The organism is Flavobacterium pedocola (assembly GCF_053764385.1).
Window position 1 is genome coordinate 1 of record NZ_JBSNCR010000005.1, and the last position, 57,671, is coordinate 57,671.

The following is a 57,671-nucleotide window of genomic DNA, read 5'->3' on the forward strand; positions in this document are numbered from 1 at the left end:
GTACCCTGAGTTGTAATTGGGAATGCCGTTGCAGTAGTTCCGGTTACCGTTCCCGCACAGTTATCAGTAGTGGTTGGTGCCATTGGTGTAACCGAACATTGTCCTGTTACATCAGAAAGTGTTGGTACTACAGGTGCTGTACTATCGTTGATGATTACGTTTTGTGTAGCCGTACTGGTGTTACCATTACCATCCGTAAAAGTCCACGTTACTACCGTTGTACCCTGAGTTGTGATTGGAAATGCCGTTGCAGTAGTTCCGGTTACCGTTCCCGCACAGTTATCAGTAGTGGTAGGTGCCGATGGTGTAGCCGAACATTGTCCCGTTACATCAGAAAGTGTTGGTACTACAGGTGCTGTACTGTCGTTGATGATTACGTTTTGTGTAGCCGTACTCGTGTTACCGTTACCGTCTGCAAAAGTCCATGTTACTATCGTTGTACCCTGAGTTGTGATTGGGAATGCTGTTGCAGTAGTTCCGGTTACCGTTCCCGCACAGTTATCAGTAGTGGTTGGTGCCGATGGTGTAGCCGAACATTGTCCTGTTACATCAGAAAGTGTTGGAACTACAGGCGCTGTTGTATCCGCAACCGTAATTGTTATAGTTGCACAACTTCCTGACGTTGCACAACCTCCTTCACCGCGAACATAATACGTGGTAGTAGTTCCCGGACTTACCGTTACAGAAGTACCGCTTCCTATACTGCTTCCTCCGCAAGATGTACTGTACCATTGCCATTGGGTAGCGCTATTTAAACTTCCTGCTGTAATGGAAAGCGTTGATGAGCCACTTGCACAAATGGTTGTAGAAGTAGCTGATACAGTAGGGACACTCGCTGAAAAACATTCATGATATTTAGCAACAAATATGTCATTTGCATTTAATGATGTTACATTACCCGTTCCGTTTAAAGGTTCAAAATCAGCAGTATCATTAAAAAATCCGGTAACGTTTAGATCACCATTTGCATTTAAAGCAATCGAATATCCACTGTCGCTCCCGGTACCCCCTCCATTTTTAGCCCATAAATAGTTTCCGTTAGTGTCGTATTTAGCAATAAAAACATCTGAATTTCCAAATGTTGTTAGATTGTCTGTTGCTGCTGATGGATCAAAATCTGCAGATCCTCCTAAAAATCCGGTAATGAATAACTGACTGCTGCTGTCTAATGCAATGGAATTTCCATATTCATTGGAAGCGCCTCCCATATTTTTTGCCCAAAGATAACTACCTGCAGAATCATATTTGGCAATAAAAATATCCTGGCCTCCAAAAGTACTCAAGTTTGCCGTAGCTCCTGATGGATCAAAATCAGCTGTATTCTGAAAATAACCCGTAATAAATACGTCACCATTAGTGTTAACCGCTATACAATTAGCATTATCATTACTCGTACCTCCCATGTTACGGGCCCAAATGTAGTTCCCGTTGGTATCATATTTCGCGATAAAAATATCATTAACACCAAATGAAGTCAGGTTAGCAACTGCTACTGAGGGATCGAAATCGGCGGTAGCGTTAAAGTAACCTGTAATATGAATTTGTCCACTATTGTCCAGTGTTAAATAAGTAGCATAATCGTCATTCATACCCCCTATTTTTTTGGCCCATATATAGTTCCCGTTAGCATCATACTTAGCTATATAAGTATCATACCCACCAGTTGGACTCATGTTAGCTGTAACACCTGAAGGGTCAAAATCAGCTGTTCCGTAAAAAAAGCCGGTAACAAAAACCTGATTACTGTTGTCTACGGCTATAGAAAGGCCATTTTCATTTGATCCTCCACTTATACTCTTAGCCCAAATGTAATTTCCGTTGGTGTCGTATTTAGCAAAAAAAGCATCTACACCTCCAACAGATGTTAGCGAAGCAGTAGCTCCGGAAGGGTCAAAATCAGCTGTTGCCTGAAATGTTCCCACCACATAAACTTGGCCGTTATTATCAATAGTCATCCCTCCGGCTAAATCATCACTGACTCCTCCAATTGCCTTTGCCCAAAGATAATTCCCGTTAGCATCATACTTCGCAATTACAATATCGCGCGAACCTGCTGATGTTAAATTCGCTACAGTTGCTGAAGGGTCAAAGTCAGCTGTTCCTTGTAAAGTTCCCACTATGTAAACATTTCCAAGATTGTCCGTCTTTACGGCCACTCCATGGTCACTAAAAAATTGATTTGGATAACCACCAATATTTAAAGCATTTGAATAAGCCCCTGCCGTACTGTAAGCCGCTACAAAACAGCTTCTGGTGCTGGTTCCTGCTACTAAGTTTGAGGTTGCAGCTGACGGATCAAAATCTGCAGTGAGCTGAAAATATCCTGTAATATGTACATTACCACTACTATCAATAGCCATTGAATTGACATCGTCAGGGCTGTTTCCTCCCACTACTTTCGCCCAAAGGTAATTTCCGTTGTTATCATATTTGGCAATAAAAATATCCTGGCCACCCCCAACCGGGACTAAATTATTAGTTGCAGCCGCAGGGTTAAAATCCGCAGTGGCACTAAAATATCCTGCAACGTGTACCTGACCGGAACTGTTTAAAGCGATTGATCTGGCAATATCTTCACCAACGCTTCCCACTGATTTCGCCCATACATAATTTCCACTTGTATCATACTTAGCGAAGAAAATATCAACACCTCCTACAGAAGTAAGGTTAGCTGCAGCTGCTGCCGGGTTAAAATCGGCAGTCCCCTGAAATTGTCCGGCAATATAAACTTGTCCTGTAGCATCTAAAGCTATTGAATTAGCAATATCCATACTGGTGCCTCCAATAGCTTTGGCCCAAATATAATTACCGTTTGAGTCATATTTAGCAAAAAAACCACCCCAATCTCCTGCCGTTGTTAAATTTGCTGTAGCTCCTGACGGATCAAAATCACCTGTACCTAAAAAACCTCCTGTAATATGCACTTGGCCACTACTGTCTATAGCAAGATCATAAGAATAAACATTACCGGTTCCACCCATAGCTTTCACCCATAAATAGCTCCCGTTGTTATCGTACTTAGCAATAAATGAATTATTTCCGGCACCTCCTCCAACTGGATAGCCTGTACCCGCAGAAGGATCAAAATCAGGAGAACTATTATAATAACCTGTAATAAATATTTCACCAACACTGTTAAGGGCTATAGAAATATAATCTTCTGAATTACCTCCTTCTAATGATTTAGCCCAAAGGTAATTTCCATTATTATCATATTTTGCAATGTAAAAATCTGTATTTACAGTGGAAACAAGATTGGCCGTGGAAGCTGAAGGGTCAAAATCCGTTGTTCCTTCAAAATTTCCAACAACATATAGCTGTCCTGTGGCATCTATGGCAATAGACATTCCGTTCTCATTGTTGCTGATTCCTCCTATTGCTTTTGCCCAAACATAATTTCCGCTTGCATCATACTTAGCAATGAAAAAGTCCTGACTACCTCCTGTTGAAGTTAAATTAGCGGCAGCCGGGGATGGATCAAAATCTGCAGTATTTTTAAAATTCCCGATAACATATCTGTTTCCGGCAGCATCCACTGCAATACTGCGTCCTTCGCTGTTTCCTCCCATCGGCGTACCGACAGCACTAAAAACCCAATCCAACTGAGGATCTGCCTGTGCATATAAATTTGAAGAAGTTAAGCTTAAAATAAACAAAAGAAAAGAGTAGATTTTTCTCATAAATAGTTGTTTTATAATCCATTGCAAAGAAAAACATAAATAAGCAAACAGACAATCACTAAATATGGTGATTTTCAAAAAAGACTTAACCCTCAGTTATAAATTATAAGTTATGAATGAAACAAGGTAATAACAAAGACCAAAACACCCATCAAACCACCCGACCTAAAAGAATTATGAGTTATGAATTATGAATGAAATAAGACAATAACAAAGATCAAAACGCCCATCAAACCACCCCGACCTAAAAACGCGTAGCCGTTAAGAAAAATAAAGCCCAGACCGTTAAGAATTATCCGCTGTTTGATCTCGTTGTGTGCAACGAGAGAGTTCGGAGAATTTAGGGCTTGGCTTTATTTTTTAGGCGGAGCGTTCAAGTCTTGAAACCTTTAGGTTCACGAAATCCTTAGGCAAAATAACACTTGAGTATTTTTTGTTTCTTTTGTATCAAGACAAAGTACAAAGAAAAACATATCCACCACAAAACAATAACCTCCCTTAAAGAACCGTTAAAGTAAAAGAATAAAAAACCAATATTCCGTAACTTTGTATTTTCCAAAAACGTGTTATGCAAAACCTGTATTCCATAGCAATTTCGCCGCCTGACGAGGTAATTACTTCTGTGAAGCACATGAAGGAAGACCTGAACAAGGAGGTAGGCTGGTTCAACAGTAAGAACTCGAAGGCACACATTACCATCAACGAGTTCAAATCGTCTGAACTCCAGCTGGAAAACATCAAAAAACAACTCACCTACATCTGCAATGGTTTTGAGCCTATTAAAGTACACATGAACAGTTTTGGGAGTTACAACAACGGTGCTTTTTACATAGCGCCGGACCCCTGTTCAAAAATGGGTTTGAAAGCCATTATGAGCCATGTGAACAATTCCCTTTGTATCGCCGAGAAGAAAACAAACAACGATCCGCATATGTCCATTGCCCGTCGTTTAACACCGGAGGCCTTGGGAAAAGCACAGGAAATGTTTGAACAAGTCGATATTAATTTTCTTTGCGACCATGTGGTGATTCGCCAGTTTAACCCTGATTTGAAACAATTCGAAATCATAGACCGGTTTCCTTTCAAAAACAAACCCAGTTATACCCAGGGCAGATTGTTTTAAACCGAAACCATTATCCTAATACCCAATTAGTATGAGAAAACATATACTGTTATCGCTGTTTACGGTAATCATTATCGGATGCAAACCTGCAAGACAAACTCAGGATACAGCAACAGCAACACCAACTGACCACATTTATTTCAAAGCAACCGGCAATGAACCGTTTTGGGGATTGAGCATTTCAGAAGCCGAGATACAATTAAAATCGCTGGCAGATGATAAAACCTATACTTTCCCGCATAAGGCGCCTATTAAAGCGATGGATGCCAATGTAAAAACCTATCGCACCGAAAACGCGGAAGGCAAACTCGAAATCGTTATCCAGCAGGCGGAATGCATTAACGATATGTCCGGGGACAAATCACCGTATACCGTTACGTTGACTTTTGAAAAGAAGAATGCAGCAACAACCCGCTATAAAGGCTGTGGAAGCTATCAGTTACCAATACGTTTTCATGACATCTGGGCTTTGGAAGAACTTAACGGCCGGAAAGTTACCCTGAATGATTTTACAAGACAAATGCCTTTTTTCGAAATAGATTCAAAAACCAATACGTACAGCGGTTATGGAGGATGCAACGGCATGAGTGGCAAACTGTTTTATGAACCCGGGGTATTGCGCTTTGAAAGAGGCATAAGTACGTTGATGTACTGCGGAGATTACAACAAAGAAAACGAGTTGTTTGAAACCTTAAGCAAAGTAACCCGATACGAGTTCAAAGACCTGCGTCTGGTATTGTCCAATCCGAATGGCGTATTGGTGGTAATGAAAAAAGTAGATTAAATGTAAAACCTGTTGGTAGGTTTACAAGGAAGATTCTTTTAAGCCCCTTTCTATATTCTATTCTCTTTATTCAATATTCTGCAATCTGCAATCAACATTCTGCAATCAATACCATTTTCCGTCCACATAATACCACCGCTCCCCTTCTTTTTTGAAGGATGACTTCTCATGATGCGTGTGCGGTACTAGGCTACTGTCCAGATAATATGCTTTGAATTCCACAACATTATCTGTCGCTTTTACTATTTCCAGTCTCACCCAATGATTTTCGGAAGCAAAGGCTAAAATATCTTTCTTATTATGATATTTACGGGTAGAAAGATGCGTAGTCGCCATAAGATAATCCGCCTGCTGCAGACAATACGCCGAATACCGTGAACGCATCAAAGCTTCCGCAGTTGGAGCTTTTTCTTTCCCTAAAATGAATGGTTCGCAGCAGTCACTAAATAACTTTTCGGAGCCGCAATAGCAATTTGTTTTGTTGTCCATTGTTTTAATTTACTTCCTTTTGCAAAGATATTCTTTTAAGTCCTTTCTATTTTCTATTTTCTGCAATCTTCAATCTTCAATCTTCAATCTTCAATCTTCAATCTTCATTTAAATTAACGCTGACTAAACTATTTAATAAAATTCATGTTAAAATTTGTTAAAATTCATAAATTAGCTTTGCACAAACTAAAAACTATGAAAACCAAACAACACTACTTAATTGCCTTAATGCTAATGGTTATCCAAGGTATTACGGCACAAACCACCCTAATTCCTACGGGTTCCAGCTGGAAATATCTGGATAACGGAAGCAACCAGGGAACCAACTGGACAGCAACAACTTTTGATGATGCTTCATGGGCCAGCGGTAATGCTCAGCTTGGTTATGGCGATGGCGATGAAGCAACTGTGGTAAGCTACGGACCGAGTTCAACCAACAAATACATTACTACTTATTTCCGAAAAACATTTACCCTTACCAACCCGACTGATTATGTGAATTACACTTTAAAAGTAAGACGTGATGACGGTGTGGTAGTGTATATCAACGGAACGGAAGTATACCGAAACAACATGCCAACAGGAACAATCGCCTATAATACAGGGGCTTCAACGGCTTGTAGTGATGATGGCGGATCTTTCTTAACTGCTACCCTAACGCAAAGTGCCTTTGTTGCCGGAACCAATACAATCGCTGTGGAGATTCACCAGAACAACGGAAGCAGTTCGGATGTAAGTTTCGACCTTTCTTTGGAAGGCAATACAACTGCTGCCACTACAATCAAACACATAAGATGGGGAAGTAACAAAAACCCATTGGAAGGTTTAACCATCAACTGGCGCAATACCGGTACAGCAGATAAAATCAAATGGGGTTATACTACATCTTATGAACAAGGCGAATTCAATGGCGTAATGCGTACTGGTTATGCTGATAAGTTTTTCAAATACACCTTCCCGACTGTAACAGCTGATGCAACAATTTACTACCAATTATACGATTCACAAGCTGCGGTTTGGACAGCACAAAAAACCTACAGAACAGCACCGCCGGTAAACACAACTAACTTCAGCTTTTTAGCTATTGGAGACAGCCGTTCGGGTATGAGCATCTGGAATCAGGTATCGACTTTGGCACATTCCAAAAATGCGGCTTTTACCATCTTTAACGGAGACATTGTAAACGACGGAGGTTCCATTAGTGACTGGGACAGTTGGTTTGATAACGGTAAAACCTTTGTGGAAAACAACTTAGTGTTTCATTCTTTAGGAAATCATGATGCTGCCAGCGTTCCGGATTATCAGAATAATTTCGAATTACCAAAATCGGTTCCTACAACCGGGACAACTTTATATTACGCTGTTGATTATGGCAATGCAGTTTTCATCTCCCTAAACTCAGAAAGCCCTAACGATACTGCTCAATACAATTGGTTAATCAGTACGTTACAGGCGAATGTAAACAAACGTTGGAAAGTGGTATTCTTCCACAAACCTTTCTACACTATCGGAAGCCACGCAGGTGAAATGAATTCTTACTTTAACACTTGGTGGAAAGCCTTTGATGATTACGGAGTGGATTTAGTGGTAAACGGACACGACCACATGTACGAAAGAACCAAGCCAATCAACCGTAACGTAAGTACAACTGCCGCGGTTACAAATTATGGTAGTGGCGCTACAGACGGAAGATGTCAGATTGTATGCGGTGGTGCCGGTGCGCCGCTATACGCAGGTACTCCAACCTGGTTCATCCAATCGTACCAAAGTAAATACAACTTCTGTAAAATGGACGTTACCGACAACAGTCTTTGTGTGACTTCGGTAGATCAGAACGATGTAACAATAGACTCTTTCTGTATCAACAAAACTACTTTAGGAACCGCAACGGGTCAGACATTCAATCCGATCAAAGTTGTTCCAAACCCGGTAACAGACATATTCACTTTAGATTATCAATCTGCAGACTTAGGAGAAGTTAACATCAGAATTTACGATATGAACGGAAGATTGGTAGCCGAAGAAAAAGCACAAAAGCAACAAACCAATTTTACGTTCCGATACAACATGTCTAAATTCCAAAAGGGCGTTTACAACCTGGAAATCACAGTTGGAAAACAAAAAGACACTTCGTTAATCGTAGTAAAATAAACTAATTTACTATCAAAAAACCTCTGGGATTTGCTCTCAGAGGTTTTCCTATTGAAAAGAATTATGGCGGTAAAAACTAACACACAATACCTAAACAAACTGGAATGGATTGCCCGCATAGGTGTTTTCGGCACCTTCCTTGGCCATGGTATTGTAGCGTACAACGTAAATTTAAAATGGGTACCGTTACTCACCTGGACTGGTTTTTCGGAAAGTCAGGCAGTTACTTTAATGCCTTACATCGGCATCATGGATATTACGGTGGCTTTTATTGCCCTGCTCTACCCTATTCGTAGTGTTCTAGTCTGGGCAACATTTTGGGCTTTTATGGCCGCCCTGAGCAGACCTTTATCCGGTGAACCGATTATAGAATGCGTGGAACGATCAGCCAACTGGTGTTTGCCATTGCTGCTTTTATTGCTATTGCTAAACAATCCTTCCGGAAATAGATTATTGAAGGTTCCCGCTAACAAATAAATATCGAAGTATCTATTTTAGAATTGCCTTAGTTAATCTTCTGATGCAACTGATTCAGCAACACCTGATATTTACTGATTTCAATCAAATGCTCATCTTCTTCGGCATGGTCTAACAACTCGTCCAGCAATTCACTGGCATCCACCAATTTATTATTAGCCGCTTTAAGATCCTTAGCCGCAATTAAGTCGATTACCTGTTGAATCGTTATTTGAAGTTCAGTGAAGTTGATGTCCATAGTTTATTTTTTGTAAAGGTATTATTTTTCTTTTGTCCTAGTGAAATAGAAAGTTCAACAAGTACTATAAATTCTATTTCTTTTTCTTTTGTCTTGACACAAACCTTTAGGTTCAACGACCCGAGCGTAAGCGAACTGGCGAAGCAATACCAAAACAAAATAAAATCTATGAGTTAAAAGAAACAAAAAATCAAGACTTGAACGCTTCACCAAAAAATTTAAAGCGCTTCCTAAAATCTCCGAACTCTCTCGTTGCACACAACGAGATCAAACAGCGGATATTTCTTAACGGAATCTCTTTAAATTTTCTTAACGGCTACGCGTTCTATGTCATAAGGGCTTTGATGAACGTTTTGTCTTTGTTATAACCTATTCTCACTCATAACTTATAATTCAAAATTCATAATTCAAAAACCTCTATTTTTGTATTCATGGATTCACTAACCCAAATAGTCTTAGGAATAGCCGTTGCGGAAGTATGTGCCGGTGACAAACTCAAGAACCGTGTTTTTCTTTATGGAGCAGTATTAGGTACTATTCCGGATTTGGATGTATTGGTAGGCAAGTTATTCCTGAACGATGTTGACAGTGTTATGATTCATCGCGGGTTAAGCCATTCACTCCTGTTCCATCTGTTACTGGCGCCCATTTTAGGCTGGCTGATTTCCAAACTGGAGAAGAACAGGATTGGTTTTAAACAGGCGGCCATTCTATCCTTTTGCTGTTTGTTTACCCATCCGCTTTTGGATTGGTTTACTACCTGGGGGACGCAATTGCTTTGGCCGTTAGACAACCGGTATTCCCTTAAAACCATCTTTGTGATTGATCCGTTGTACACTGTTCCTTTTATTTACTTTTTGGTTAAAGTGTGGAGGGCTAAAGACATAGTAATCAGAAGAAATCATGCGATAAGAGGCATTGTTGTCAGTAGTAGTTACCTGCTGTTGTCATGTGTATTGAAACTCTATGCTTTGCATCAATTTGAAAAGGCCGCCGCTGCCCAAAATATCAATTGCACCGACATCATCGTAAAACCGACGCCTTTCAATTTAATTCTCTGGAACGCCAACATCGCTACACCAAATGAATACCTTATTGGCGATTATTCCCTATTTGATTCTAAACCAATCCGCTTTCAAACCTATCCCAAGAATCCTGATTTGGAAACACAGCTAAAAGGCAATAGCGACTTCGAAAAGCTAAAAATAATAAGCGAAGGCTGGTACCTGATGACCGAAAGAAACGGCATCATCTACTTAAACGACTTGCGTTTTGGCTTGTTAGACGATAATCCGAAAGCACCCCGATTCGCTTTCAGTTATCAATTCGTGAAAGGAAAAAATGGTGTACAGGCCATTGAAGCCCCGAAAGAAAGAGGTGATGCAAAAGCATTGCTATCCAAAATGTTTACGCGGTTAAAAGGGAATTAATTATCCTCTAAGCAAGTTGATACTCACCGTGGCATAGTCCGTATGCGGGTATTTTTTGAAATAAAGCATGTCCGGGAACAAACCGGCTTCCGCAGCCACTTTGTGCATTACGTCAATTTCCACTATATACTGATCTGAAAAACCATGGGTGGCATCATAAGCCGTTGCGGCGGTACTTCCCAGATTAGCAGCCGTTAAGTTTGGTGCAACGGTATGCAGTTCAATCATCAGCAAACCGTATTTACGTACATAAGGCGACCATTTTCTGAAGTGTTCCAACAGATTATCTTCCACTTCATTGTTGGTTAAATGTTTCCCGCGATGCGCAAAGGAACCGGTTGAAGTACTCACTCTGCCTGATGTAGTGGTTTTAGGTTCTTCCCAGATGCGGTTGTGGTCCAAAAAGGTTCTGACGTTGAGCAAATCTTTTAAGTCGATGTTGTAGCTTTCTTCCAGATCCTGAGCAAGTCCTTCCGGATTACCGATGTCGCCCCAAATGACTTTCGCCCAGATATCCGCTTTGATCAAATTGGCTCTGGTGACTTTTAATGCGGCCTGGTTATAATCCGCGCCCACCAAAAACAACGGATGTTCATCCAACATTTTACCGCGTAAGGTTTGACGTTCGATTACATTGAAAATATGCTCTAAAAAAGCTCCGTTTCCGCAGCCCATGTCCAGAATCCCTTTAGGTTGCTCGTGAATCGGTTTATTGAACAATTCGATGATAATATCGTCTATGACTTTAAAATAGGTTGCATGCGCGCCTCCACTGCCCCAAACGTTCATTTCACGGTTCACATGTATCTCATCCTGATTAGGCGCGATATCACGCATCTCGTTAGGATTACCAAACAACAGGCTTTCCATATGCTTGAACATCGGCAAATACGATACGGTTACACCATAAGCACTTGCTCTTTTGGCGAAAAACAAACCGTCTTCGGTAAATTGATAATTGCCTTTTTTCTCCATAAACCAGCCTAAGTGGGTAAAGAAATTAAGCATCACCGTAAAAGCTTCCGGTTCTTTATGAAATTCTTCCGCGCGGAAAGATGTCTCCATGAAGTACTTGTGAAACATACCGCTCATCCCCAAACTCACAATCAGCGGGGCTACCAGATAGCCTTCAATATGCATCAGAATTTGTTGCTGGATGGCTTTCTTTTCCTCATCATTTTCCAATACCAAACCATACTGATTCCTATACTTCTGAAAAAGCGGTTCCAGTTTTTCAATGCTTTCTGCCGTTATGGTATTGGCTGTAAAAACATCGGTGGTATTAAGCAGCAACACCACATCATTATACAATGGGAACAACGAAAAGGCGAACTCCGTTTTACTGTTGGTTTCCACCGTAACCACATTGGTTTGGTTATCCACCTGATACGTTAAAAATCCCTGTGAGGCCAACATGCGAAGTGCCACGTTTACATAGCCTTCATTGGCCTTGAATTGTGCAGTTACTTCCGTTACAGTGGTTTTCTTTTGCTGCAGCAGATAATCCAAAACTCCTTTGTCTTTGAGATTAATGGCAACCGGAGCAAGGGTTATACCGTCTAAATGGCGGAAAATGGCTTCGCGTAGTTTGGTTTTTGGTATCATGTGAGAATGTGTCTATTCTCAAATTTAACGATTTTTTCTTTACAATAATCTTTTGTTTTGAACTAAACTTCAAATGTACTTTGCTTAAATACTGGAACGATAAAATCTTTTTCTTTTCTTTTGTCTTGACACAAACCTTTAGGTTCAACGAACTCCAAAACAAAATAATATTAAGTGAGTTAAAAGAAACAAAAGGTCAAGACTGGAACGCTGCACCTAAAAATTTCAAAGGTTCCCAAAATTCTCCGAACTCTCTCGTTGCACACAACGAGATCAGACAGCGGATAATTCTTAACGGAAACCTTCGAAATTTTCTTAACGGCTCCGCATTCTATGTCGTAGTGCTTTAATGAACGTTATGTCTTTGTTATAACCTATCCTCACTCATAACTCATAACTCATAACTCATAACTTATAATTCTTAACGGTTACGCGTTCTTAGGTCGTAAAGACTCTAATCAACTTTTTGCTTAAAGAACATGGTGGCTCAGGTTCTCGAAGTCGATTGAACTTTTGTCTTTCTCGAGTATGTTTTTGAGGTTATTGAGACTGATATCCATGTCTTTGGCGAGCATTTTCTCCACCACGGATACCATAATGTTTAAAGGGTATTTCATGGTACTAGTGTTGTTCCATATTACTCTTGTTTCTTTGTCGGATACGTGCTCCATTACATAGTCGGCATAGGCAACGGCTGGAAAAGGTCGTACAAAACGGACTTCGGTTGCTATCTTTTTACCTTCCTCAAGGGCTTTGATTTCCAATTCGCCTTCTCCGGCTTTTTTGTTTCCGTTCCAGGCGTAAATGAAGCCTACGGTGCCGTCGGTTCCTCTGAAATCCCTTTTCATACCTGGATCGACCATTACCCATTTGTTGAAGTTATCCTGGTTTTTAAGCAGTTTCAGATAATCAAACACTTCCTGTTGTGTGGCTTTGATTACTATGGAACGATGCACATCATAACTTTTCTTACCGAAAAGTGCGAAAATCAGGAATAGTGTAATAATTCCCGCCAAAACCATTGCAACTATGATTAAAATGTTCATTTTGATTCTTTTTAAGATTGGTTATCTTGTAAAGTTAGCATTAAATCATTCAGTACCAAATAGAAAAATATGGCTTACGATTCACTGTTGTTCTCTTCGTTAAACTTTTTGGTGATGGCCTTCAGCTTTTCCTTGCGGAGTTTTTCAGCATCCTGTTCCCGGTTTTTCTTCTGATCGACTTTCTTCTTATGTGCAAGTCTGTTGGTTTCGTTACGACGTCCCATTGGCAGTATATTTACGTTTGATTTCTATAAACGAAATATTTGAAGTAATAAGCTGATTAACTATTTCTTCACGTAATTGATTCATATCTTTAAAGATAAGGTATTTTGCCCAGCTATCAGTAGTTAAAACTTCATTAAGCGTCCTGATGGTTTTCGCTGTTTCCGAAGCATTGCGCAATTGTGCCTTTCCATCGTAGGCAGGATTGTATTTGTGCTGAAAAGTAACTTCCTGTGTTTGCGAGTTCACCTCAATGTAAAAAAGGTTTTCCTGCTCGTTATTCGGATAAAAGTCAGTCCAGTTGGCATACCCAACTTTCATTCGCTGATTCACCGATTGCTCATCGGATTCCAGACGCCATCGGCAATTAGCCGCCCTGCCCCAATGATTGGAAACCCGATACACGCCTTCTTCCGTAAAATAATAAGTACTGCCGGAATCGCTTTTATGATTGGGTTGCAATTGTTCCAGCACACCGGCATCTACTTGTTTAAAAACACAAAACGTATGTTTATGAAAATTGAATTTATTGTATTTCTTCAGCATGCTTTTAGTGTTGGCCTTTATTCATCAAATACGAAGTAAGCTGCTTGATTTTCCCACTCTGCATGTGGAATACATCACAAAAAACCAAATTCAGGATTTCCCCCGTTTTCATCTGACACTGAACCTCACCTTCCGCCACCACTATATCGTTTTCTTCCACCATTCGCGTAACCTGAATACTGGGCTTCCCAACAAAGTTCTCGTTTTCGATTTCCTTATCAAATGCTTCTTTTCCGGAAATGGTAAACGAACCGGGAATGTGCCAGATAACATCATCGGTCAGACAGGCTAAAATAGCTTCATGATTTAAAACCTTGAAGGCTTCCATATAGTCTTGAACGGTTTTTTTATTTTGTTTCATATGATTTTTTGTGATAGTCAAAGGTACTGATTTTGTCTATTATGTACTTTGTCTTGATACAAAGTACCAAAAATCAAGACTGGAACGCTCCACCTAAAAAATCAGAACACTTACTAAATTATCTGAACTCCCTCCGGTCAGACAACAGATAATTCTTAACGCAAGTGTTCTGATTCTTCTTAACGGTTACGCGTTTTAGGTCGTGTTGCTTTAATTGACGATTTGATCTTTGTTATTACCTTTTCTCATTCATAACTTATAATTTATAATTCATAATTCCTTACTCAATTCCCTATCTTTGAAAAAATATTATTCTACATGAAAGAAATTGTATTGACTTTTGGTGCTTTATATGGTGGTTTGGCGGTTATTTTTGGGGCGTTTGGGGCACATGCTTTGAAGAAAAGAATGAGCGAAGACTTACTGAAGAGCTTTGAAACCGGAGTGAAATACCAAATGTATCATGCGCTGGCTTTACTTTTAGTCAGTTTGCTTCTGCCCTTTGAAAATGGTTTGCAAAATGCGGTTGGCTGGTGCTTCATTTTTGGTATACTTTTATTCTCTTTCAGTATTTACGGATTGTGCCTAACAGCCATGAATGGCAACAAATGGCGCTTTCTTGGGCCGATTACACCATTAGGCGGTTTATTACTGGTTGCAGGTTGGTTGCTTTTAGCACTTTCCGTGTAACAAATTTCTTAATTTACTACTTATTTCATTCGAACATTAACCAAACAAACTATATGAAATCGCCATTAACCCAGAGTTTGCGCAAGCAAACACAAATAAAAAAAAGCGACCCGAGCGGTAGCGAACTGGCGAAGCATACCATATATGACCTCTTAAAAATAAATTTTACATATATGAAAACAAATGCAATTGCTTTGTCGTTGTGCCTTTCCGCCACTTTGTTGGTAGGCTGCAAAAAAGACGGCAAGGAGAATTTAGCCGAATTGACCGACCCTTTGGTTACCAATCGCGATACGACTGTTAATCCGGCGAATGACTTTTTTAATTATGCCAACGGCGGATGGTTCAAGAAAAACCCGATTCCGGCATCGGAACGCAGCAACGGTATTTTCAGAACCATTGGTGATACCATCAACTCACAAATCAAACAAATCTGCGTAAAAGCTTCGGAAGATACAGGAGCAGAAAAAGGCAGCAACAAACAGAAGATTGGTGATTTCTATGCTTCCGGCATGGACGAAAACGCTATTGAAAAAGCAGGTTTGACACCGTTAAACGGAAACATGCAAAAAATCGATGCAATAAAAGATGTCCCGTCTTTAATGACAACCATCGGTTATCTGCATACACAAGGTGCCGGTCCTGCTTTCAGTTTTTATGTGGGACAGGATGATAAAATCAGTACACAATACGCTTTGTTTTTATCGCAGGGCGGATTGGGAATGGGCAACCGTGATTACTATTTCAATACCGATGCGGAAACCGTTAAAATCCGTGAGGAATATGTAAAACACCTTGAAGCCATGCAAAAGCTTACAGGTCAAAATGCCGAAGCTGCCAAAAAGAACGCCGCTTTAATCATGAAGATGGAAACCGAATTGGCAAAAGCATCCAGAAAACTGGAAGCGCTTCGTGATCCGATCAAAAACTACAACAAAATGAAAGTAGCTGATCTGGATAAATCAACGCCAGCCGTGAAATGGTCGCCGGTGCTTCAGGCCATGGGAATTAAAAATGCCAGCGAAGTAATTGTCGGACAGCCGGAATTCTTCAAAACCCTGAATACTTTGGTAAGCCAATATACTATCGAAGACTGGAAAGTATACCTGAAATGGGATTTGACGAATTCCTACGCTTCTTATATGAACAAAGCTATCGATAAACAGAATTTCTACTTCTATTCTACCGTAATGAACGGCGTTAAAGAACAGAAACCGCGTTGGAAAAGAGTCGTGGAACAAACAGACGGTTCCTTAGGGGAATTGATCGGACAGATTTATGTAGCAGAATACCTTCCGAAAGGTTCAAAAGAGAAATTACTGGAAATCGGAAACAACATCCGTTCCGTGTATGCAGATCACATCAAACAATTGGACTGGATGAGCGAAGCTACCAAGAAAAAGGCGCTGAGCAAATTGAGCAAAATCGTAATGAAAGTAGGTTATCCTGACAAATGGAAAGACATGAGCGCTTTAACCATTGACAGAAGTTCTTACTGCAAAAACGTGATCAACGCAAACATTTGGGGTTACAACTATATGGTTTCCAAATTCGGAAAACCGGTTGACCGAACCGAATGGAGCATGTATCCGCAAACCTATAACGCGTATTACAACCCGAGTAATAACGAAATTGTAGTTCCTGCTTGTAATATTATCGTTCCGGGATTTGAAGGAAGAATGCCGGATGACGCCATCTTATACGGAATCATCGGAGGATCGACTTTCGGACATGAAATCACACACGGTTTCGACGATCAGGGAAGCCAATACGACGAAAACGGTAACCTGAACAACTGGTGGACAGCGGAAGATTTGAAGAAATTCAAAGAAAAAACCAAGCTGATTGTAGAGCAATTCAACAACTACACGGTTTTAGGAACCAAACACTTAAACGGTGATGCCACTCAAGGTGAAAATATTGCCGATTTAGGTGGTGTGGTAATGGGTTACGAAGCGTTCAAGAAAACGGAACAGTACAAAAAACAACAAAAAATAAGTGGTTTATCACCGGATCAGCGTTTCTTCTTAGCCTACGGGTATGCGTGGATGGTGAACATGAAAGATGAATCGTTAGCCAACCAGATCATGACCGATGTTCACGCTCCGGCACAATGGCGAATCAACGGACCATTGAGTAACATCCCAGAATTCTATAAAACATTCAATGTGAAAGAAGGTGACAAAATGTTCCTTCCTGAAAACAAAAGAGTGAAGATTTGGTAATACAAACCAATTGCAATAAAAAAGGAGCTTGAATAAGCTCCTTTTTCTTTTTATATACTTTTGATTATGCTTTCGGTTTCATAATTAACAACGATGGGGTTTTGTTCAACCACGAACTTTGTTTGTCCAAAAGTTCTTTCCAGGTTTCCACACTGATAATCATTAAATCCTGTTCGTCCAGTAAAGCCTTTTCAATTTTTCTTTCTACCGCCAATTTTACGTGCTTAGGATATTGCTTGCTGATTTTATCAATCTTCTCATTAAAAACGGAACTTCCTTTCAAATGTCCTGCTTTATCAAGGATTGTAACAGTAGCGCTTGAGTTCTCAATCAATTGTTTAGCGTAATCTAAAAGGAATAAATCGCTTTCATCCAGCAACAAGACAAAAACCTGATTTGCATTCTCGAAGTTCTTATCCACCAAAATACCAACAGGCACTTCGGTTTTGGCTAAAATCATGGCTGTACTTTCGTCGAAATGCTCGCTTTCAAACAATTTCTCCTTACCGGTAAATTTGCTGATTAAACTCTCAGGGCTAATGATTCTGGTCGTAAATCCAAGTACTTTCCCCAAAAAGGTTCCGTCGAAAATGGACTGGCTCAAACTCATCAGTACCAAATCGAAATCGCCTTTATTGGAAACCTCTACAACATCATTTTCCACTTCGATGGAACTCTTGAAAATGGTTGTTAACTTTTGGTTCAGTTCTTCCGAAGTCTGCAATACCGGTTTAAAACTATCTTCTTCGTATTGGTCAATATTGTACGGATTCAACTCGTTACTTGGTAAAATATGCATTGCCGTAACGATGGCATTATTGTTCATTTTCTTCACGAAATTATTCGCCAAACGCAACAAGGACTGACTCTCATTGGCATTATGGAACGAAAACAATATTTTGAATTTGTTGTTCTGAACAATTTCCTTCGGAACAATCTCTGCTTTTGATTTAAATACAAAGTTGATGATATCCAAAGCCGGTCCAGTCATAAAAGTCGTCACCAAAGCCATAATCACCATCATGGCAAAGATTTCAGGTTTCAGAACACCTAAATCGTAACCGATATTTAGCACGACAAGTTCCATCAGACCACGTGTGTTCATCAAGGCTCCGATGGTTAAACTGTCTTTCCAGTTCTGCCCAACATATTTGGCAGTCAGCGCACTTCCGACAAATTTACCTACTACGGCCACCAAAACAATATACCCGCAAACTTCCCATAAATAAGCGTCATCCAACAAACCTATCTGCGTACGAAGTCCCGTAAACACAAAGAACAACGGCAATAACATTACCTGGGAAACATCTTCCACTTTTTCGATGAAAACATTACGGAAACGCATACTTTCCGGCATGATTACACCGGCCATAAAAGCCCCGAATAAAGCGTGGATACCAATTATTTCCGTTGCATAAGATGAAATAAGCAATGTCAAAAAGAAAATAGCCACTACCGGTTTGGTTATGCTAACCGGATCATCATAAAGCTCTCCGATACGCTTTAAGAACGGCTTTACCACTTTCAGCATCAGCAATACATAAATAATCGCTAAAGCAATGATATAAAGCGAACTAAGAAACGAACCTGCTTTTACAATCGCAATTACGGCAGCCAGAATACACCAGGCTGTAATATCATCTGCTGCGGCACAGGTAATTACCATGGCCCCTAATTTGGTTTTGTGCAGTCCGCGCTCCTGAACGATTCTTGCCAAAACCGGGAAAGCGGTAATACTCATGGCAATTCCGGTGAATAATGCAAACGAAAGAAACTCAACGCCTTCCGGAGCAAAATCCACGTAAATGAAATACGCCAGAACCAATCCCAAAGTAAACGGAATTACAATACTGGCATGACTGATAACCACAGCTTCTTTGGCTTTGTTCTGAAGCACTTTCAAATCCAGTTCCATTCCTACCACAAACATGAACAATATCAACCCTATCTGACTAAGGAACTGCAAATTGCCTAATGATGCTGAAGGAAACAAAGCTTGTGAAAATTCAGGAAAATAATGCCCAATCACCGATGGTCCTAAAAAAATACCGGCAAGGATTTCACCAATTACACTTGGCTGGCCTATTCGTTTAAAGATAGCACCAAAAAGTCGCGCCACAAAAACGATCATTACAATCTGTGCCAATAAGATCGCGAGCGGATGGGTAAGATTATGCCCTAATGAGTTTAAAAATTCCTGCCATTGGCTATTCCCAGAATTGGCAACAACAACATTTCTGCCTGCTTCCAGGTCTTTACCATGCTGAACGGTCCAATACATGATGGCTGAAGTAGCCCCGACAATACTGAAGTAAAAAAAGCTGTTTTTGAATTTTTTCATAATAAAAACAAGCGGTTGATGCTTTTCGCTTACGGACATCAATATTAGTAATAAAAAAAGAATTAAAGGTTATTGGAACAATATTTATTAAAACGGTAAACATGACAATTATCATTTTCGTTTTCTGAGGTGAAAAGTACTTTTGAAACTGTAAAATCTAAGCTATGAACAAGTCTTTAATTCAAAAATACAACGTTCCCGGGCCCCGCTATACAAGCTATCCGACAGTTCCTTATTGGGAAGAAAGTTCTTTTTCCAAGGAAGGCTGGAAAAACAGTTTTATAAAATCATTCACAGAAAGCAATGTTACAGAAGGCATAAGTTTGTACATTCATTTACCGTTTTGCGAAAGCTTGTGCACTTTTTGCGGTTGTCATAAACGCATTACAAAAAGGCATGAAGTAGAGCATCCTTACATCGAATCGGTTTTAAAAGAATGGAAATTGTACTGTGATCTGCTTCCGGAAAAACCATTAATCAAAGAAATTCATCTGGGCGGCGGAACACCAACGTTTTTCTTACCGGAAAATTTAGAAAACCTCATCAACGGAATATTCAAACGAGCCGAAAGAGCAAAAGAATACGAATTTAGTTTTGAAGGGCATCCTAACAATACCACTCGCGAACACCTTCAAAAATTATACGATATAGGCTTCAGAAGAGTGAGTTTTGGCGTCCAGGATTACTCCGATAAAGTACAGCACGCCATTCACAGAGTTCAGCCTTTTCACAATGTGGCAAAAGTGACATTCTGGGCAAAAGAGATTGGATATACTTCGATTTCACACGATTTGATCTTTGGCTTACCGTTTCAATCAATTGAAAATGTTGTGGATACTATTGAGAAAACCAAAGCCCTCTCGCCAGACCGATTAGCGTTTTACAGTTATGCGCATGTTCCGTGGATAAAAGGCAACGGACAACGCGGCTTTAATGATGAAGATGTTCCAAAGGATGATGAAAAAAGGCGCTTGTATGAAATCGGGAAACAATTACTGGCGAAAAAAGGGTATCAGGAAATCGGCATGGATCATTTTGCATTGAAAAAAGACACCATGTTCCAGGCTTTTCAGGAAGGGACACTGCATCGCAATTTCATGGGATACACTTCATCCAAAACCCGGTTAATGATTGGTTTAGGCGTTTCCTCCATCAGTGACAGCTGGTATGGTTTTGCCCAAAACGAAAAGACTTTGGAAGATTATTATAAACGATTGGATAACAATGAAATTCCGGTTTTCAAAGGCCATATTTTAAACAACGAAGATTTGATAATCCGCAAACACATTCTAAATCTGATGTGCCAATTCACGACTTCCTGGGATGAAAGTCATTTGTATTTTGAAGAATTACCGGAAGTTTTAGCACAATTAACTGAAATGGAAAACGACGATTTACTCATTATTCAACACAATGCCATCACCGTTACCGAACAAGGCAAACCTTTCGTACGGAACATTTGTATGGCCTTTGATTTACGTTTAAAACGAAAAGCGCCGCTAACACAATTGTTCTCGATGACGGTTTAAAAAACACAAACGCCTGACAAACAAAAACTTAATAGTAAAATCATCTTCATTTCACCCTGATTCCAAATTAAAAGCTGTAATTTTAAGGTAACTTTCTATGGGATATATTAATGCCTGAATCCACCTGTCAATCCTAATTTTAAAATCATCATTATGGCAACAAAAGATTTAAACATTGTATTAGTACATGGTGCTTGGGGAGATGGCTCGCATTGGCAACACATTATTCCGGCTTTACATAAAGAAGGGTACAAAGTTCGGAGTGCTCAAAATCCATTAACTTCTTTGGAAGATGATATTCAAAAAACCAAAGATTTACTGGATGCTCAGGAAGGGAAAGTTTTATTGGTAGGACATTCGTACGGTGGCTCGGTAATTTCAGGAGCAGGTAATCACGACAAAGTAGCCGGGCTGGTTTACATTGCAGCATTTGCTCCCGACAAAGGAGAAAGCTTAGGAAGTATATTTGCCCGAAGGGAACAACCTGCCGGAGGAGCAAGCATTTATCCGGACAGTAAAGGATATTTATGGATCAAATACGATGAATACCACAAAAGTTTCTGCCAAGATTTAAATGAAGATGAAACTCTGGTCATGTCATTGGCACAAAAACCAATTCACGGAAAATGTTTTGGTGAAGAAGCCGGAGAACCTGCCTGGAAAAACAAACCGAGCTGGTATCAGGTATCAGATAACGACCGTATGATTCCGCCGGCAACCCAAAAAGAAATGGCCGAAAGAATGAATCCGAAAAAAATAGTCCATTTAGATGCAAGTCACGCCTCATTAGCTTCCCGTCCGAAAGAAATAACCGAATTGATTTTAGAGGCCGCAAGAACAATCGAAAGTTGAACAAATCAACAAGTATTTTAAATCGTATTTTTATACTAACAGAGCTTTGAATCAAACTTCAAGGCTCTATTTTCTTTATATTTGAGTCAATATCAAATTCAGTTACTCCGTTATTTCAAACCCTTTAGTAGTGGAAGAATTACTTCATAAAATAGAACAATGTACCGTCTGCAAAGATTTTCTGCCGAATCATCCGAAACCGGTTTTGTCCATCAGCAGCGAATCTAAAATCATCATTATTGGCCAGGCTCCGGGCACTAAAGCCCACCAAAGCGGAATTCCCTGGAATGATGCCAGTGGCGAAGAATTACGACGTTGGCTCAATGTAGACCGCAATCAGTTTTATGATACTTCTATTTTTGGAATTATGCCGATGGGGTTCTGTTATCCGGGAAAAGGAAAATCCGGTGATCTTCCGCCAAGACCGGAATGTGCCCCACTTTGGCATCAGTTGCTTTTGGAGCAAATTACCGATGTAAAACTGATATTGCTCATCGGAAATTATGCGCATAAATACTATCTCAAGGACAAATCGTATAAGAATCTAACCGAAAACGTTCAGCATTATAAAGAATTTCTACCGAAGTTCCTACCCTTGGTACATCCGTCACCGAGAAACAAATTATGGCAGAAGAAAAACCCGTGGTTTGAAGAAGAAGTCGTTCCTGAACTCAGAAAAATTGTCCGGGAAACACTTAAAAAGTAATTAGCGGCAAACTGGATTGTTTTGCACAAAAAGGCTTATATCACTAGGAGAAACATAAGGAATCCCAAGTCCTAAACCGCGCATAATGAACAATATTCCGATAAAAACGGTCACCATTGGAATGACTTTCTGAATCCTGTTACGCATTGGAACTGTCAATAAATTGGAAACATAAACCACAGTGCTCATCATCGGAATAGTACCTAATCCGTAAAGCATCATATACCCTACTCCAAGTAATTCATTTTGCATGGCAATCGCTCCGAATAAAGCGACATACACCAATCCGCAAGGTAAAAATCCGTTCAATAATCCAATGGTAAATAGCGCCTTATAACTTCTATTTTTAAATTGATTCCCTAAAGAAGTTTTCACTTTCGAGATCAATCGGTAAATAGGTTTGGAAAAATTATATTGGGCGAGAACTTTCTCCGGTATAAGCACGAATGCAATCATCAAAAAGCCAATGACAACAGACAATTGTTGCTGCATTCCGGCCAGAAAAAGTCCTTTACCCAACATACCAAAAACCAACCCGAAAGTCATATAAGCTACTACCCTTCCGGAATGATACGTTAAAAGCTGTACTATCTTTTTTGCAGGGTTTTTATGGTCAAGCGGTAGCAGCATCGCGATGGGACCACACATCCCAATGCAATGCAAACTGCTTATTAATCCTAGTATGAACCCTGAAAAAAGCATCTTATAAATTCACCTGTTGTTTGTTCAAATACCCAACACCTTCGTATTCCCAATCAATAGTAATGTCCCAACGACCGCCCACCAAATCTGTTTTAGGTATGAGCAAATTTGAATCGGACAATGAGATGGTTTTCTCAAAATCCAGTTTCTGGTTGGACTGTCTGTAAAAGGACACTTTACCTTTAATTTTAGTATAATCGAACGTTTTTGGAAAGCTTATCAGTAAGCCTCCGTTTTGGGAAGTTATTGTCAGTTTGTCTTTTAAATCGTAAGCGTGTTGCGATTTGTCCAACTGCTGCTGAAACCCTGATTCCTTTTTATAATATTCTTCAGTAACCATTTCGTGGTCGTACTGCGAATCGGATTGTACCTTAAACACGAAGTACAATATGAATGTCATGAACAGCCCGAAAGCAATGACAATTCCTGTTCCCCAATTTATTTTCATAATTATTATTTTAATCAAAACTTCTCGGTCCTAAAAAATTCGTTGTTGTGGTTTCCAGAAGTTCCTTATCATTATATACTTCAATAGTAATTTTCGTTTTATCGCCTTTTAAAAATGCAGGATGGATTTCCACAAACAAGGTACCTTGCGCCATGTCTTCTTTTTCCACTTTAAAACTTTCTTTTCCGACCATTTTGATTTCTCCTTTGGGTTTAGCCAATTTGAAATGGATGTTGTCAAAATCCCGCATCGTTTTATTGACCAATTTATAGGTAAACACATTGCTGATGTTCTCGCCCTTATGCTGAAACAACTGCCCCGGAAGTCGTAATACCGTAGCTTCCACATCATTTCTCAGAAACAGCATTCCAATTAAAACACCAATCAAAATCGTTAAAACCGCCACATAACCTTTCATTCTTGTGGTAAAAACGAACTTCTCTTTTTTTACGATTTCGTTTTCTGAAGCATATCGAATCAAGCCTTTCGGCAGGTTCACGCTTTCCATAATATGGTCGCATTCATCAATACATGCCGTACAATTGATACACTCCAACTGAATACCGTTACGGATATCAATACCTGTCGGGCAAACGTTCACACATTGATGACAATCAATACAATCACCTTTCCCCAACATTTTACGGTCTTCATTTTTCTTGAATTTAGCTCTGCCCGATGCGCCTTCCCCACGCCTGTGATCGTATGCAACATTTATTGTTTTATTATCGAGCAAAACACCTTGCATCCTTCCGTACGGACAGGCAATAATGCATACCTGCTCGCGAAACCATGCATAAATAAAATAGAAAACCGCCGTAAAAATCAATAAGGCTATGAACGTGCTTATATTATGAAACGGCCCTTGCCTAACCATATCCAAAACCCGATCACTTCCTGTTAAATAGGACAAAAACACATTCGCAATCACAAATGATGCAACGAAAAACAAAAACCATTTTGCGGATTTCTTTCTGATTTTTTCCGCGTTCCATTCCTGTTTATTAAGCTTCATCTGAGCACCACGATCGCCTTCAATCCAGAATTCGATTCTTCGGAAAAGCATTTCCATGAAAATCGTTTGTGGGCAAAACCATCCGCAGAAAATACGTCCGAAAGCTACCGTAAACAAAGCCAGTCCCACTACTCCGATAATCATCGAGATTACCACCAAATGAAAATCCTGTGGCCAAAACGGAAACCCGAAAATCGAGAATTTCCGCTCCATGATATTAAACAGTAAGAACTGATTCCCGTTGATTTTGATAAACGGTGCCGAAAACAGAAAGGTTAACAAAAAATAACTTAACAGTTTTCTTCTCTCATAAAACTTCCCTTTTGGAATTTTAGGAAAAATCCAGGCGCGCTTTCCTTCTTTATCGATGGTCGCGATACTATCTCTAAAACTTTCATCCGGCAGATTGGGCATGGCATTCTATTTTAACATGGTACTGTTGGGAGCTGCATTTGAGGCTTTTTCATCTGCTTTTCCGGATTCAGGTTTCGAAGCATTTTCATCAACCCAGACTTCACCTTCCGGAGCCTTTCCAGCTTTTGGATTGCTTCCTTGCAAACTCAATACGTAACTTGCAACCTTTTGAATATCTGTAGGTTTGATAATTTCTTTCCAGGGCACCATTCCTTTTCCGGCGCGACCGCCTTCCATGATGGTATTGAACACGTTTTTAATTCCGCCTCCGTTAATCCATTGACTATCTGTTAAGTTCGGCCCGATCGCTCCTCCTGCATCCGCACGGTGACACGCTACACAGTTGGTTTCGAAAATAGTTTTTCCGGCTGCTATTTCTGAAGCATCGGTTAAAAGCGTTACTTTTTCCTTGTCCATTAAATCCGGAGCGGTCTTCTTGTATTCTTCAACTGCTATTTTAGCTTCGGCCATTTCTTTTTCAAATTCCATGGTTTGGTCATCGTGTCCTAAAATGTGGAAACGAACCATGTAAATGAAGGAGAATGCGATACAAGCATAGAACAAATACACCCACCATGGCGGTAATACATTGTCCAACTCTTTTATACCATCGTAATCGTGGTGCAGAAGCAATTCGCCTTCCTCTTCGATTTTACGGGAACAGGTTAACTTCTGCATCCATTTTTTATAGAAAGCGGATTCCGTGAATGGTAATTCGTCTTCAATTTCCTGCTGTTTTCGTTGTTCTTCGGTTAAAAGATTGTACAGAATATTGTTTGTTGCTTTTACCACCACTTCAATAACGATCAGGATAAAAAGAAAAAACAACAGTATTAATAAAACAATCGGATACTTGATAAATGCAGGACGGTCACCGGAATCGATAAAGAACTCCATTGCGATGAAAAACAAGGCAAATAAAACCGGAATCCTTACATACATTGGAAAATACTTCTTCATAGCTTATGGATTTAGAAATTCATTGGAATGCCCGTCGGCAAAAGGAATATTGCTCATTTCTGCAATTTTTTCTTTCCTATAGGTAAATACCCAAGCATAAAGTGCAACAAAAAAGATGAAGAAAATCAGTAACGATATAATCGGATAAATCTCTATTCCGGAGATGGTTTCCATATTGTGTTTGATGAATTTTAACATAACTGATACTTTAAATTATTCCGCTTGTTTTATTTTGATGTCGGTTCCCAAACGCTGCAAATAAGCTATTATAGCTGTAATTTCACGATCTTTCATTGGTATGAACTGCTCACCTCTAACCTTGGCGTTTTTCATGCTTTCCTCGTAACTTTTTACAAAATCGGGATCGTTTTTAAGGTTCTCCTCGATTTTAGCCGATTGCTCTGCTATGCTTTTTTTTGCGTTGGCGATCTCTTCATCGGTATAAGGAACGCCTAAACTTACCATAGCTTTCATTTTAGCTTCCGTATCGGAATAATCCATCGGCTTGTTATCGAACAACCATTTGTAACCTGGCATAATCGAACCGGCTGATGTACTTTGCGGATCCCACATATGGTTGAAATGCCAGTTGTCGTTGTATTTTCCTCCTACGCGCATCAAATCCGGACCTGTTCGTTTTGACCCCCATAAGAATGGATGATCATATACATATTCCCCTGATTTTGAATATTCTCCGTATCTAGAAACTTCAGATCGGAACGGACGCACCATTTGCGAATGACAGCCCACACAACCTTCACGTATGTACAAATCACGACCTTCCAACTCAAGCGGAGTATAAGGTTTTACACTTGTAATTGTTGGGATATTGGATTTTACTACCAACGTAGGTACAATCTGGATAATTCCTCCTATTAGGATGGCAACGGTTGCTAAAACTGTCAACTGAATTGGTTTTCTTTCTAACCATCCGTGGAATTTCTCACCTTTTAATCGGTTTGGAGAGATTTTTACTAGCTCTGGTGCTTCGGCTAATTCATCTTCAACCGGTTTCCCGTTTTTAACCGTCATGATAATGTTGTACACCAAAACTAACATACCGATAATGAACATGGTTCCTCCGATGGCTCGCATTGCATACATTGGCATGATTTCTTTTACGGTTTCGAGAAAATTTCCATAAACCAAAGAACCATCCGGGTTGAATTGTTTCCACATCTGTGCCTGAACGAATCCGGCAACGTACATCGGCAAGGCATATAAAATGATTCCTAATGTCCCAATCCAGAAGTGGAAATTGGCTAATTTTTTAGAGTACAACTCAGTTTTGGTCATTCTCGGAACCAGCCAGTAAATCATCCCGAAAGTCATGAATCCGTTCCAGGCCAAAGCGCCAACGTGTACGTGCGCTACGATCCAATCCGTGAAGTGTGCGATGGCATTTACGTTTTTAAGCGATAGCATCGGGCCTTCAAAAGTGGCCATTCCATACCCTGTGATGGCCACTACGAAGAACTTTAAAATCGGTTCGGTTCTCACTTTATCCCAAACACCACGCAAGGTCAATAATCCGTTGATCATACCACCCCAGGACGGTGCAATCAGCATTACGGAGAAAACAACTCCTAAATTTTGTGCCCAATCCGGCAAAGCGGTGTATAATAAGTGGTGAGGGCCTGCCCAGATGTATAAGAAAATCAAAGACCAAAAGTGGATAATTGATAAACGATACGAATATACAGGACGATTTGCCGCTTTAGGAATAAAGTAATACATCAGCCCTAAAAACGGTGTGGTCAAAAAGAACGCTACGGCATTGTGACCGTACCACCATTGCACCAGAGCATCCTGAACCCCTGCATATACAGAGTAACTTTTCAAGCCACTTACCGGTAAGGCCAAACTGTTGAAAATATGCAGTACCGCTACGGTTACAAATGTGGCGATGTAAAACCAGATGGCCACATACAAATGGCGTTCTCTTCGGCGTAAAATCGTCATAACCATATTGATACCGAAAGTTACCCAAATGATAGCAATGGCGATATCAATAGGCCATTCCAGCTCGGCATATTCTTTTGAACTGGTATACCCCATGGGCAACGAAATTGCTGCAGCCACTATGATTAACTGCCAACCCCAGAAGTTGATATTACTGAGCACATCGCTGTACATTCTGGTTTTCAGTAATCGTTGTAAAGAGTAATAGATTCCAGCAAAAATCGCATTTCCAACGAAAGCAAAAATCACCGCATTAGTATGTAAAGGACGCAAACGACCATAGCTTAACCACGAAATTCCGTCGGTTATATTCGGGAAAATATACATCACTGCAATAAGCAGCCCTACCAACATTCCGACCACTCCAAAAAGGATTGAAGCATAGAGAAACTTCTTTACAATTTTGTTATCGTAATAAAATTGTTGCACTTCCATAATTAGTTTTGTTTTTCTGTTTGGATTTGGGATTTGTTCTGGTTTTTGTCTTTGAGCTCATCTTCGAACAACATGCGAACCGATGGTGTGTAATCATCATCAAACTGACCGTTTTTAACTGCTGTTATGAAAATATACAGAAATGCCAGCGCGACAATGATACTGATGGCGATTAGGAGATAAATAACACTCATACCTTAAAATTTATAGTTCAAAATTACTTTAGCGATTGTGGATAAAACATGATTTTTATCATGCTCCGATATTTATTTTCTTGCGAAATAATTACTCATAATAGTCACGAAACTTATAATGGTTACGGTGCTTAAAGGCATAATGACAGCCGCGACAATTGGAAGCAGATTCCCAGTAACTGCATAGCTTAACCCAACAACATTGTACAACAGGGAAAGTCCAAAACTCATATAAATAGTCTGCATCGCATGCTTGGAGTATTGCAGGAAATAATTGATTTTGAAAAACTGGGTTGCATCTAAAATTCCGTCACAGGCAGGAGAAAACACGTTTACATTTTCTGAAATTGAAATTCCTACATTGGCTTGTGCCAAAGCTCCTGCATCGTTTAAGCCATCCCCCACCATCATGACATTTTTGCCATTCTTCTGGAGACTTTCTATAAAAGCAAGTTTTTCTTCCGGTTTTTGGTTAAAAACTAAAGTGGTTTCCGTCGGCAGCATCTTCTCTAAAATCTTTCGTTCACCGTCATTATCTCCTGATAAAACCATTAAATCATATCGTTTGGAAAGGTTTTCAAACAATTGCTCCAACCCTTCCCGGTACTGATTGTTAAACACATAACTTCCTTTGTAAATTCCGTTGATTTCTACGTGAACTTTGGTTTTCTTATGGGTGTTTTCACTCATGTGCTGTAGAAATTGAGACGAACCTAACTTGACCGAATGACCGCCTATATGGGCAAAAATTCCTTTACCAATGATTTCTTCAAAATGAGTCGTCTCTAATTTTTCCTGATTCGGAATAAAATCATAAAGTCTTCGGCTTAACGGATGGTTGGAACCACGCAAAACGCTCTTCAGCAATGCAAGTTCAAAAGCATTTAAAAGGGTTCCTTCATAGGTAATGGCGGTTTTTTTATTGGTGGTAATCGTTCCAGTTTTATCAAAAACCACTGTATCCACTTTGGCTAATTGTTCAATAACTGTTGCATTTTTCAGATAAAACTTTCGGTACCCCATAATACGAAGTACATTTCCTAAAGTAAAAGGCGCTGTTAAGGCTAAAGCACAAGGACAGGCCACAATCAGAATTGCGGTAAACACATTGAACGCGGTATTGGCATCGATAAAAATCCAATAACAGAAAAAAACAACAGCCAAAAGCAACAAAGCGGGCGTAAAATAACGGCTTATGGTATCGGTAATATTTTTATATTTTCTGTCGATATGTTTCTGGAACACATCATTACTCCACAATTGTGTTAAATAACTTTGGGAAACCGTTTGAAGCACTTCCATTTCAATCACATTACCAATTTGTTTTCCGCCTGCGAAGATTTTGTCGCCTGATTTTTTTTCAATCGCGACTGCTTCTCCTGTTACGAAACTGTAATCGATAGCTGTTTTTTCGGAAATCAGAATGCCGTCTACAGGGATTAGTTCCTGGTTGCGGATTAACAAACGGTCACCTTTCTGAATAGCGTACACCTGAATTGCTTCTTCGGATTTATCGCTTAAAATTTTGGTTACGGCTATTGGAAAATAGGATTTGTAATCGCGTTCGAACGAAAGAAAATTATAGGTTTTCTGCTGAAACATCTTTCCTAAAAGCATAAAGAAAATCAGTCCGCACATACTGTCGAAGAAGCCTTGACCATAGCCCATAACAATGTCGAATGTACTACGGACGAACATCACCACAATACCCAAAGCGATTGGAATATCGATGTTGAGCATTTTGGATTGGATGCTTTTCAAGGCCGAAACGTAGTAACCCCAAGCCGAATAAAAAAACGGCGGTAATGCCAAGGCAAAAACCAACCACCTAAAAAAATCTTTGTATTGTTCTATCCAGAATTCACCTACTTCGAAATACTCCGGAAACGACAAAAGCATAATGTTCCCAAAGCTGAAAAAAGCCACGCCTATTTTGTAATACAAACTTCTGTCTACTTCTTTTTTCTTGCTTTCGAAATTCTCCAAACTAATGTAAGGTTCATAGCCAATGGAGCTTAACAACAAGATGATTTCTTTAAGCGAAGTGCTTTCAGGATTGAAGGTAATTCGAACTTTCTTTTCATGAAAATTAACTTGGGAAACCGATATTCCTTTGTTCAATTTATTCATATTTTCCAAAATCCAAATGCAGGAACTACAATGGATATGCGGAATATACAGCGAAACAATCTGCGTTTTTTCTTCGTTGAATTCCAATAACTTTTCTACGATATCAACATTATCAAGAAAATCATATTTTCCTTTACTATCCTGTGGAGTGGCTCCGGGCGCGTTTTCGAAATCGTAATAACAGGTTAAACCGTTCAGACTGAAAATTTCATACACGGTTTTACATCCGGTACAACAAAAGGATTTTTCATCGAACAGAATCTCGTCCGTTTTAAGAACATCGTTACCGCAATGGAAACAATTCTGTGTACTCATAATTTGCTCATTTTACCTGAAGCAAAATTCCATCACTATGATTTCTTAAAATATGATTTTTGTCATACTTTAGTACCTTTGTAGAAACAAATCGGAAGAAAATGAGTAAATGTGAACAATGTATCGTTAGGGAATTCAGCGCTTTAAAGGCCTTGAACAAAGACGAATTGCTGAAACTCGCCGATTGTAAAACGTCATACGTAGTAAAAAAAGGAGAAATCATTTTTGACGAAGGCGATCATCTGGACGGGATTTTCTGTGTGAAAGACGGCGTTTGCAAACTAACCAAACTGAGTTCCAACGGAAAAGATCATATCGTGAAATTGGTTACCCGAGGTGAATTATTGGGGCAACGTTCCTTAATAAGTGAGGAACCAACCAATTTGAGCGCAATTGCCCTGGAGGACATGACGGTTTGTTTTGTGCCTAAAAGTCAGGTTATGGCTTTTTTTAACGACAACAATAAGTTCTCTTTAAACGTAATGAAAAATGTTTGCCATGATTTGAAAGAAGCCGACAATGTCCTGGTAAATCTGGCACAAAAAAGCGTTAAGGAGCGACTGGCTTCCACACTACTCTATCTGCACGATACTTTTGGTGTTAATGAGGACCAATCACTTAAATTACATTTGTCAAGAGAAGAGATTTCGAGTATCATCGGAACGGCTACGGAAAGCTGCATCCGTTTGTTATCCGAATTCAATAAAAGCGGACTGATTGAAATCAACGGAAAGAAAATCATCCTTAAAAATATAAAAGAACTGCAAAAGATGTCAGAATAAAAAAAGGAGCAAATTGCTCCTTTTTTTATTGTTCTGGTATAACTACCGGCCCCTCCCATTCCATAATACCACCCATCAGGTTATAGGTATTGGTAAAACCCATCTGCTGCATGATGTTGCAGGCCTGACCGCTACGTGCTCCGGAACGGCAATAGATGTAATAATTTTTCGATTTATCCAGTTCATCTACCTGATAGATAAACCCTTGACCTTTATAAATATCGATATGCAATGCGCCCGGAATGATGCCTTCGTTCCATTCTCCTTCTGTTCTTACATCTAGGATCACGGCATTTTCATCTTCCTGAATACCTTGCCACCATTGTTCTTGTGAAATGTTCATAGTTGTATTTTTGGCAAAAATACTATGCTTTGATGGAACAGCCAATAGCTTTTGTAGTTTTTACAGGAACTTCCTGATTTTTCAACAACGCATCTACGGCATTTTCCACATATTTGGTTTTAACAGCGGCTTCATCTCCGTAATTATCATCGATAGCTCCGATGTATTTCACCATATTTCCGGCTTTGGTTTTCTCTAAAATATACACATGAGGTGTTTTGGTAGCACCATATTGCGGATAGATTTTCTGTCCTTCGTCGAATAAATACGGGAAAGTAAATCCTTTTTCCTTTGCGCGTTCCTGCATCAGTACAAAACTGTCGGCCGGCTGTACTTCCGGATTGTTCGGATTGATGGCGATGACCGGATAACCCAATTTCTTGTATTTCTTGTCTAACGCAATAATGCGGTCTTCATACGCTTTGGCATACGGACAATGATTACAGGTGAAAATCACGATGAATCCTTTCGCATCTTTGAAATCAGCTAAGGAAACTTTTTTATTGTTGACATTCTTTAAGCTGAAATCCGTCGCGATATCGCCAACCTGATAACCCGAATCAGATTTAACCAGGGTAAAAGCGCTCATTACACAAACAAGCACAACCATTGCGGTAATTTTAAGTGTTTTCATAATTTAGTTATTGATGATTGATAGTAATTCTTTTTCCAATGCTTCGTAAGTGAAAGAACGTTCGTAAAACTTCCTTTCCTTACTGTTATAGATGACTGTGGCCGGTATCGCACCACTCCAGTTTTTATCAACTTTTTCTATCCAGGCGTTGGCATCGGGATCGTCCAGATGAACTACTTCGGATTGCAGCTTTCGTTTTTTCATAAACGGCAGCAAACTTGTTTCTACCTTTTTGGGTAAATCCATACTTACCAGAATAACTTTTACTTTCTGGTTTTTGTATTTCTCATTCAACTGTTCAAAATAAGGAAGTTCCTTTACACAAGGCAAACACCAGGTAGCCCAGAAATTAACCACGTAGGTTACATCATCATTTTGATGCAAAAAAGGTTCAAAGCCATTAAAGTCGTACGATTTGATTTTCAGTTCACCATCTTCGTATACCTTTAAAGGAACATTTTGTGTTAAATCAGCACCGTTGTTCTGCGCTAAAACCGTTGTTGCATAAAAAAATATAATCCAGACAAACTTGCTCATCTCCTTTTATTTATTGACTAAAATTAAGGATTAAGAAAATTGCAGTTCAAAAATTAACAAACTTTTAATATCACATTTGTATATACAATTAAAAACATTACTACATTTGTATCAACAAATTTGACAAGGAATGAAAATCGAAGACGAAATAAAAAGTACGGTGCAACTGACCCTTGCGAAGAAAGTACTGCTGAATCTTTCGTTTACAAGAAATGTTGTAGGTGATAAATTTATGGAAATTTTAAAGCCTTACGATTTATCCGGTGAACAATATAACGTACTGCGAATATTGAGAGGGCAAAAAGGAAAGCCTGCCAATATGTGCCTGATACAGGAGCGCATGATCGCAAAAACAAGCAATACGACTCGTTTAGTAGATAAATTATTGCTTAAAGAATTGGTTACCCGAGAAGTTTGTTCTGAAAACAGAAGAAAAATGGAGGTTCAAATCACACAAAAAGGATTAGACGTATTGGCTGAACTCGATTCTAAAGTTATTGAACACGAAAACTCTTTTGCCAAAAAACTGACGGAATCGGAACTGGAGGAATTAAATAATTTATTAGAAAAATACAGAAGTTAAAAAACATGAGCAACTTCATAAAACATCAAAACTGGCGTTATGCAACCAAAAAATTCGACGCCACCAAAAAAATCTCAAACGAAGATTTGGAAATCCTGAAGGAGGCCATTCGCTTGAGTTCTTCATCTTACGGATTACAACCTTATAAAGTAATCATCATTGAAAATCCGGAATTGCGTGCTAAACTTCAACCGGTGGCTTGGGGCCAATCCCAAATTGTGGATGCTTCTCACCTTTTTGTATTTGCCAACATGGTAAATCTTGGCGAAAAAGACATCGACAGCTACATTAAAAACATAGCAGAAACAAGAGGTATTCCTGTAGAAAACATTTCAGGGTACGGCGATTTTATGAAGTCGAAAATCACTTCCTTACCGGAAGATGCAAAAAACAACTGGACGGCAAAACAAACGTATTTAGCACTTGGCAATCTTTTAAATGCCGCTGCAGAATTACAAATTGACGCCACTCCGATGGAAGGTTTCGAACCGGAAAAAGTAAACGAGATTTTAGGGCTGTCCGCTTTAGGTTTAAATGCCTCATTAATAGCAACCGTTGGCTATCGTCATGAAGAAGACGCTAATCAACATAATGTTAAAGTACGTAAATCAAAAAAAGAATTATTTATAAATTTATAACCGTTAAAATTCAATTTAAAATCATGAAACAATTAAAATCAATTGCATTAGCATTAGTAGTAGCTTTAGGAACATTATCCGCTACAGCGCAAACCACAAAAAAAGTTGACGTTGCTCAAAGTAAAATCGAATGGGTTGGTAAAAAAGTTACCGGTCAGCACAATGGTACTATCAATTTGAAAGATGGCGCTTTAGTGTTCAAAAGCAAAAAACTGGCAGGTGGTAACTTTACAGTTGACATGACTTCAATCAATACAACAGATTTACAAGGTAAAGGAAAAACAAGTCTTGACGGACACTTAAAAGCGGACGATTTCTTTGGTGTTGAAAACCACCCGACTGCAACTTTGGTATTCAAAACTATCTCTAAAAAATCTACAAACAGCTATACAGTAGTTGCTGATTTAACGATCAAAGGAATTACAAATCCAGTTAGCTTTGACATGGTAGTAAACAAAAATATTGCTACAACTAAAGTAATGGTAGACAGAACGAAATACGATATCAAATACGGTTCAAAATCTTTCTTTGAAAGCATTGGAGACAAAGCAATCAACGACGAATTCGAATTAAACGTAAACTTGAAATTCTAATTTCCAAAGCATAAAAAAGCCGCTCAATAGAGCGGCTTTTTTTATTTAAAGTATTTTAAACAACATCCGGATACTGAATACAATCACCAAAAAGGCTACCAGAAGTATCGCAGTCCTTTGCGGAAGTTTTCCTGCCAGTCGAACCGCGAGCGGAGCCGCTAAAGAACCTCCCAAAATCAAGCCAGCCACTATGTACCAATGGCTTACGCCAAGAGAAGCAAAAAAAGTAACCGAAGCCGCCAGCGTCACAAAAAATTCCGCTAAACTAACCGTACCGATTACATAGCTTGATTTTCTTCCTTTCCCCAACAAGGTTGACGTTACAATCGGTCCCCAGCCTCCTCCACCAAACGCATCCAAAAAGCCACCGGAAAATCCTAAAACTCCGGCTCTTTTAATTTTCTGTTTTTCGATTTTCCTTCTGAAAGCGATCAGAAGCAAACGAATTCCCAAAAGCATGGTATACGTCGCCAAAACAGCATAGGTGATTTTTTCATACTTCGCTCCGAAATAAACCAATAACAAAGCACCACTAACTGCCCCGATTACACCCGGAATAGCCAACCAGAGCAACAGTTTCCTATTTACGTTTCCAAATTTATAATGGGAAAAACCGGTTATCCCGCTGGAAAACATTTCGGCCGTGTGAATGCTTCCGCTGATGGCCGGCAATTTTACCCCGAAAAGCATCATGCTCGTTGCGCAGGTAACACCATAGCCCAACCCTAAAGCCCCATCAACCAATTGTGCAAAAAAACCAACGGCAATCATGGCAAAAAATGCAATTGGAATTTCACTCACAAAAGAATGAAGCTCATCATAAGAAAACACCGTAGCCAATCCGTAGCCAAAAAATACGGAAAGGAAAACTGCCGCAATATCAAAGGTCAACCGCTTGTATTTCTTTGCTGCTTTTTTTGATTCCTTTTTACGGACAAGACCTTCTGTAACACTGTTCAGGGACTTCAGTTTCGTTTGCAGGTCACCCTTGTGCTGCTCTCGGAACGCATTCAGGTTTTCGATGGTTTCGTTAATATTCTCCGGAATGGCTTCTTCAAGATGTTCGCGTAATCTTCTGGCTAAAACCGGAGACTTTCCGTTGGTGGAAATTGCGATTTTCAGATGACCTTTCTGTACTATGGAGCCCAAATAGAAATCACACAAATCAGGCTGATCGGCGGCATTGACCAATATTCCTTCAGCATTGGCGGCGTGTTTTATTTCTCTGTTCAGGATTGAATCGGCAGTTGCAATGATAACAAAATCAGCTGTTTTTAAATCTTCATGGCTATAAGAACGTTCTTCCCAAACGATATGAGTGTGCTGTTCCAAAACCTTTTTCAGTGCAACGCTGATTTCTTTTGCAACAATTTTAAGCTGTGCCGAAGGGTTTTGTTTCAGCAAAGTATTGGTTTTCTCCAAACCGACATTCCCGCCCCCAACAATCAGGAAGCGGAACGCATCGGTTTTAAGAAAAATAGGAAATAAAGTATTACTCATTTGTTTTGTTTGTTAATTATAAAACGATGACATCCGACAAACCATTTATTAAAAAGTAGCTCCAAACTGCAAGCCAGCTCCAATAGATACCGGTTTTTCATTACCAAATCGTATCGGTATTGGTGTCGCTATAAAGTAATTTACATTTTTAGATTTGACGACAACTTTGTTGAATACAACTGTAAAACCATAGCGTCCGGCTGTTTCAAATGCAAGTCTGGTTATAAATGTAAATCCGTGTTTATACCGAAACAGTAAACCGGGATGAAAAAGCACATTACTCACTTTGTCTTTCCCGTTTTCGGCCTTAATAAATGGCACAACTTCAAAGCTGTAACCAAAATATTCATTCTTAATAATATTGATTCCGGTAGGGAAACCAACAACATAATCTTCTGTAAAATTGAATTTGGTATGTTGTTTATCAATTGTAACAATCGGGTGTACTGCACTGAAATATCCTTTTATTTGAGGAAAATTTACTGCTACGCTGTCTTTTTGGGCATAGCCGATCGAAACGCTTGCCAAATTCACCCAAAATAAAAATTGCTTTCCCATCGGATTAATTTTTAGAAGGTTTTGCATTCGGATTAATCAAATCGACCGTAAAAGACGCATAATACAACCCACCAATGGTTGGTCCTGCAGCATATTGATAGTAACGGTGGTTCAATAAGTTAGTTCCTCCCACTTTCAGGCTGGCATTCAAAACCGGCAATTTGACCGTTACCTGTGAATCCAGTGTAAAATACGCCGGGACATCGCCGTTTGCCAATGGGCTTTCCCAAATAAAAGCATCCTGCCATCTTCCCACCACATTAAAACCTACATTCTTAAAGATTCTCTTGTTGCCGAAGGACGCGTTTACCACCCATTTCGGGGTATTGAACGAGGTGATGAAAATATCCGATCGGTTATCCGAAAGCAACTCATTATAGCTCACGTTAACGCCAAGTGTATAATCCTGAACGAAATTATACTTCACGCCTAAAGCAGATCCAAAACTTCTGTACGTACTTCTGCTGTTGGTAAATACACGGTAACGATCCTGTTTGCTTCGGGTTAACATGTCTAATACGGAAGCATCGGTACCTACTCTATCGGTTTTGGGAACTGCAACTTCAACTTGTCCTAAAAAGCCATCATAAACATTCAGATAAGCATCTAAATCAATGAAAATCCTGTTATGGTCCAATAGCCCTTTATATCCCACTTCAAAAGAATTGATTCGTTCCGGTTTTAATTCCGGTAAGTTTGCTATAACCAATAAATTACGATTCGCCAAAGCAGCATCATTCTGATTGGCACCGGCATCAACGGCAGCATTAACCGCAGCGGTAAAAACATCAATGGAAGCAAGTGTATAGGAATTCTCAAGGAAACCAATCCCTTCATTCACTCTTGGTAAGCCTCCTACGCGGCGAACATTTCCGTTATTTACGAAAGACAGCGCTTCAAAAAGTGACGGAAAACGGTACCCGTTCTGGAAAGAACCTCTGATGTTATGTTCTTTAACCGGTGAATACACCAAGGCAATCCTGGGATTGAATTTGGTTTCAAACTCCGGGTTTCTGTCCGCACGAACCGAACCGCTGATTTTCAGTTTATCGTTAAGCACTTTTTTGGTAACCTGCGCGAACACACCATATTTCTGATAATGCTGGTTTTCCCCGAATGAACCGTCCGGTAAAGGCTGATTGCGTTCTCCAACCGGTCTTGAGAAATCCACGAAATTATTACCGTCCGGAATTACGGAATACAAACGATAATCGGCACCAACCAAAACATCGGCTACTTTTACATATTGGGACAAATCGTATTGAAAATCAGTGTGATACATTCTCGATTTTTGCTTTAACCAAGCGCCTCCGGTTACCGGTGCTCCGGCAATTCCGGCATTGGCATGATCCCAATTATTGATTCCGGTAATCGTATTTTTCAACGCTTCAAATTCCGGTGTTCCCGGTACGGCTCTTCCGTTATCCGCAGCTACGCGAGCATTGTGAAAGGCTTCCGTTAAAGGCACACCATTATCAATAGCGGTTTGCAAAGCTGTCTGAAAAGTGTTTTTCCAGTTGGTATTGGACGCGTGTGTTAAATCCAAATTATCCGCTAATGGCTTCAGATTATAGGAGTTACCCGTGTTTTCGATTGACAGATACGAACGAACTAAAAAGTCTTTGCCTTTCAATTCAATTTTATGATTCTGAACCGTGGCATCCTGCAATCTGATTTTGTTGCCTCGCTGAAAGGTTCCGTCCATCTGCCCATAGCGATAGGTGTATGACAATTCCAGGTTATCGTTGAACTTATAAAAACCACCGGCATCAAATTTTGTATTTTTAATTTTCGGATCGATCAAATCCTTTTCACGATACCCCGTTCTCGACACATTAAATGTTTTCTGAACCCCATTAACAGTTGCTCTTACAGCCACACGGTTGTTTCGTTCATCTCCGTAATTGTTCCATAGATCAGCGGCCGGATTATCTTCACCGGACAACTCAGGAAAATTCTGGTTACCGGTTTTAAGCGTGTACGGATTCTGATCGGTTAAATTATTGGACACCCAATCGGTTCCGTCAAGATACGAGCCGTTAACTTTTACGGCAAATTTCTTCCCGAAAACATGGGCAACACGAATAGCTGTTTCAGAAAAAGTCGATGTCCCGTGATCGATCCCGTCCACATGATTTACACCGGTTCTGCTGTAAACACTGATTCCTTTGTGTACAAATGGATTTTTGGTCTGTAAACTTGCCAATCCGTTAATAGCATTCATGCCGTATAAAGCCGATGCAGCGCCAGGTGTAATTTCCACACTTTGAATGTCTAATTCCGTTGGCCCAATCGCATTTCCAAGCGGAACCCCTAAAGTTGCTGCCTGAACATCTACCCCATCCACCAATTGCATAAAACGGAAATTGTTGGGTGCATTGAAACCTCTGGCATTAGGTACTTTCAGCGTTAAACTCGAAGTTAACAACTGTACGCCTTTCACATTATCCAGCGCCTCATAAAAAGTTGGTGCCGGGTTTTCTTTTAATGCTTTGATACTTATTTTCTCAATAGCGACAGGAGATTCCAGTATTTTTTCTTCAACACGGGAAGCAGAGATTACCACATCATTCAGTATAGTACTGCTTGAATTAAGCGCTACGGCAATTTTGCTTTGAAGCGATGTTACTTCAAATTCTTTCGGATTGAAACCTGCACTGGAAAACAAGAGTACGAACGGAAAACTCGTTTTGGTCTTGATACTGAATTTCCCTGTCTGGTCTGTAATCCCCGAAATCTCGGTTCCTTTTATGGTTACGGTTACATCTTTAAGCGGTAATCCTCCTTCTTTGTCGTTTACAATTCCGGAGATTTCCACAAACTGATCCTGCGCCCTGCTGTTTTGGCTGATGATCAAACCTAAAGCCAACAAGGCGATTTTTATATAATACGTATTTAATTGTGTTTTCATTTTAATTTTAAAATAGGCTGTATGTAATTAAGATTTTGTCATTCAAATAGTTACTTACAACACATTCTTAAAAAGAAAACATTCCTGATAAATCCTTTCTTTAAACTATCGTTTCTAAATGGTACTGTATGTTTAATCGTTTTCATTTCTTATTCTAATTAAAATACCTTCGGAAGGCAAAATCTCCAAAGGTTTCGTTTTCATGTTTTTCATTAATGTAAAGCCCCAACAATTGGTCGACTTCGGATAAAATTTCTGCTTCGGTTTGTTTCTCTTTATAGAGTTTGTTCAGCCTTTCGCCAAATCGGTCGCCGCCTAACATGAAATTGTATTGCCCGGGACCGGTTCCGATGAAGCCTAATTCAGCTACGTACGGACGACCACAGCCGTTTGGACAACCCGTCATACGAATGGAAATCTCATCATCCTGAAGATTGTATTTTTCGAGTATAGGCTCAATCTTCGTTACTAATTCCGGTAAATAACGTTGTGCTTCCGCCAAGGCTAACGGGCAGGTTGGTAAAGCAACACACGCCATCGAACTTTTGCGTAAAGCACTGTCGTGTTTCTCAATTTCGAATTGTGCAATCAGGTTTTCTACTTTTGCTTTATCCGAAGCTGAGATGTCCCCTAAAATCAGGTTTTGGTTACCACTGAAAATGAAGTTCGACACCTGCAATTGTGCTACTTCATACAAAAACTGTTTCTGATACGGTTTGATCACACCATGCTCTACAAACAAGGTATAAAACCAGGTTCCTTCCTGGTTCTTCTGCCAGCCGAAGCGGTCGTTCCGTTCGGTAAACTGATACGGTTGTTCCGGAAGTAATTCAAACCCAATGCGGTTTTCCAGTTCTTTTTTGAAACCTTCCACCGTCATTTTATCTACGGTATATTTCAATCGGGAGAACTTACGATCGGAGCGGTTTCCGAAGTCGCGCTGTACCGTAAGAATCTCGTAAACGGCCTTCAATGTTTTTTCTTCCGTATCCGTAAAACCAATAATGGTGGCCAAACGCGCATAAGTGTTCGGATTCCCGTGCGTGGTGGCCAAACCACCTCCTACTGCAATGTTGAATCCTTTTAATTTATTGTCTTCGATAATTGCAATCAGCCCGATGTCGTTAGCAAATACATCTACATCATTGCTCGGCGGAATGGCTACGGCTATTTTGAATTTCCTTGGCAGATAACGGTCTTCATACAACGGATCGGCTTCTGCAGAACGCTCATAAATCTTTTCACCGTCGATGAAAACTTCGTAATACGATTGCGTCTTCGGTAATAATAAAGTTGAAATCTTATCCGCATACGCATGGATTTCCTTGTGCAAGGGTGACAACTGCGGATGCGAGCTGGCAATCACGTTTCGGTTCACATCACCGCAGGCCGCAATCGAATCCAGTTGGGCTACATTAAACGCCTGAATCGTTGGTCGTAACTGATGCTTCAACAAACCGTGCAACTGCAATGTCTGTCGGGTTGTAATCTTTAAAGTCCCGGTTCCGTACTGCTCGGAAATATCATGTGTTGCCAGCCATTGATCGGCATTGATCACACCGCCCGGAATGCGTAAACGAATCATGAAGGAATAGAGCTTATCCAGTTTTTTGGCAGCTCTTTCAGCTCTGCGGTCACGGTCATCCTGCACATACATTCCGTGGAATTTCACTAAGGTTTCATCATCCGGGCGCACATTCCCGGTGAAATTGTCTACATCGATACTTTCTTTTAAGGTGCCTCGCAAACCGTCACTTTTGGTTTTTATGGCTTCTATGGGTGATAATTTTTCGCTCATTATTTTTGCTTTAGGCATTACGCTTTAAGCTTTAGGCATATTGCTTACGGCTTACTGCATATTGCTGATTAATACACGTCTTTTTGATATTTTCCGGCGATTTCCAGATCATCTAAAATCTGTTTTGCTTCGGCTGTACTGATATTTCTTTCGGTAGCAATCACCTCGATTATCGTATTTTCAACATCGGTACTCATTGGATTTTTTTGACCACAGATGTAAAGGGATGCACCGTTTTCAAGCCATTCGTTAAACTCATTTGCTTTCTCGCGGATTCTGTCCTGCACATAGATTTTTCGTTCCTGATCCCTGGAAAAGGCGGTATCGAAACGGGTTAATAAACCGGAAGCAATCCATTGCTGAATTTCCGTCTGATAATAAAAATCAAGGGCAAAATGCTGTTCGCCAAAGAACAACCAGTTTTGACCTTCGGCTCCTTCGGCATCGCGATGGGCAAGGAAACTTCGAAAAGGAGCTATTCCAGTTCCGGGGCCAATCAAGATGATATCGGTTGCATCGGAAGGCAATTTGAAATTGTTGTTCTTATGGATGTAAAACTCGATTTCTTCGTCTTTCGGAAAATCAGCCAGAAATTGAGAACACAAACCGGTTTTGGTGTTGCCTTCGATGGAAAAGGTATTCTTGTTCACCGTAATATGCACTTCACCATCATGGGCATTCACCGCCGATGAAATCGAATACAAACGCGGGGCAACCGGATGGAGAATCGCAAGGACATCGTCGAATGAAACGGTTTCGGGTTTGGTATATTTTTTAAGAATATCGACTAAATCGGCTTTTTCTTCTGTAATGGAAATTCCGAATAACCCTGAAAGTATTTCAAGTGATTTTTTACTTAACCCGCGTATATTTTTATCAAAAAGAAGTTCTTTTTTAGCATTTTCATCAAAAAACGACACGATTTCATCAATTTCGCTTCCGCTGTTTTTCGGATAAAAACCGATGGCATCACCAGGTTCATACACGACTTCTTCATTCGGAGTAATTTCGATGTGATAGGTTTCCTTGTTTGAACCCCGGTCGTTTAAAACTATTTTATGCGAAACAATTCCTTTGAAATTTTTCTTGTGATTTACGGATGATGAAGCACTCTTTGAAACTACTGTCACTGATTCGGCATTTTTAGAAAACACCTGCTCTAAATCGGATTCCCAACTGGTTACGGTTTCGGCATAATCAACATCGGCTTTTACTAAGGGCAACAAACGATTTGCTCCTTTTTCCTCCAAAACCTCATCCAACAAAACTCCGGCGTTACAGAATAACGGATAGGAAGAATCACCTAAACCTAATACAGCATATTTCAACTGGCTCAAACTCGTTTCGGAAGCTTTCAACTTTTCATAAAAACCTACGGCATTCTGCGGGAACTCCCCTTCTCCCTGCGTACTTACAATGAAAAGCACCAGAGTTTCCTTCTCCAATTTGGCGGCATCAAACTGAAAAATATCTGTGGATTTCGCCTGAATCTTCTTCTTTTTGAAATTACCGAGCAATTGTGTGGCTATCTTTTTAGCGTTACCGGTTTCCGTGCCATAAACAAGCAGTGGTTTCACTGTAACAGCTGCCGTTACGGATGCTCTGATTGGAATGATATTGTGTTGACCTGCCAGAAAACCTGCCAAATAACCTTTGGTCCAGAGGATTTCTTCTTTGGTGGATTGTTGCACCAATTGTTGCAGTAATGTTAGTTTAGTATCAGATAACATGTTGAAAAATAGTTTTATGGTTATCGAAATAAGATTCGGAAGTACTCTGTTCCTTTATCCAGTTAAATTGTTCGTGAAGCTGCACCACATTCCCCACGATAATCAACGTTGGAACGTATTCAAATTCAGGTAACACATTGGTTTTCATATCTTCATAAGAGAACACGGTGGTTTTCTGATTCGGAGTCGTGGCTTGTTGTACAACAGCAATTCCTTTGGAAGTTGTCAAGCCGTTTTCCAAAAGCACATCGGCTAAAGTGTTCAAACGTTGTCCGCTCATGTAAAACACCAAGGTATCGGAAGTGGTCGCCCAATCTTTCCACTGACTTGGCAGTACATTCTTTAAGTCATAAAGCGTTAAAAAACGGACACCACGCGAAAAACCTCTTGCCGTTAACGGAATGCCTGTATACGAAGCCGCACCAAAAGCAGCCGAAATTCCCGGTATGATTTCATATTCGATTTCGTTGGCTTTTAATACTTCCAATTCATCCAAAATATTGGAAAACAGCATGGAATCACCGCCTTTTAAACGTAAAACCAATTTTCCTAACCTGGCGAATTCCACCATCAGTTCGTTGATGTCTTCCTGCGGGGTGTGGATGCCTTTGGAACATTGCTTCCCAACATAAATTACTGTGGCTTCTTTATTGGCGTATTCTTCAATAAGTTCCGGTGACACCAAACGATCCGTTAAAATCACCTCGGCTTTTTGGAGATACTTCAGGGCTTTAAGGCTGATCAGTTCAGGATCACCCGGTCCGGCACCGGCCAGAATTACTTTTCCTATGTTTCTTATTTTCATCTTTCTTCTTAATTTTTGGCATGAAAATCCCTGACTCGCTTGTAAAAGCAAGGAAAAATCATACGATCTGTTATTAGTTTTTAGAACAGTCCTTCTATGGAAAGGTAGCGTTCGCCCGTATCGTAATTGAAGGTCAGTACCGTAGCATCATCGGGGATTTCAGCAATCTTTTTAGCTACTGCAGATAGTGAAGCCCCGGTGGAAATCCCAACCAGTATCCCTTCCTCTTTAGCGATGTTTCGGGCATTTTCAAACGCTTCGTCACGGCCTACCTGGATTACCTCATCGATTAAATCATTACCATAAATAGACGGAATAAATCCTGCTCCGATTCCTTGCAACGGGTGTGGTGATGGTGTGCCTCCGCTTAATACCGGTGATAATTCCGGTTCTACGGCGATTACCTTCAGGTTAGGGAATTTCTTTTTAAGGACTTTTGCCGTTCCGGTGATGTGACCTCCCGTTCCTACTCCGGTTATCAGATAATCCAAGCCTTCCGGGAAATCGGCTATGATTTCCTGAGCGGTGGTTAACTCGTGTACTTCCACATTGGCGGGATTGTCAAACTGTTGCGGTGACCAGGCGTTCGGGATTTGACTTACCAATTCGTTTGCTTTTTCTATGGCTCCTTTCATTCCTTTTTCCCTTGGTGTCAGTTCGAATTGTGCCCCGTAGATTTCCATTAGTTTTCTACGCTCCACACTCATCGATTCCGGCATAACCAGAATTACTTTATAGCCTTTCACCGCGGCTACCAATGCCAAACCGATTCCGGTGTTACCCGAGGTTGGTTCTATGATTACACTATTTGGATTCAGGATTCCTTTGCGTTCGGCATCTTCAATCATCGCCAATGCAATACGGTCTTTAATACTGTTCCCGGGATTGCTTCTTTCCAGTTTGATCCAAACATTTTTATTCGCTCCGAAAAGCTTGTTTATTTTAACAACAGGAGTATTTCCTATGGTTTCTAAGATGTTGCTTTTTTTCATTGTATTTGATTTGTGTTGTTGGTTTTAATTCTTTACTCTATTATCTATGTATTCTTGTCTCTTGTCTCTTGTCTCTTGCTTCTTTTCTCTCTAAATCACAAAATTCAAAGGCTCCGGAAAAGGATTCTTATTCTTAATGATGATTTCACTCTTATGATACACCAATGATTTCTCCGGTATCGAGTTGGTTATCCAGACATTTCCGCCTATTACCGAATCATCCCCGATTATGGTCTGTCCTCCCAAAATGGTTGCGTTGGCATAAATCGTTACATTGTTCCCGATGGTCGGATGCCGTTTGGTTTCTGCTTTGTCTTTGCTTACTGTTAAAGCTCCGAATGTCACCCCCTGATACACTTTCACATCGTTTCCGATTACCGAGGTTTCTCCGATTACAATTCCGGTTCCGTGATCGATAAAAAACCTTTCCCCTATTTTCGCCCCCGGATGAATATCGATTCCGGTCTTGCTGTGTACATATTCCGAAATCAGTCGTGGCAGAATTGGTACTTTACTTTTCCAGAGTTCATGCGCTATTCTGTAAATGGCAATGGCAAAAAAACCGGGATAAGAAATCAGGACTTCACTTCGTGACTTTGCCGCGGGGTCAAACTCAAAAACAGCTTCAAGGTCTTTTTCCAGTTTGGCATGTATTTCGGTTAATCTTCCAAAAAGCAAAATGCCAAGGGTTTGGGCTTCATCAGTATTTTCAAGAACATTTTTTAATAATTCGATTAATTCCTTTTTAAGCTCTTCTTCTTTGCTCAGAAAAAAATCGTAATCGTCGTATTCATCCCCTGTTGAGAATAACCAGTTAAAAACAGCCTCTGTCCATGCTTCCGTTTTCTGTTTATCGGGAAGTTTACGGATTTTCTGTTTGTTGCGTTCAAAAATCAGTTGTCCCATTACAAAAACATTAAAGCGCCTACGGTATTAAAAGTCGTTTCATCAACCAGAATCGCGTTTCCGTTTTTCGGGTTTTCCTCAAAAGCATCAAAAAACAAAGGTTGATTCGTGCGCAGGGAAATCTGTCCGATGTCGTTTAACTTTATATTGTCTGCACTGTTGAATTGCCATTGGTTAATGTCCCAGGTCTGATCGACCGATTGGATTTTAACGCGAACCGTTCGGAACCGATGCTGCAACAAATACGTTTTTCCGATTTGCAACGGATTATTATCCAGCCAGCATACCCAGGTTTTAAGATTGTTAGTCACCGCGGGAGCACTTTCCGATTGTACAATACTGTCACCTCGGCTGATGTCGATGTTGCCCGCTAAATGCAAAACGATGTTGTCACCGGCGATCGCTTTTTCAATGGACAGCTGATGTTTTTCTATTTTCGAAATCGTTGATTCAATTCCTGAAGGCAGTATTTTTACAGTATCACCCACCTGATAACTTCCGCTTAAAACCTGCCCTGCGTAACCTCTGTAATCATGATTGTCTTCATCTTTCGGACGGATTACCCATTGCACCTGAAAGCGGGAAGCTAAATTTTCTTTAGTTGGGATTTCGATATGTTCCAAAGTGCTCAGTAAAGTATCCCCTTCGAACCAAGGTGTGTTGTCCGATTTGTCTACGATATTGTCACCAACCAAGGCACTCACAGGGATATAAGCGATTTCATCGTACTTCAGATTAGCTTTTAACGCTTCAAAATCCGATGTAATGGTATTGAAAACTTCTTCTGAATAATCAACCAAATCGATTTTATTCACAGCAAGTATCGCTTTTTTAATCCCCATTAAAGAACCGACACTCGCATGTCTTTTGGTCTGGGTGGTGATTCCTTTTCGCGCATCAACCAAAATGATAATCAAGTCGGAATTCGAAGCTCCGGTTATCATGTTGCGCGTATATTGCTCGTGCCCTGGAGCATCGGCTATGATAAACTTTCTTTTCTTGGTAGAGAAATATTTGTACGCCACATCGATAGTGATACCTTGTTCCCGCTCGGCACGTAATCCATCGGTAATCAAGGACAGATCTATTTCAACGCCTTCCTGTTTGGTCTGTTTTTGTAAAACCCCCAACTGATCGGTATGTATGCTGTCGGAATCATAGAGTAAACGACCGATTAGCGTGCTTTTGCCATCGTCTACATTTCCTGCGGTTATAAATTTTAATGTGTTCATTCTTTACTATTTTAAATTTTGAATTATAGATTTTAAATGAATTATGAATAGAGGCCAATATTTTAGAATTTAATTATGATGTTACACCACTTATTAAATTTAAAATTCATCATTTAAAATTTTTAGAAATACCCTTGTTTTTTACGATCCTCCATCGCAGCTTCGGAAAGTTGATCGTCCAATCGGGTTTGCCCCCGCTCACTGATTTTGGTTTGGATGATATCATCAATAATATCCTGAATGGTAGCAGCTTGGGAAGGAACGGCGGCGGTACAGGTCATATCGCCTACGGTTCGGTAGCGTACTTTTTCCACCACTACTTCGTCTGTCGGTAAGGGTTTTATGAAATCTGAAGTGGCTACCAATTTGTCTTGATGCACAATACATTCTCTTTCGTGGGCGAAGTACAGGCTCGGCAATTCGATGTTGTTCTGCTGAATGTAATTCCACACGTCCAGTTCCGTCCAATTACTGATCGGGAAGACACGAACATTATGACCTTTTTCAATTTTCCCGTTTAGGATATCCCAAAGTTCCGGGCGTTGTAATTTTGGATCCCATTGTCCGAAATCGTCCCGAACGGAAAAAATACGTTCTTTGGCTCTTGCTTTTTCTTCATCACGACGGGCTCCGCCTATGCAGGCATCAAATTCGTTTTCCTGAATGACATCCAACAAAGCATAGGTTTGTAAAGTGTTGCGGGAAGGAAATCGGCCTTGGGTTTCTTTCAGATTGTATTTTTTGATGCTCTCTTCTACGGAAGCCACGATTAGTTTTTCACCGATTTTCTCTACCAGATAATCTCTGAAGGCAATCGCTTCCGGAAAATTGTGACCTGTATCCACATGCACTAACGGGAACGGGAATTTCCCCGGACGAAAGGCTTTCAACGCCAGATGTACCAAGACAATCGAATCTTTTCCGCCGGAAAAAAGCAAAGCCGGTTTCTCGAACTGCGCTGCCGTCTCCCGAAGAATGTAAATCGCTTCGTCTTCTAACTGATTTAAATAATTTGTTGTGCTCATTTAAGTTATGAATTATGAGTTATTAACTGAAAACTGTGACTATGACTGATAACTATTTATGCAATCCACATTCTTTTTTGGAAGCATCTTCCCACCACCAGCGCCCGGCTCTGAAATCTTCACCTTCTTTTACAGCTCGTGTACAAGGTGCGCATCCGATACTGATAAAACCTTTGTCGTGAAGCGGGTTGTACGGAACACCTTTTTGCGATACTATGGCTTTGACTTCTTCGGTTGTCCAATGCAAAAGCGGGTTGTATTTGTAAAGTTGATATTGTTCGTCCCATTGTACAACCTCGAGTGAATTTCTGTTAGGCGAATGTTCGGCTCTTAAACCTGTTATCCAGACATTTGCTCCCTGTAAAGCTCTTTGCAAGGGCTCAACTTTTCGGATGTGACAGCACTGTTTCCTAAGTTCCTGACTTTCGTAAAAAGGGTTGATTCCTTTTGTATCAATGAAACTTTCGAGCGCTTTATGATCCGGGTAATACGTTTTCACTTTCTGTTTGTACTGCAACTCGGTTTTGTGCCATGTACTGTAGGTTTCGGAAAACAGACGGCCGGTGTCCAGCGTAAAAACTTCTATATTGGCAAGTCCTTGAGAGAAAACCACATCAGTGATCAACTGGTCTTCAATCCCGAAACTGGTTGAAAACACAATCTTTCCAGTTGTTTTTTCAGACAGTAGTTTCAGGTTTTTCGTCAGGTCCTGACTTTCGGTTAATTGGTTGATAATTTCAGTGTTCATTGGTAATATTTTGACATTTGGATATAAAAAAAGCCCCTTGAAATCAAGAGGCTTACGTTTTGGTTTTTATTATTTACAGCAATAATACAACAGACGGCCTCTTGCGAAGTTTCGCATACAACACATCATCATCATACAAGCTGCAGATGCTAAAATTGTCGTTATGGTCGTAAGCGTATTCATAGTTGTTTTTTTAAATTTTCATTCAGATAATAGAGATTAAGCGGATTTTCAACTTCATCTTGAGTTACTCTTATTCTTGCTTCTTGTCTTTTGCTTCTTTTTTTCTAAAACTAGTGCAAAAAAAAAACTCCCCAATTGCTTGAGGAGTTTTAACTGTATCTTGATAATGATCCAAACATTAACATGCAGCATATAACCCCTCAGTTTCTGAGCAGCACATACACATCATCATGTTTACAGTTTGGTTTTTCATTTTTTTGTCTCTTTTGAACACTGCAAACGTATAAAGTTTTTTTTATTAATCAAAACAAAATTTATCAAATTATTATTTTTTGCTTAATTCCCCAGCTTCTTTATACACATAAACTAACTTAACATATGATTAAATGCAAAATATTCAAGAAACAATCAAAACACAGGTAAACTAAAATCTAACTTCAATTTTAAGGTGTGTAGACAATGATTTTCCTCTATATCAAAAAAACAGCAATTTTATTTTTTTATTGAATAATTATTTTTTGGCAGAATTCATTGTTTTTACCGGTTAATTTGGCAAAATACGTTCCGCTGTTCAGGTTTAGGTTATCCACAGATAAGCGATAACTTCCGTTGGAAAACTGAACTTGCTTCGACACTATATTTCTTCCTGATATATCAAAAACAGCAAGTGTAAACACTTCATCCTGAACACTTCCGCTCAAATTGAAATTGATTTCATTTACAACTGGATTCGGATAAACCGCCAGTCCATCTTTAGAAACTCCAAAATCTGCTGAAGAAAGCGTAGTCACGATATATCGGTTAAAGAAATTCCAGATTTCCGTAGTATACGAAATATCATTGGCTGCGGTCAACCAAACGTGGTCTGCCCCATTCACTTTAAACAATTCGATTACGGAATTATTATTCGGGCTGGTATATTTGTAATGATCAATCGTATAGCCGTCGTTAGCCGTATTGGGCAAAGCGGTTTGAACCGGTACCGGATTACTTTGGTTGTTGGTAACCCAATAATTGATCAAAGCACTAACATCGTTTCCGTAAGTGTTGCCGGTGTAAGCAATGGTTCCGTCACTGGTACCGTGGAAATGTGCAATGGATACAGGTCGTCCCGGTGTTCCGGCTGCTACAGGCATGATACCGTTACCAAAAGTTCCGGCTACGGAAGCAAACGCTTTGATTTTATTATTCAATCGTAATGCTAATTTTTCAGTCATGAAACCGCCCATCGAAAAACCACAGGAAAAAACTTTGTTCGGATTTATGGCGTATTGTGCTGAAACCACATCAATTAAACTGCTGATAAACCCAACATCATCCACATTTGCATTCGGAATATAATAAGATGGTCCTGCTCCTGAATTCCATGCCGTTCCCGCCAACGGATCACTCAAAGCCTGCGGGCAAACCACAATAATGTTGTTGGTTTCAGCTAATTGAGCAAAACCTATTCCGCTGAAATTGGTCATGTTGTCACCAAGTCCGTGCAAAGTCAATACTAACGAAGCCGGGTTGGCCGCGTTATAATTCGTCGGGATATAAATCCTGTACTGACGGTTTCCCGAGGCATGGTTTAACGTTTGATTCTGCCATTGCGAAAAGGCTGAAAAAGACAGCAGTAAAGCAAGTAAGAAAAAAGTAGTTTTGCGTTTCATAATCAATTCGTTTTTTAGTTATAGCAAATGTATTTTTATGCTATCCAATTGATTATGACATATATTAAAAAAGAAAACTAATTGTTTGACATTTGTCAATTATTTGGCTTTTGCCCTGATTCTGCTTAAGGTTTCCTGGGTAATTCCCAAAAAGGAGGCAATCATTCCCAAGGTAAGCAATTCGTGCGCTCTTTTATTGGTTCGGATGAAATCCGCGTAACGTTCTTCCGCAGTTTGGAAAAGCATTAGGTCGATACGGTTTTGCCCCATGATTACAGCACTGCTCATAACCATTCTGAAGAGTCGTTCCACATCTGGGTGTTTATCGCAGATGGCTTCTAATTCATTCTTACTGATACTCCATAAAATACAGTCATCCAACAGTTCAATCCCTCTCTTGTCAGGCTTTTGCTTGATAAAACTTACCATGGAAAGCAATAAGGTTTCGTCACCACGAAAACCGTCAGTAACATCTTTATCATCTTTATAATAGAAAATCCGGGCCGCTCCTTTTTCGACAAAATAAATATCCCTGCAAATATCATTTGGCTTTACCAGAAGATGTCCTTTTGGCAAATTCAGCCTTTTGAAAGAATTCATCAGGGCAACGATACTGTCTGTGCTCAGGTTTATATTTGTTTCCGCCGTGTTAGTATCGTCATCATTAATCATCAGATTGACATAACGGTTTATGGCTGTTAAGATGTTCAGCATGTGATTACCTTTAGTCCTTAATAAATTTCAGCTGTTTTTCACCCAGTCTGACATAATAAACACCGGCGCTTAGTCCGCTTACATCAATACTCCAATTCTTTTGTGCATTCGGTTTAGAAATTACTTTTTGCCCTAAAGCATTTACGATTTCCACTCTGCTTTCAAAAGGAAGTTCTATGATAAGGACTGATTTTGCAGGATTCGGATATAATATAATGCCTGAGTTTAAGAATTCCGATGTACTCAAAGTTCCTAAATCGATTTGCTTTTCGATGGTTTCTTCACACCCATTACGTATGGCTTTCAGCTTAACTATTTTAATTCCTCCGGATGTATAAACATGTGAAGGGTTAGGTTCGGTTGAAGTCGTTCCGTCACCGAAATCCCATTCCAAGGCGGTGAAATTGGCTGAAAGGTTGGTAAAATTGACCGTATTCGAATTAATCTGATAACTGAAATCCGAATGCAGATTATAGGTATTGATTCGCCATTGTGCTTTATTCGGCAAAACAACCTGATCGGCTATTCCGTGAAAATAGGTCGCGGTTGCCTGTGGTACCCCACCATAGGACGTTGTTCCGGTTACAGGCTCCTGAAAAAGCGCTGCATACATCGCACAAGCCACCAAATAGGAACCGTTTAAATTCGGGTGGATGTCGTTGTAACTTCCGTGAAGCAATAAATCCTGTTGCGCATTGTAATGCATACGGGCGCATTCTCCTGCCGGCACAAAAGGTACATGCAGATTATCCGCCATTTTGGTGATAGAATCCCTGATTTGGGTCTGCACCTGAAAATAAGTGTTATACGTAGTCGAAGATGGCACACCGTAAGGAATCTGATACAGTAGGATTTTGGCACAAGGGCTGTATCTTTTTATGGAATCCATTAATTTCTGACCACGCTGAATAGTCGTGTTTACAGGCCATGAAGCGCCTGCGGATTCTCCACTGCCGGGTTGCAGTACCACCGCATCCCAAACGTTGTTCCTGAAGAGACTGTATACGTTAGCATCATCTACATGGTTAACAAATCCAGTCCCTCCGGGAGCATACATTTGAGTGGTTACATTCTTGCCTTTGCTGTTGGCTATATCGCGGAACAGGATCGGCATATCATTGAAATAGGTAATACTGTTACCAATAAACAATATTTTCTTTTGAGGATTTTGTGCTGTTGCAGCAATATTGATAAAAAGCAGCACTAAAAAAGTGAATAGTAATTTTAGTTTCATAGTCCGTCAGTTAAGTAGGTTTGGAAGACAATATTACAAAATACTATTAATCAATCGATTACATTTTTAAAAAAACGTCCCAATTTCATCCCGCTAAACTGCACTTTCATCCCAAATTTTGACAAATGTCAAAATCTATTCACCTATCTTTTGATAAAAATCATCGTATCATTTTATGTTCAAATCCGATTGGTGTAAAGGAATAACCTCCATGAACAAGGCTTTTATCTTAGGATGTTGTTTCAAATCGGTAACTTCATAAAACTCCTTTATCAAATCTTCGGTAACGGGTTTCGGATTAGGGAATTTGTTCTTTTCTAAAAATCGTTTTAAAGCCAGATTCACCTTGCTCTCCCCAATCATTTCACTTAAAAGATACATCACGACAGTTCCTTTGGAATATGCAATATGCCTATCATCCGGTTTTACTTTATACAAAGGCATTTCCTTGGAAAAACCTCTTTCGTTATTATAAATGTCGAGATGCATTTCAACACGTTTCAGCATTTCTTTTTTCCCGTACATTTTCTTTAAAAGCATCATTTCTGTATACATGGCAAGGCTTTCGGTAAGCATTACAGCGCCATCCCGCTGATCTGGATTTATCTGATTGCCGCCCCACCACAAATGTGCCAGTTCATGCCCTGCAAGCTCGTTGATTACATCCTGTTGTTTATCGGCTTTGATATTGCAGTGAAAAATCATATCTTCCGTCATGTAAACCGTTGCCGGATAGGCTGTTGCCGCAAAACCCTTGGTAAAACTTGAAACTTCCGCAAAACGAATGGTTTTATAAGGATATGCCCCGAAATTAGTTTCACAGTAATCCATTGTCAATTTGGCATTTTTAAGCAGATGCTCCACATTTTCAACGTGGGAAGGATGATAATACACTTCAAAACCCTTGCCTTTGTAATGCTCTTTTTTTACAGCATATTTAGCCGAAGAAACAGCAAAACGGAAAGGAATCTGCCTGACCTGATAATGAAACCAATTTCTATTACCGGCTTTCCATTGTTTCACCAATTCCCCCATACCAATTACAGTTTGGTTATCCGATGTAGCAATCTTCATATCAAGATTTATAAAATCATTATTAGGCTCTTTGGCTGCATCAAAAGCTTTGGCATGAGTTTTTACGCCTAAACCGAATTGCTTTCGGACACCCTCTTCCTGAATTTCATTATCCGGATTATATCCAAATTGCGGGTAATAACGGCTGATTCGCATAAAAGCCCCATTTTCAACTATTGCATTGAAGGGCTGATGACTGTTTACCGCTTTCCACTGATAAGTAATTCTGAACGTGAAACTTGCCTTTTCATTTGGGAGCATTGACTGTTTCAATTTCAGCACTTCAGTTTGATTTTGAACGGGTTTCACATCATCTTTAAACTGAAAATCAGCATTTTTAATTTCAAAACCATCCGGAAAACCAACAAGAATGCTATCTATTTTTTCATTTGTTTTATTCTCAAGAATATACTTTCCTACAATTGTATAAGCATTTCTTTCAGGGAATAATGCTACAGTAGTTTTCACATCGGTAATTATTGGATGGGACAAATTCTGATAGCGGCGGAACTGTTTTTCATAATCCGCCTGCGATTGTAATTGCGAATTTTCATCTTTTGGCAAATAATCTTCCATGACTTTATTGCCTAAACCACAGGCACTTAAACCTAATAAAAGCAATGTCACATAGGCATACACTTTCCTGAAATGAGGCTTTCGAAGATGGGCAACATAGAGCAAAAACAACAGCAAAATCGCACCGAAAAGCAATCGGTACACAAAAGCAGTCTGATAACTTCCAAAACCGTTCATGTCACTGTAATCAAAATTGATGCTGTACAAAAACTTGAACAACGGAAACGAAACTAAGTTTCTTCCCAAAGGCGTTGCCATGACAAAGGCAAATAGTGAAGTAAGTCCCAAAGCGACGTATTTCTGATTGACCAACTTTTGAATTAACAGTAGAAAACCACTCAACAAAAACAACGGTAATGTATTAAACAATACCACTTTAGCATAAATAAATCCTTCCAAAACAGGATAACCATAGCAAAACTGAAACACAATTCCTTCGGCAATCAAAGCAACTGAAAAACTTGTAATCACCAACAACATTGTCAGCCAATGTGTCCAAAACTGTGTTTTAACGGTTGGCGTGCTACCTTCTATCAAATTAAAATTTACATTTCTGCTGCGCCAGTACACATCATGAGTGTAAAACAAAACCACAATAACACCCAGCACATAAAAATTCTGAATTATCGTAGAAGTCATTAATCCTGAAGAAGCATATTTCTGTGGAATCCGGATCCCTTTTTCAATTTCAGCATACATTTCCATACCAACCGCGAAAAGCAATGCCAAAACAATCAATACAAACGGGACGCTTTTAAAAATGTAAGTCAGGTTGATTTTAACGAATGAAAACATTGCTTTTGTTTTCATCATAAATCCTTCATTAGTTGCTGTAAATTTAAAAGGGAAGCTGTCTGAAATTTCATTTTCATCTGACAAAACAGTTTTTTTATGCTTGCTTTTTTTTGTAAAAGAATAGTTTCTGAAAGCGGTACAAAGCAGAAGTATTGACAGCAAAACAACGCCCAATCGGTTCCAAAGGAAAATACCGTCAAGACCAATTATTTCAGTATTTCTTTGAACAACACTCCATTGAGCCGTCTGATTAAAAAAAGCCGACAACCCGAAAGGATCCAAAATGCCGGAAATAAATTTCGTTTGTTCCGATTGCGGTAAACTCTGCGCCATAAAAGGAGAGCTTGAAAACACAAGACTTACCATATAAAAGATATACAGCAGCAAGCCACTCACATAAATGTGCATTTTAGTTTTGGTAAACCAAGCCACCACAAACAGCACTGCAGTTACAAAAAATGTATTGATGAATGTAAAATACAGCATTGGAACCACATAGTATATCAGGTTAAATTCACCAGTTTCCAATGCTTGTCGTGTATTAGTCGTTTGCCCGATAAAAAAACTGATAGTCAAAAGAACTATACACAAAAGACTCAAAGTCAAAACCGAAGTAAATCTCCCTTTCAGAAATTGCTTTTTAAGAATCGGGGTACTGAAATAAATCTGTTCAAAACGATGATCCAATTCTTTAATTGCCAGTTGTGCCGTAAACAACGTACTGAAAAAAATCGTCGCCAAACTATTGAAAGCTGTAATAAAACCGACTTGATACGATGAATTGTAAAATACATTTTCACTGATTGAAAAACGAGCGTTACCGCCTGCGAAAATCCCGAAAGCAACAATCAAAAGCAGTACAGTGTAAAAACCCCATCTTTTGAAATATCCTTGAAGATCGAATCTGAAAACTGTTTTCATAGCACAAGATTTTTTTGATTCAACGTTGAAAAATAGACATCTTCCAGCCCCGGATTTACACTTTGAAAATCGAATAACGGTTGGCCGGAAAACACATTGATATTCATTTTTCCGGCTGTGAACTGTGATGAAATCACGGAATATTCATTTTTGAAATAGGTAAGTTCCTGCTTCTGAATTTGTTTTCTCCATATTTTCCCTTCCAGTCGTTGAATTAAATCAGTTGGATTGCCTTGAAGCAGCACTTTTCCTTCGTTCATAATTGCCATTTTTGAACATAAATTGCGTACATCTTCCACCAAATGAGTTGACAGGATTACGATTCGGTCTTCCCCTATTTCACTTAAAAGGCTGTTGAAACGGTTTCGCTCTTCAGGATCCAGACCGGCAGTAGGTTCGTCCACAATAATAATTTTGGGATTACCCAATAATGACTGAGCCACTCCAAAACGCTGACGCATTCCTCCTGAAAACGTATGCACTTCTTTTTTTCTATGCGTAAACAGGTTCACTTTTTCGAGTAACGAAAGGATTTGGTCTTTTCGCTCCTTTGAATCTGTAACTCCTTTTAAAACAGCAAGATGATTCAGCAAATCGTAAGCCGAAACTTTAGGATACACACCAAAATCCTGTGGCAAAAAACCGAGTTGTTTCTTGATAAAGTCTGGATTTTCCAAAACATTGACACCGTTAAATAAAATCTGTCCGCTGTCTGCCGATTGCAAGCCAACAAGGGTTCTCATTAAAGAAGATTTTCCGGCTCCGTTCGGACCTAACAAACCAAACATTCCGTTATGGATTTCCAGCGAAATGCCGTCAATTGCTTTTACTCCATTTCCATAGGTTTTTTGGAGATTTTTGATAATTAAACTGTTCATTTTGATTGAATATTGATGATTATTGATTAAAAACCACATAATTCTGTTTTGAAAAATTTAGGCAAAAGAAGCCCTGTCGGTCAAAAAACCGATAGTATTTAGCTCATTAAAAAACTGTTGATTATTCGCTGATATACTCTAAAACATCTCCGGGCTGACAATCCAGAGCTTTGCAAATCGCCTCAAGTGTTTCAAACCGGATACCTTTTGCCTTGCCCGTTTTCAGAATCGAAAGATTTGCCGGAGTGATACCCAG

General features: G+C 39.7%; 51 protein-coding genes (1 of these 51 running past the window's edge). 14 read left to right on the forward strand and 37 right to left on the reverse strand.

Going from position 1 to position 57,671, the window contains the following annotated elements:
* The coding region (locus tag ACWPKD_RS12255; RefSeq protein ID WP_455412969.1) for an SBBP repeat-containing protein at positions 1-3,680 on the reverse strand (3,680 nt) is incomplete at its 3' end.
* A gap of 568 nt (positions 3,681-4,248) precedes the next feature.
* On the opposite strand from ACWPKD_RS12255, the gene ACWPKD_RS12260 reads away from it, so the two are divergent.
* Both ACWPKD_RS12260 and ACWPKD_RS12265 read left to right on the forward strand, forming a co-directional pair.
* Positions 4,249-4,803 carry a 2'-5' RNA ligase family protein gene (locus tag ACWPKD_RS12260; RefSeq protein ID WP_455412970.1) on the forward strand — a complete coding sequence of 185 codons (555 nt, stop codon included), beginning with the start codon at positions 4,249-4,251 and terminating at the stop codon, positions 4,801-4,803.
* A 31-nt stretch (positions 4,804-4,834) separates the two neighbouring features.
* On the forward strand, positions 4,835-5,587 hold the full coding sequence (locus ACWPKD_RS12265; protein ID WP_455412971.1) for an META domain-containing protein: 753 nt from the start codon (positions 4,835-4,837) through the stop codon (positions 5,585-5,587).
* 105 nt (positions 5,588-5,692) lie between these two features.
* Here the strand turns inward: ACWPKD_RS12265 and ACWPKD_RS12270 are convergent, their stop codons facing one another.
* Positions 5,693-6,076, reverse strand: coding sequence for a YchJ family protein (locus ACWPKD_RS12270; RefSeq protein WP_455412972.1), 384 nt, complete (start codon positions 6,074-6,076; stop codon positions 5,693-5,695).
* Positions 6,077-6,271: 195 nt separating this feature from the next.
* Between ACWPKD_RS12270 and ACWPKD_RS12275 the strand changes: the two genes are divergently transcribed.
* Both ACWPKD_RS12275 and ACWPKD_RS12280 read left to right on the forward strand, forming a co-directional pair.
* On the forward strand, positions 6,272-8,227 hold the full coding sequence (locus ACWPKD_RS12275) for a T9SS type A sorting domain-containing protein (RefSeq protein ID WP_455412973.1): 1,956 nt from the start codon (positions 6,272-6,274) through the stop codon (positions 8,225-8,227).
* 63 nt (positions 8,228-8,290) lie between these two features.
* Positions 8,291-8,704, forward strand: coding sequence for a hypothetical protein (locus ACWPKD_RS12280; protein WP_455412974.1), 414 nt, complete (start codon positions 8,291-8,293; stop codon positions 8,702-8,704).
* A gap of 28 nt (positions 8,705-8,732) precedes the next feature.
* Here ACWPKD_RS12280 and ACWPKD_RS12285 read toward each other — a convergent pair whose 3' ends face one another.
* Positions 8,733-8,942, reverse strand: a complete 210-nt coding sequence (locus tag ACWPKD_RS12285; protein ID WP_455412975.1) for a hypothetical protein — start codon at positions 8,940-8,942, stop codon at positions 8,733-8,735.
* Positions 8,943-9,373: 431 nt separating this feature from the next.
* Between ACWPKD_RS12285 and ACWPKD_RS12290 the strand changes: the two genes are divergently transcribed.
* Positions 9,374-10,372 (forward strand): metal-dependent hydrolase, encoded by a 999-nt coding sequence (locus ACWPKD_RS12290; protein WP_455412976.1) that lies wholly within the window; start codon positions 9,374-9,376, stop codon positions 10,370-10,372.
* Here ACWPKD_RS12290 and ACWPKD_RS12295 read toward each other — a convergent pair whose 3' ends face one another.
* The 5 genes from ACWPKD_RS12295 to ACWPKD_RS12315 form a co-directional block, all read right to left on the reverse strand.
* On the reverse strand, positions 10,373-11,977 hold the full coding sequence (locus ACWPKD_RS12295) for a class I SAM-dependent methyltransferase (protein WP_455412977.1): 1,605 nt from the start codon (positions 11,975-11,977) through the stop codon (positions 10,373-10,375).
* Positions 11,978-12,447: 470 nt separating this feature from the next.
* Positions 12,448-13,023, reverse strand: a complete 576-nt coding sequence (locus ACWPKD_RS12300; protein WP_455412978.1) for an SRPBCC family protein — start codon at positions 13,021-13,023, stop codon at positions 12,448-12,450.
* Positions 13,024-13,097: 74 nt separating this feature from the next.
* The gene (locus ACWPKD_RS12305; RefSeq protein WP_455412979.1) at positions 13,098-13,247 is read right to left on the reverse strand and encodes a hypothetical protein; all 150 of its coding nucleotides are present in this window, start codon (positions 13,245-13,247) and stop codon (positions 13,098-13,100) included.
* Positions 13,234-13,791 (reverse strand): hypothetical protein, encoded by a 558-nt coding sequence (locus ACWPKD_RS12310; protein ID WP_455412980.1) that lies wholly within the window; start codon positions 13,789-13,791, stop codon positions 13,234-13,236. Before ACWPKD_RS12310 ends, ACWPKD_RS12305 begins: the two co-directional genes overlap by 14 nt.
* Before the next feature lie 4 nt (positions 13,792-13,795).
* A complete protein-coding gene (locus ACWPKD_RS12315) occupies positions 13,796-14,152 on the reverse strand; it encodes a nuclear transport factor 2 family protein (protein WP_455412981.1) in 357 nt (118 codons plus the stop codon).
* A gap of 318 nt (positions 14,153-14,470) precedes the next feature.
* Here ACWPKD_RS12315 and ACWPKD_RS12320 point away from each other — a divergent pair, with 318 nt between their 5' ends.
* Both ACWPKD_RS12320 and ACWPKD_RS12325 read left to right on the forward strand, forming a co-directional pair.
* Entirely contained in the window at positions 14,471-14,842 is a 372-nt protein-coding gene (locus ACWPKD_RS12320) for a DUF423 domain-containing protein (RefSeq protein WP_455412982.1), read from the forward strand.
* Positions 14,843-15,015: 173 nt separating this feature from the next.
* Complete coding sequence (locus ACWPKD_RS12325; protein WP_455412983.1) at positions 15,016-17,067, forward strand: M13 family metallopeptidase; 2,052 nt, start codon at positions 15,016-15,018, stop codon at positions 17,065-17,067.
* 64 nt (positions 17,068-17,131) lie between these two features.
* On the opposite strand, the gene ACWPKD_RS12330 is transcribed toward ACWPKD_RS12325, so the two are convergent.
* The gene (locus tag ACWPKD_RS12330; RefSeq protein ID WP_455412984.1) at positions 17,132-19,408 is read right to left on the reverse strand and encodes a cation:proton antiporter; all 2,277 of its coding nucleotides are present in this window, start codon (positions 19,406-19,408) and stop codon (positions 17,132-17,134) included.
* A 164-nt stretch (positions 19,409-19,572) separates the two neighbouring features.
* On the opposite strand from ACWPKD_RS12330, the gene hemN reads away from it, so the two are divergent.
* From hemN to ACWPKD_RS12345, 3 genes are all read left to right on the forward strand, one after another.
* Entirely contained in the window at positions 19,573-20,937 is a 1,365-nt protein-coding gene (gene hemN, locus ACWPKD_RS12335; RefSeq protein ID WP_455412985.1) for an oxygen-independent coproporphyrinogen III oxidase, read from the forward strand.
* A 153-nt stretch (positions 20,938-21,090) separates the two neighbouring features.
* On the forward strand, positions 21,091-21,789 hold the full coding sequence (locus ACWPKD_RS12340; RefSeq protein WP_455412986.1) for an alpha/beta hydrolase: 699 nt from the start codon (positions 21,091-21,093) through the stop codon (positions 21,787-21,789).
* Between the two features lie 130 nt (positions 21,790-21,919).
* Positions 21,920-22,495, forward strand: coding sequence for a uracil-DNA glycosylase family protein (locus ACWPKD_RS12345; protein WP_455412987.1), 576 nt, complete (start codon positions 21,920-21,922; stop codon positions 22,493-22,495).
* On the opposite strand, the gene ACWPKD_RS12350 is transcribed toward ACWPKD_RS12345, so the two are convergent.
* The 8 genes from ACWPKD_RS12350 to ACWPKD_RS12385 all read right to left on the reverse strand — a co-directional run bounded on the left by ACWPKD_RS12350 (position 22,496) and on the right by ACWPKD_RS12385 (position 31,070).
* The gene (locus tag ACWPKD_RS12350) at positions 22,496-23,197 is read right to left on the reverse strand and encodes a sulfite exporter TauE/SafE family protein (RefSeq protein WP_455412988.1); all 702 of its coding nucleotides are present in this window, start codon (positions 23,195-23,197) and stop codon (positions 22,496-22,498) included.
* 1 nt (position 23,198) lies between these two features.
* A complete protein-coding gene (locus ACWPKD_RS12355; protein ID WP_455412989.1) occupies positions 23,199-23,645 on the reverse strand; it encodes a FixH family protein in 447 nt (148 codons plus the stop codon).
* Positions 23,646-23,655: 10 nt separating this feature from the next.
* Entirely contained in the window at positions 23,656-25,074 is a 1,419-nt protein-coding gene (gene ccoG / locus ACWPKD_RS12360) for a cytochrome c oxidase accessory protein CcoG (protein WP_455412990.1), read from the reverse strand.
* A 6-nt stretch (positions 25,075-25,080) separates the two neighbouring features.
* Positions 25,081-26,034 (reverse strand): cbb3-type cytochrome c oxidase N-terminal domain-containing protein, encoded by a 954-nt coding sequence (locus ACWPKD_RS12365; RefSeq protein ID WP_455412991.1) that lies wholly within the window; start codon positions 26,032-26,034, stop codon positions 25,081-25,083.
* Between the two features lie 3 nt (positions 26,035-26,037).
* Entirely contained in the window at positions 26,038-26,232 is a 195-nt protein-coding gene (locus ACWPKD_RS12370) for a CcoQ/FixQ family Cbb3-type cytochrome c oxidase assembly chaperone (RefSeq protein WP_455412992.1), read from the reverse strand.
* A gap of 15 nt (positions 26,233-26,247) precedes the next feature.
* A complete protein-coding gene (ccoN, locus tag ACWPKD_RS12375; protein WP_455412993.1) occupies positions 26,248-28,431 on the reverse strand; it encodes a cytochrome-c oxidase, cbb3-type subunit I in 2,184 nt (727 codons plus the stop codon).
* Between the two features lie 2 nt (positions 28,432-28,433).
* The gene (ccoS, locus tag ACWPKD_RS12380; protein ID WP_455412994.1) at positions 28,434-28,625 is read right to left on the reverse strand and encodes a cbb3-type cytochrome oxidase assembly protein CcoS; all 192 of its coding nucleotides are present in this window, start codon (positions 28,623-28,625) and stop codon (positions 28,434-28,436) included.
* 72 nt (positions 28,626-28,697) lie between these two features.
* A complete protein-coding gene (locus ACWPKD_RS12385; protein WP_455412995.1) occupies positions 28,698-31,070 on the reverse strand; it encodes a heavy metal translocating P-type ATPase in 2,373 nt (790 codons plus the stop codon).
* A 101-nt stretch (positions 31,071-31,171) separates the two neighbouring features.
* On the opposite strand from ACWPKD_RS12385, the gene ACWPKD_RS12390 reads away from it, so the two are divergent.
* Positions 31,172-31,852, forward strand: a complete 681-nt coding sequence (locus tag ACWPKD_RS12390) for a Crp/Fnr family transcriptional regulator (RefSeq protein WP_455412996.1) — start codon at positions 31,172-31,174, stop codon at positions 31,850-31,852.
* Between the two features lie 25 nt (positions 31,853-31,877).
* On the opposite strand, the gene ACWPKD_RS12395 is transcribed toward ACWPKD_RS12390, so the two are convergent.
* The 3 genes from ACWPKD_RS12395 to ACWPKD_RS12405 are packed head-to-tail and all read right to left on the reverse strand — an operon-like array spanning position 31,878 to position 33,366.
* Complete coding sequence (locus ACWPKD_RS12395; RefSeq protein WP_455412997.1) at positions 31,878-32,195, reverse strand: rhodanese-like domain-containing protein; 318 nt, start codon at positions 32,193-32,195, stop codon at positions 31,878-31,880.
* Between the two features lie 22 nt (positions 32,196-32,217).
* Positions 32,218-32,829 (reverse strand): thioredoxin family protein, encoded by a 612-nt coding sequence (locus ACWPKD_RS12400; RefSeq protein WP_455412998.1) that lies wholly within the window; start codon positions 32,827-32,829, stop codon positions 32,218-32,220.
* Between the two features lie 3 nt (positions 32,830-32,832).
* Complete coding sequence (locus tag ACWPKD_RS12405; RefSeq protein ID WP_455412999.1) at positions 32,833-33,366, reverse strand: TlpA family protein disulfide reductase; 534 nt, start codon at positions 33,364-33,366, stop codon at positions 32,833-32,835.
* A 130-nt stretch (positions 33,367-33,496) separates the two neighbouring features.
* Here ACWPKD_RS12405 and ACWPKD_RS12410 point away from each other — a divergent pair, with 130 nt between their 5' ends.
* From ACWPKD_RS12410 to ACWPKD_RS12420, 3 genes are read left to right on the forward strand one after another with little or no spacing between them, the layout of a single operon-like run.
* On the forward strand, positions 33,497-33,949 hold the full coding sequence (locus ACWPKD_RS12410) for a MarR family winged helix-turn-helix transcriptional regulator (protein ID WP_455413000.1): 453 nt from the start codon (positions 33,497-33,499) through the stop codon (positions 33,947-33,949).
* A 5-nt stretch (positions 33,950-33,954) separates the two neighbouring features.
* Positions 33,955-34,587, forward strand: coding sequence for an NAD(P)H-dependent oxidoreductase (locus tag ACWPKD_RS12415; protein WP_455413001.1), 633 nt, complete (start codon positions 33,955-33,957; stop codon positions 34,585-34,587).
* A gap of 23 nt (positions 34,588-34,610) precedes the next feature.
* A complete protein-coding gene (locus ACWPKD_RS12420; protein WP_455413002.1) occupies positions 34,611-35,180 on the forward strand; it encodes a YceI family protein in 570 nt (189 codons plus the stop codon).
* Positions 35,181-35,225: 45 nt separating this feature from the next.
* Here the strand turns inward: ACWPKD_RS12420 and ACWPKD_RS12425 are convergent, their stop codons facing one another.
* From ACWPKD_RS12425 to ACWPKD_RS12505, 17 genes are all read right to left on the reverse strand, one after another.
* Complete coding sequence (locus ACWPKD_RS12425) at positions 35,226-36,680, reverse strand: TSUP family transporter (RefSeq protein WP_455413003.1); 1,455 nt, start codon at positions 36,678-36,680, stop codon at positions 35,226-35,228.
* Between the two features lie 48 nt (positions 36,681-36,728).
* On the reverse strand, positions 36,729-37,238 hold the full coding sequence (locus ACWPKD_RS12430) for a hypothetical protein (RefSeq protein ID WP_455413004.1): 510 nt from the start codon (positions 37,236-37,238) through the stop codon (positions 36,729-36,731).
* Between the two features lie 4 nt (positions 37,239-37,242).
* Complete coding sequence (locus tag ACWPKD_RS12435) at positions 37,243-40,149, reverse strand: TonB-dependent receptor (protein WP_455413005.1); 2,907 nt, start codon at positions 40,147-40,149, stop codon at positions 37,243-37,245.
* A gap of 154 nt (positions 40,150-40,303) precedes the next feature.
* Complete coding sequence (locus ACWPKD_RS12440) at positions 40,304-41,947, reverse strand: NADPH-dependent assimilatory sulfite reductase hemoprotein subunit (protein ID WP_455413006.1); 1,644 nt, start codon at positions 41,945-41,947, stop codon at positions 40,304-40,306.
* Positions 41,948-42,015: 68 nt separating this feature from the next.
* On the reverse strand, positions 42,016-43,677 hold the full coding sequence (locus ACWPKD_RS12445) for a diflavin oxidoreductase (RefSeq protein ID WP_455413007.1): 1,662 nt from the start codon (positions 43,675-43,677) through the stop codon (positions 42,016-42,018).
* Positions 43,667-44,482 carry a uroporphyrinogen-III C-methyltransferase gene (gene cobA / locus ACWPKD_RS12450; protein ID WP_455413008.1) on the reverse strand — a complete coding sequence of 272 codons (816 nt, stop codon included), beginning with the start codon at positions 44,480-44,482 and terminating at the stop codon, positions 43,667-43,669. The genes ACWPKD_RS12445 and cobA overlap by 11 nt, the downstream gene beginning before the upstream one ends.
* An 80-nt stretch (positions 44,483-44,562) precedes the next feature.
* Positions 44,563-45,474, reverse strand: a complete 912-nt coding sequence (gene cysK, locus ACWPKD_RS12455) for a cysteine synthase A (RefSeq protein ID WP_455413009.1) — start codon at positions 45,472-45,474, stop codon at positions 44,563-44,565.
* Positions 45,475-45,564: 90 nt separating this feature from the next.
* Positions 45,565-46,380, reverse strand: a complete 816-nt coding sequence (epsC, locus tag ACWPKD_RS12460) for a serine O-acetyltransferase EpsC (protein ID WP_455413010.1) — start codon at positions 46,378-46,380, stop codon at positions 45,565-45,567.
* Positions 46,380-47,612 (reverse strand): sulfate adenylyltransferase subunit 1, encoded by a 1,233-nt coding sequence (locus ACWPKD_RS12465; protein ID WP_455413011.1) that lies wholly within the window; start codon positions 47,610-47,612, stop codon positions 46,380-46,382. The genes epsC and ACWPKD_RS12465 overlap by 1 nt, the downstream gene beginning before the upstream one ends.
* A 122-nt stretch (positions 47,613-47,734) precedes the next feature.
* Positions 47,735-48,637, reverse strand: coding sequence for a sulfate adenylyltransferase subunit CysD (cysD, locus tag ACWPKD_RS12470; protein ID WP_455413012.1), 903 nt, complete (start codon positions 48,635-48,637; stop codon positions 47,735-47,737).
* 52 nt (positions 48,638-48,689) lie between these two features.
* Complete coding sequence (locus ACWPKD_RS12475; protein WP_455413013.1) at positions 48,690-49,385, reverse strand: phosphoadenylyl-sulfate reductase; 696 nt, start codon at positions 49,383-49,385, stop codon at positions 48,690-48,692.
* Positions 49,386-50,068: 683 nt separating this feature from the next.
* Complete coding sequence (locus ACWPKD_RS12480; RefSeq protein WP_455413014.1) at positions 50,069-51,223, reverse strand: T9SS type A sorting domain-containing protein; 1,155 nt, start codon at positions 51,221-51,223, stop codon at positions 50,069-50,071.
* A 99-nt stretch (positions 51,224-51,322) separates the two neighbouring features.
* Complete coding sequence (locus tag ACWPKD_RS12485) at positions 51,323-51,937, reverse strand: Crp/Fnr family transcriptional regulator (RefSeq protein WP_455413015.1); 615 nt, start codon at positions 51,935-51,937, stop codon at positions 51,323-51,325.
* A gap of 10 nt (positions 51,938-51,947) precedes the next feature.
* Positions 51,948-53,171, reverse strand: a complete 1,224-nt coding sequence (locus ACWPKD_RS12490; protein WP_455413016.1) for a T9SS type A sorting domain-containing protein — start codon at positions 53,169-53,171, stop codon at positions 51,948-51,950.
* 168 nt (positions 53,172-53,339) lie between these two features.
* Entirely contained in the window at positions 53,340-56,537 is a 3,198-nt protein-coding gene (locus tag ACWPKD_RS12495) for a M1 family aminopeptidase (protein ID WP_455413017.1), read from the reverse strand.
* Positions 56,534-57,415 carry an ABC transporter ATP-binding protein gene (locus tag ACWPKD_RS12500; protein WP_455413018.1) on the reverse strand — a complete coding sequence of 294 codons (882 nt, stop codon included), beginning with the start codon at positions 57,413-57,415 and terminating at the stop codon, positions 56,534-56,536. The genes ACWPKD_RS12495 and ACWPKD_RS12500 overlap by 4 nt, the downstream gene beginning before the upstream one ends.
* A 121-nt stretch (positions 57,416-57,536) precedes the next feature.
* On the reverse strand, positions 57,537-57,671 hold the 3' portion of the coding sequence (locus ACWPKD_RS12505; protein ID WP_073311884.1) for a helix-turn-helix domain-containing protein. It continues 72 nt past the right edge of the window; only the last 135 of its 207 coding nucleotides appear in the window; its start codon lies off the right edge, out of view; the stop codon is at positions 57,537-57,539.

Coding starts and splice junctions, on each gene's coding strand:
- ACWPKD_RS12260 (WP_455412970.1), top strand. CDS start 4,249: ATGCAAAACCTGTATTCCATAGCAATTTCGCCGCCTGACGAGGTAATT.
- ACWPKD_RS12265 (WP_455412971.1), top strand. CDS start 4,835: ATGAGAAAACATATACTGTTATCGCTGTTTACGGTAATCATTATCGGA.
- ACWPKD_RS12270 (WP_455412972.1), bottom strand. CDS start 6,076: ATGGACAACAAAACAAATTGCTATTGCGGCTCCGAAAAGTTATTTAGT.
- ACWPKD_RS12275 (WP_455412973.1), top strand. CDS start 6,272: ATGAAAACCAAACAACACTACTTAATTGCCTTAATGCTAATGGTTATC.
- ACWPKD_RS12280 (WP_455412974.1), top strand. CDS start 8,291: ATGGCGGTAAAAACTAACACACAATACCTAAACAAACTGGAATGGATT.
- ACWPKD_RS12285 (WP_455412975.1), bottom strand. CDS start 8,942: ATGGACATCAACTTCACTGAACTTCAAATAACGATTCAACAGGTAATC.
- ACWPKD_RS12290 (WP_455412976.1), top strand. CDS start 9,374: ATGGATTCACTAACCCAAATAGTCTTAGGAATAGCCGTTGCGGAAGTA.
- ACWPKD_RS12295 (WP_455412977.1), bottom strand. CDS start 11,977: ATGATACCAAAAACCAAACTACGCGAAGCCATTTTCCGCCATTTAGAC.
- ACWPKD_RS12300 (WP_455412978.1), bottom strand. CDS start 13,023: ATGAACATTTTAATCATAGTTGCAATGGTTTTGGCGGGAATTATTACA.
- ACWPKD_RS12305 (WP_455412979.1), bottom strand. CDS start 13,247: ATGGGACGTCGTAACGAAACCAACAGACTTGCACATAAGAAGAAAGTC.
- ACWPKD_RS12310 (WP_455412980.1), bottom strand. CDS start 13,791: ATGCTGAAGAAATACAATAAATTCAATTTTCATAAACATACGTTTTGT.
- ACWPKD_RS12315 (WP_455412981.1), bottom strand. CDS start 14,152: ATGAAACAAAATAAAAAAACCGTTCAAGACTATATGGAAGCCTTCAAG.
- ACWPKD_RS12320 (WP_455412982.1), top strand. CDS start 14,471: ATGAAAGAAATTGTATTGACTTTTGGTGCTTTATATGGTGGTTTGGCG.
- ACWPKD_RS12325 (WP_455412983.1), top strand. CDS start 15,016: ATGAAAACAAATGCAATTGCTTTGTCGTTGTGCCTTTCCGCCACTTTG.
- ACWPKD_RS12330 (WP_455412984.1), bottom strand. CDS start 19,408: ATGAAAAAATTCAAAAACAGCTTTTTTTACTTCAGTATTGTCGGGGCT.
- hemN (WP_455412985.1), top strand. CDS start 19,573: ATGAACAAGTCTTTAATTCAAAAATACAACGTTCCCGGGCCCCGCTAT.
- ACWPKD_RS12340 (WP_455412986.1), top strand. CDS start 21,091: ATGGCAACAAAAGATTTAAACATTGTATTAGTACATGGTGCTTGGGGA.
- ACWPKD_RS12350 (WP_455412988.1), bottom strand. CDS start 23,197: ATGCTTTTTTCAGGGTTCATACTAGGATTAATAAGCAGTTTGCATTGC.
- ACWPKD_RS12355 (WP_455412989.1), bottom strand. CDS start 23,645: ATGAAAATAAATTGGGGAACAGGAATTGTCATTGCTTTCGGGCTGTTC.
- ccoG (WP_455412990.1), bottom strand. CDS start 25,074: ATGCCCAATCTGCCGGATGAAAGTTTTAGAGATAGTATCGCGACCATC.
- ACWPKD_RS12365 (WP_455412991.1), bottom strand. CDS start 26,034: ATGAAGAAGTATTTTCCAATGTATGTAAGGATTCCGGTTTTATTTGCC.
- ACWPKD_RS12370 (WP_455412992.1), bottom strand. CDS start 26,232: ATGTTAAAATTCATCAAACACAATATGGAAACCATCTCCGGAATAGAG.
- ccoN (WP_455412993.1), bottom strand. CDS start 28,431: ATGGAAGTGCAACAATTTTATTACGATAACAAAATTGTAAAGAAGTTT.
- ccoS (WP_455412994.1), bottom strand. CDS start 28,625: ATGAGTGTTATTTATCTCCTAATCGCCATCAGTATCATTGTCGCGCTG.
- ACWPKD_RS12385 (WP_455412995.1), bottom strand. CDS start 31,070: ATGAGTACACAGAATTGTTTCCATTGCGGTAACGATGTTCTTAAAACG.
- ACWPKD_RS12390 (WP_455412996.1), top strand. CDS start 31,172: ATGAGTAAATGTGAACAATGTATCGTTAGGGAATTCAGCGCTTTAAAG.
- ACWPKD_RS12395 (WP_455412997.1), bottom strand. CDS start 32,195: ATGAACATTTCACAAGAACAATGGTGGCAAGGTATTCAGGAAGATGAA.
- ACWPKD_RS12400 (WP_455412998.1), bottom strand. CDS start 32,829: ATGAAAACACTTAAAATTACCGCAATGGTTGTGCTTGTTTGTGTAATG.
- ACWPKD_RS12405 (WP_455412999.1), bottom strand. CDS start 33,366: ATGAGCAAGTTTGTCTGGATTATATTTTTTTATGCAACAACGGTTTTA.
- ACWPKD_RS12410 (WP_455413000.1), top strand. CDS start 33,497: ATGAAAATCGAAGACGAAATAAAAAGTACGGTGCAACTGACCCTTGCG.
- ACWPKD_RS12415 (WP_455413001.1), top strand. CDS start 33,955: ATGAGCAACTTCATAAAACATCAAAACTGGCGTTATGCAACCAAAAAA.
- ACWPKD_RS12420 (WP_455413002.1), top strand. CDS start 34,611: ATGAAACAATTAAAATCAATTGCATTAGCATTAGTAGTAGCTTTAGGA.
- ACWPKD_RS12425 (WP_455413003.1), bottom strand. CDS start 36,680: ATGAGTAATACTTTATTTCCTATTTTTCTTAAAACCGATGCGTTCCGC.
- ACWPKD_RS12430 (WP_455413004.1), bottom strand. CDS start 37,238: ATGGGAAAGCAATTTTTATTTTGGGTGAATTTGGCAAGCGTTTCGATC.
- ACWPKD_RS12435 (WP_455413005.1), bottom strand. CDS start 40,149: ATGAAAACACAATTAAATACGTATTATATAAAAATCGCCTTGTTGGCT.
- ACWPKD_RS12440 (WP_455413006.1), bottom strand. CDS start 41,947: ATGAGCGAAAAATTATCACCCATAGAAGCCATAAAAACCAAAAGTGAC.
- ACWPKD_RS12445 (WP_455413007.1), bottom strand. CDS start 43,677: ATGTTATCTGATACTAAACTAACATTACTGCAACAATTGGTGCAACAA.
- cobA (WP_455413008.1), bottom strand. CDS start 44,482: ATGAAAATAAGAAACATAGGAAAAGTAATTCTGGCCGGTGCCGGACCG.
- cysK (WP_455413009.1), bottom strand. CDS start 45,474: ATGAAAAAAAGCAACATCTTAGAAACCATAGGAAATACTCCTGTTGTT.
- epsC (WP_455413010.1), bottom strand. CDS start 46,380: ATGGGACAACTGATTTTTGAACGCAACAAACAGAAAATCCGTAAACTT.
- ACWPKD_RS12465 (WP_455413011.1), bottom strand. CDS start 47,612: ATGAACACATTAAAATTTATAACCGCAGGAAATGTAGACGATGGCAAA.
- cysD (WP_455413012.1), bottom strand. CDS start 48,637: ATGAGCACAACAAATTATTTAAATCAGTTAGAAGACGAAGCGATTTAC.
- ACWPKD_RS12475 (WP_455413013.1), bottom strand. CDS start 49,385: ATGAACACTGAAATTATCAACCAATTAACCGAAAGTCAGGACCTGACG.
- ACWPKD_RS12480 (WP_455413014.1), bottom strand. CDS start 51,223: ATGAAACGCAAAACTACTTTTTTCTTACTTGCTTTACTGCTGTCTTTT.
- ACWPKD_RS12485 (WP_455413015.1), bottom strand. CDS start 51,937: ATGCTGAACATCTTAACAGCCATAAACCGTTATGTCAATCTGATGATT.
- ACWPKD_RS12490 (WP_455413016.1), bottom strand. CDS start 53,171: ATGAAACTAAAATTACTATTCACTTTTTTAGTGCTGCTTTTTATCAAT.
- ACWPKD_RS12495 (WP_455413017.1), bottom strand. CDS start 56,537: ATGAAAACAGTTTTCAGATTCGATCTTCAAGGATATTTCAAAAGATGG.
- ACWPKD_RS12500 (WP_455413018.1), bottom strand. CDS start 57,415: ATGAACAGTTTAATTATCAAAAATCTCCAAAAAACCTATGGAAATGGA.